This is a genomic window from Brachymonas sp. KE5 (genome assembly GCF_057773645.1).
The window spans coordinates 2092471-2149253 of sequence record NZ_CM173463.1 but is presented as its reverse complement, the minus strand read 5'-3'; the positions used below and the strand labels follow the sequence as shown (position 1 = coordinate 2149253).

50 protein-coding genes, 2 tRNA genes and 1 pseudogene (2 of these 53 only partly in view) are annotated in these 56783 nt (G+C 65.4%); 36 read left to right on the top strand and 17 right to left on the bottom strand.

Annotation, left to right across the window (positions count from 1 at the left end):
* From kdsB to lpxK, 3 genes are all read right to left on the bottom strand, one after another.
* On the bottom strand, positions 1-611 hold the 5' portion of the coding sequence (kdsB, locus tag ACX36O_RS10185; protein WP_213361364.1) for a 3-deoxy-manno-octulosonate cytidylyltransferase. Its footprint begins 166 nt before the window's first position; 611 of the gene's 777 nt are visible here — the first part of the coding sequence; its start codon is at positions 609-611; the stop codon falls past the left edge of the window.
* A complete protein-coding gene (locus tag ACX36O_RS10180; protein WP_213361363.1) occupies positions 608-823 on the bottom strand; it encodes a Trm112 family protein in 216 nt (71 codons plus the stop codon). The genes kdsB and ACX36O_RS10180 overlap by 4 nt, the downstream gene beginning before the upstream one ends.
* A 121-nt stretch (positions 824-944) precedes the next feature.
* Positions 945-2045, bottom strand: coding sequence for a tetraacyldisaccharide 4'-kinase (gene lpxK / locus ACX36O_RS10175; protein WP_213361361.1), 1101 nt, complete (start codon positions 2043-2045; stop codon positions 945-947).
* 473 nt (positions 2046-2518) lie between these two features.
* On the opposite strand from lpxK, the gene xseA reads away from it, so the two are divergent.
* A complete protein-coding gene (gene xseA / locus ACX36O_RS10170; protein ID WP_488359736.1) occupies positions 2519-4000 on the top strand; it encodes an exodeoxyribonuclease VII large subunit in 1482 nt (493 codons plus the stop codon).
* A gap of 199 nt (positions 4001-4199) precedes the next feature.
* The gene (locus ACX36O_RS10165) at positions 4200-4781 is read left to right on the top strand and encodes a superoxide dismutase (protein WP_213361359.1); all 582 of its coding nucleotides are present in this window, start codon (positions 4200-4202) and stop codon (positions 4779-4781) included.
* Between the two features lie 153 nt (positions 4782-4934).
* On the opposite strand, the gene ACX36O_RS10160 is transcribed toward ACX36O_RS10165, so the two are convergent.
* On the bottom strand, positions 4935-5429 hold the full coding sequence (locus tag ACX36O_RS10160) for a DUF192 domain-containing protein (RefSeq protein ID WP_488359735.1): 495 nt from the start codon (positions 5427-5429) through the stop codon (positions 4935-4937).
* A 136-nt stretch (positions 5430-5565) separates the two neighbouring features.
* Complete coding sequence (locus tag ACX36O_RS10155; protein ID WP_213361357.1) at positions 5566-5901, bottom strand: hypothetical protein; 336 nt, start codon at positions 5899-5901, stop codon at positions 5566-5568.
* 287 nt (positions 5902-6188) lie between these two features.
* Here ACX36O_RS10155 and icd point away from each other — a divergent pair, with 287 nt between their 5' ends.
* A complete protein-coding gene (gene icd, locus ACX36O_RS10150; RefSeq protein ID WP_488359734.1) occupies positions 6189-7442 on the top strand; it encodes an NADP-dependent isocitrate dehydrogenase in 1254 nt (417 codons plus the stop codon).
* 194 nt (positions 7443-7636) lie between these two features.
* Here the strand turns inward: icd and ACX36O_RS10145 are convergent.
* Positions 7637-7828, bottom strand: a pseudogene (locus ACX36O_RS10145) (cold-shock protein); the annotation flags it as partial.
* Positions 7829-8105: 277 nt separating this feature from the next.
* Between ACX36O_RS10145 and clpS the strand changes: the two are divergent.
* From clpS to ACX36O_RS10125, 4 genes are all read left to right on the top strand, one after another.
* Entirely contained in the window at positions 8106-8468 is a 363-nt protein-coding gene (gene clpS, locus ACX36O_RS10140; RefSeq protein WP_213361353.1) for an ATP-dependent Clp protease adapter ClpS, read from the top strand.
* 97 nt (positions 8469-8565) lie between these two features.
* Positions 8566-10905 carry an ATP-dependent Clp protease ATP-binding subunit ClpA gene (gene clpA, locus ACX36O_RS10135; RefSeq protein ID WP_213361352.1) on the top strand — a complete coding sequence of 780 codons (2340 nt, stop codon included), beginning with the start codon at positions 8566-8568 and terminating at the stop codon, positions 10903-10905.
* Positions 10906-11066: 161 nt separating this feature from the next.
* Positions 11067-11678, top strand: a complete 612-nt coding sequence (locus tag ACX36O_RS10130; protein WP_488359733.1) for a Tll0287-like domain-containing protein — start codon at positions 11067-11069, stop codon at positions 11676-11678.
* Between the two features lies 1 nt (position 11679).
* Complete coding sequence (locus ACX36O_RS10125) at positions 11680-11880, top strand: hypothetical protein (RefSeq protein WP_371698330.1); 201 nt, start codon at positions 11680-11682, stop codon at positions 11878-11880.
* Between the two features lie 12 nt (positions 11881-11892).
* On the opposite strand, the gene upp is transcribed toward ACX36O_RS10125, so the two are convergent.
* Together upp and ACX36O_RS10115 are read right to left on the bottom strand one after the other, a co-directional pair.
* Positions 11893-12531, bottom strand: a complete 639-nt coding sequence (gene upp, locus ACX36O_RS10120; RefSeq protein ID WP_488359732.1) for a uracil phosphoribosyltransferase — start codon at positions 12529-12531, stop codon at positions 11893-11895.
* 16 nt (positions 12532-12547) lie between these two features.
* Positions 12548-14065, bottom strand: a complete 1518-nt coding sequence (locus ACX36O_RS10115; RefSeq protein ID WP_488359731.1) for a helicase HerA-like C-terminal domain-containing protein — start codon at positions 14063-14065, stop codon at positions 12548-12550.
* Positions 14066-14163: 98 nt separating this feature from the next.
* On the opposite strand from ACX36O_RS10115, the gene ACX36O_RS10110 reads away from it, so the two are divergent.
* From ACX36O_RS10110 to rng, 9 genes are all read left to right on the top strand, one after another.
* Positions 14164-14895 carry a YebC/PmpR family DNA-binding transcriptional regulator gene (locus ACX36O_RS10110; protein WP_213361346.1) on the top strand — a complete coding sequence of 244 codons (732 nt, stop codon included), beginning with the start codon at positions 14164-14166 and terminating at the stop codon, positions 14893-14895.
* A gap of 3 nt (positions 14896-14898) precedes the next feature.
* Positions 14899-16215, top strand: coding sequence for a phosphoribosylamine--glycine ligase (gene purD / locus ACX36O_RS10105; RefSeq protein WP_213361345.1), 1317 nt, complete (start codon positions 14899-14901; stop codon positions 16213-16215).
* Between the two features lie 21 nt (positions 16216-16236).
* Positions 16237-16956, top strand: coding sequence for a 1-acyl-sn-glycerol-3-phosphate acyltransferase (locus tag ACX36O_RS10100; RefSeq protein ID WP_213361344.1), 720 nt, complete (start codon positions 16237-16239; stop codon positions 16954-16956).
* 88 nt (positions 16957-17044) lie between these two features.
* Entirely contained in the window at positions 17045-17989 is a 945-nt protein-coding gene (gene hemF, locus ACX36O_RS10095; RefSeq protein WP_213361343.1) for an oxygen-dependent coproporphyrinogen oxidase, read from the top strand.
* A complete protein-coding gene (gene nadD / locus ACX36O_RS10090; RefSeq protein ID WP_250131035.1) occupies positions 17986-18651 on the top strand; it encodes a nicotinate (nicotinamide) nucleotide adenylyltransferase in 666 nt (221 codons plus the stop codon). The genes hemF and nadD overlap by 4 nt, the downstream gene beginning before the upstream one ends.
* Before the next feature lie 86 nt (positions 18652-18737).
* Complete coding sequence (rsfS, locus tag ACX36O_RS10085) at positions 18738-19667, top strand: ribosome silencing factor (protein ID WP_213362716.1); 930 nt, start codon at positions 18738-18740, stop codon at positions 19665-19667.
* A 6-nt stretch (positions 19668-19673) separates the two neighbouring features.
* Positions 19674-20156: a 23S rRNA (pseudouridine(1915)-N(3))-methyltransferase RlmH gene (gene rlmH / locus ACX36O_RS10080; RefSeq protein WP_213361342.1), complete on the top strand. Its 483-nt coding sequence runs from the start codon at positions 19674-19676 to the stop codon at positions 20154-20156.
* 52 nt (positions 20157-20208) lie between these two features.
* Positions 20209-20844, top strand: coding sequence for a Maf family protein (locus ACX36O_RS10075; RefSeq protein ID WP_213361340.1), 636 nt, complete (start codon positions 20209-20211; stop codon positions 20842-20844).
* A gap of 91 nt (positions 20845-20935) precedes the next feature.
* Entirely contained in the window at positions 20936-22450 is a 1515-nt protein-coding gene (rng, locus tag ACX36O_RS10070; protein WP_488359730.1) for a ribonuclease G, read from the top strand.
* Between the two features lie 87 nt (positions 22451-22537).
* Here rng and ACX36O_RS10065 read toward each other — a convergent pair whose 3' ends face one another.
* Positions 22538-24556, bottom strand: coding sequence for an ATP-binding cassette domain-containing protein (locus ACX36O_RS10065; protein ID WP_488359729.1), 2019 nt, complete (start codon positions 24554-24556; stop codon positions 22538-22540).
* Between the two features lie 386 nt (positions 24557-24942).
* Here ACX36O_RS10065 and tolB point away from each other — a divergent pair, with 386 nt between their 5' ends.
* The 7 genes from tolB (at position 24943) to ACX36O_RS10030 (ending at position 31216) form a co-directional block, all read left to right on the top strand.
* Positions 24943-26256, top strand: a complete 1314-nt coding sequence (tolB, locus tag ACX36O_RS10060) for a Tol-Pal system beta propeller repeat protein TolB (protein ID WP_488360237.1) — start codon at positions 24943-24945, stop codon at positions 26254-26256.
* A 46-nt stretch (positions 26257-26302) separates the two neighbouring features.
* Complete coding sequence (locus ACX36O_RS10055) at positions 26303-26791, top strand: OmpA family protein (protein ID WP_091813478.1); 489 nt, start codon at positions 26303-26305, stop codon at positions 26789-26791.
* Positions 26792-26822: 31 nt separating this feature from the next.
* Positions 26823-27608, top strand: coding sequence for a tol-pal system protein YbgF (gene ybgF, locus ACX36O_RS10050; RefSeq protein WP_327020809.1), 786 nt, complete (start codon positions 26823-26825; stop codon positions 27606-27608).
* 131 nt (positions 27609-27739) lie between these two features.
* A complete protein-coding gene (locus tag ACX36O_RS10045) occupies positions 27740-28561 on the top strand; it encodes a tRNA threonylcarbamoyladenosine dehydratase (RefSeq protein WP_091813481.1) in 822 nt (273 codons plus the stop codon).
* A gap of 53 nt (positions 28562-28614) precedes the next feature.
* A tRNA-Lys gene (locus ACX36O_RS10040) sits at positions 28615-28690 on the top strand.
* Positions 28691-28766: 76 nt separating this feature from the next.
* Positions 28767-28842: transfer RNA gene (locus ACX36O_RS10035), tRNA-Lys, on the top strand.
* Between the two features lie 73 nt (positions 28843-28915).
* Complete coding sequence (locus ACX36O_RS10030; RefSeq protein WP_371686288.1) at positions 28916-31216, top strand: ATP-dependent DNA helicase; 2301 nt, start codon at positions 28916-28918, stop codon at positions 31214-31216.
* Between the two features lie 74 nt (positions 31217-31290).
* On the opposite strand, the gene ACX36O_RS10025 is transcribed toward ACX36O_RS10030, so the two are convergent.
* The 6 genes from ACX36O_RS10025 to ACX36O_RS10000 all read right to left on the bottom strand — a co-directional run bounded on the left by ACX36O_RS10025 (position 31291) and on the right by ACX36O_RS10000 (position 36764).
* The gene (locus tag ACX36O_RS10025) at positions 31291-32004 is read right to left on the bottom strand and encodes a hypothetical protein (RefSeq protein WP_371686287.1); all 714 of its coding nucleotides are present in this window, start codon (positions 32002-32004) and stop codon (positions 31291-31293) included.
* A gap of 76 nt (positions 32005-32080) precedes the next feature.
* Positions 32081-32575, bottom strand: a complete 495-nt coding sequence (locus ACX36O_RS10020) for a hemerythrin domain-containing protein (protein ID WP_371686286.1) — start codon at positions 32573-32575, stop codon at positions 32081-32083.
* 41 nt (positions 32576-32616) lie between these two features.
* A complete protein-coding gene (locus ACX36O_RS10015) occupies positions 32617-33819 on the bottom strand; it encodes a 3-oxoadipyl-CoA thiolase (RefSeq protein WP_371686285.1) in 1203 nt (400 codons plus the stop codon).
* 32 nt (positions 33820-33851) lie between these two features.
* Positions 33852-35375: a 3-hydroxyacyl-CoA dehydrogenase gene (locus ACX36O_RS10010; RefSeq protein WP_371698336.1), complete on the bottom strand. Its 1524-nt coding sequence runs from the start codon at positions 35373-35375 to the stop codon at positions 33852-33854.
* 96 nt (positions 35376-35471) lie between these two features.
* Entirely contained in the window at positions 35472-36242 is a 771-nt protein-coding gene (locus tag ACX36O_RS10005) for an enoyl-CoA hydratase (protein ID WP_091813494.1), read from the bottom strand.
* A 15-nt stretch (positions 36243-36257) separates the two neighbouring features.
* Complete coding sequence (locus tag ACX36O_RS10000; protein ID WP_091813497.1) at positions 36258-36764, bottom strand: MarR family winged helix-turn-helix transcriptional regulator; 507 nt, start codon at positions 36762-36764, stop codon at positions 36258-36260.
* A gap of 138 nt (positions 36765-36902) precedes the next feature.
* Between ACX36O_RS10000 and badH the strand changes: the two genes are divergently transcribed.
* From badH to ACX36O_RS09960, 8 genes are all read left to right on the top strand, one after another.
* Positions 36903-37670 (top strand): 2-hydroxycyclohexanecarboxyl-CoA dehydrogenase, encoded by a 768-nt coding sequence (badH, locus tag ACX36O_RS09995; protein ID WP_091813500.1) that lies wholly within the window; start codon positions 36903-36905, stop codon positions 37668-37670.
* Positions 37671-37721: 51 nt separating this feature from the next.
* Positions 37722-38504 carry a 2-ketocyclohexanecarboxyl-CoA hydrolase gene (badI, locus tag ACX36O_RS09990; RefSeq protein ID WP_091815401.1) on the top strand — a complete coding sequence of 261 codons (783 nt, stop codon included), beginning with the start codon at positions 37722-37724 and terminating at the stop codon, positions 38502-38504.
* Between the two features lie 111 nt (positions 38505-38615).
* Complete coding sequence (gene aliB, locus ACX36O_RS09985; RefSeq protein ID WP_091813502.1) at positions 38616-39767, top strand: cyclohexanecarboxyl-CoA dehydrogenase; 1152 nt, start codon at positions 38616-38618, stop codon at positions 39765-39767.
* A 43-nt stretch (positions 39768-39810) separates the two neighbouring features.
* The gene (aliA, locus tag ACX36O_RS09980; protein WP_371686283.1) at positions 39811-41454 is read left to right on the top strand and encodes a cyclohexanecarboxylate-CoA ligase; all 1644 of its coding nucleotides are present in this window, start codon (positions 39811-39813) and stop codon (positions 41452-41454) included.
* A 28-nt stretch (positions 41455-41482) separates the two neighbouring features.
* Complete coding sequence (locus ACX36O_RS09975) at positions 41483-42646, top strand: acyl-CoA dehydrogenase family protein (RefSeq protein ID WP_371698338.1); 1164 nt, start codon at positions 41483-41485, stop codon at positions 42644-42646.
* A gap of 76 nt (positions 42647-42722) precedes the next feature.
* The gene (locus ACX36O_RS09970; RefSeq protein ID WP_488359728.1) at positions 42723-43904 is read left to right on the top strand and encodes an acyl-CoA dehydrogenase; all 1182 of its coding nucleotides are present in this window, start codon (positions 42723-42725) and stop codon (positions 43902-43904) included.
* 82 nt (positions 43905-43986) lie between these two features.
* On the top strand, positions 43987-45021 hold the full coding sequence (locus tag ACX36O_RS09965; protein WP_488359727.1) for a zinc-binding dehydrogenase: 1035 nt from the start codon (positions 43987-43989) through the stop codon (positions 45019-45021).
* Between the two features lie 35 nt (positions 45022-45056).
* The gene (locus ACX36O_RS09960) at positions 45057-45485 is read left to right on the top strand and encodes an acyl-CoA thioesterase (protein WP_091813517.1); all 429 of its coding nucleotides are present in this window, start codon (positions 45057-45059) and stop codon (positions 45483-45485) included.
* A gap of 5 nt (positions 45486-45490) precedes the next feature.
* Here ACX36O_RS09960 and ACX36O_RS09955 read toward each other — a convergent pair whose 3' ends face one another.
* A complete protein-coding gene (locus tag ACX36O_RS09955) occupies positions 45491-46957 on the bottom strand; it encodes an aminotransferase-like domain-containing protein (protein WP_488359726.1) in 1467 nt (488 codons plus the stop codon).
* Between the two features lie 157 nt (positions 46958-47114).
* Here ACX36O_RS09955 and ACX36O_RS09950 point away from each other — a divergent pair, with 157 nt between their 5' ends.
* A complete protein-coding gene (locus ACX36O_RS09950; RefSeq protein WP_091813520.1) occupies positions 47115-47798 on the top strand; it encodes a LysE family translocator in 684 nt (227 codons plus the stop codon).
* A 12-nt stretch (positions 47799-47810) separates the two neighbouring features.
* Here ACX36O_RS09950 and ACX36O_RS09945 read toward each other — a convergent pair whose 3' ends face one another.
* Positions 47811-48365 (bottom strand): NADPH-dependent FMN reductase, encoded by a 555-nt coding sequence (locus ACX36O_RS09945; protein ID WP_488360236.1) that lies wholly within the window; start codon positions 48363-48365, stop codon positions 47811-47813.
* A 207-nt stretch (positions 48366-48572) separates the two neighbouring features.
* Here ACX36O_RS09945 and ACX36O_RS09940 point away from each other — a divergent pair, with 207 nt between their 5' ends.
* The 4 genes from ACX36O_RS09940 to ACX36O_RS09925 form a co-directional block, all read left to right on the top strand.
* Positions 48573-54668 (top strand): excinuclease ABC subunit UvrA, encoded by a 6096-nt coding sequence (locus ACX36O_RS09940; RefSeq protein WP_488359725.1) that lies wholly within the window; start codon positions 48573-48575, stop codon positions 54666-54668.
* A gap of 224 nt (positions 54669-54892) precedes the next feature.
* A complete protein-coding gene (locus ACX36O_RS09935) occupies positions 54893-55297 on the top strand; it encodes a hypothetical protein (protein ID WP_488359724.1) in 405 nt (134 codons plus the stop codon).
* A gap of 95 nt (positions 55298-55392) precedes the next feature.
* Positions 55393-55905, top strand: coding sequence for a hypothetical protein (locus tag ACX36O_RS09930; protein ID WP_488359723.1), 513 nt, complete (start codon positions 55393-55395; stop codon positions 55903-55905).
* A gap of 74 nt (positions 55906-55979) precedes the next feature.
* Positions 55980-56783: the 5' portion of a hypothetical protein gene (locus ACX36O_RS09925; protein WP_488359722.1), read on the top strand. It continues 42 nt past the right edge of the window; 804 of the gene's 846 nt are visible here — the first part of the coding sequence; its start codon is at positions 55980-55982; its stop codon lies off the right edge, out of view.

The window sequence follows — 56783 nt, the reverse complement described above, 5'->3', positions numbered from 1 at the left end:
TGCGGAAACTGCTTGAGAAAGGCCACGCGGTAGGCGTAGATGCCGATATGGCGCAAGGGCGCCGGCTGCTGCGGCAGCGCGGCCGCATCGGCCACCGAACTGCCATAGCCATCGCGCCACCACGGAATCGGCGCGCGGCTGAAATACAGCGCCAGTTGGCGCGCATCGCACACCACCTTCACCACGTTCGGATTGGCCAGGTCGGCCGGATCATGGATCGGATGCGCGGCGGTGGACATGCTGGCCTCGGGGCTGCGCGCCAGCAGGTCGGCCACGGCCGCGGGCAGGGCCGGGTCCATCAGCGGCTCGTCACCCTGCACGTTCACCACGATGGCTTCGTCGGTCAGGTCGAGCAGGGTGCAGGCCTGCGCCAGCCGGTCGCTGCCGGAGGCATGGTTCTCGTCGGTCAGCACCGCGGCGATGCCGTGCGCCTCGCAGGCCTGGACAATGCGCGGATGATCGGCCGCCACCACCACGCGGGCACGGCCCTGCTGCACGCGCTGGGCCACGCGCACGATCATGGGCGCGCCGCCGATCTCGGCCAGGGGCTTTTCGGGCAGGCGGGTGCTGGCCAGCCGTGCCGGAATCAGGATGGTGTAGCTGGCGCTCATGCGCTCGGCGCAGCGGTGCCGGGCTGGCGGCCGGCTTCGATCTCGTCGTCGCTCAGGGCGCGCGCCTCGTTCTCCAGCAGCACCGGAATGCCGTCGCGGATCGGATAGGCCAGGCGCGCGCTCAGCGACACCAGTTCCTGGCTTTCGGCGCGGTAGGTGAGGGGGCCCTTGGTCACGGGACAGACCAGCAGTTCCAGCAGTTTGGGATCCATGGCGGCAAACATCCGTTTGAAAACAATGCTGGCATTGTACGGCCGCGGGCGACGCCTCATGGCAGCATCCCGGGCCATCGTCCGCAGGCGGCGGCGCCCACTGGCTGCCGGGCCAGGGGCTTCAGGCTTCCGCGACAGACTGGTGCGGTTTGGCTTGGGTGGGCATCTGCCGCAACGCATGCCCCTGGATATCGCGCGCGTGCTGCAGCCACCAGGCCGACAGCGCGGCGAAGAAAGGCAGTTCGGGTGTCAGCACCAGCGGCACGGCCCAGGCCTGTGGCAGGCTGTCCCACAGCTTGACGGCGTCCTTCTCGGTGCACAGCACCGGCAGGCGACGCGGCCCCCATTCACGTGCCAGCGCGCTCAGGGTGTCGTGGCTCACGTGATCGGGCAGGGCGTGGCGCTCCGCCAGCGTCAGGCCGGCGGCCTCGAGCATGGCGAAGAAGCGGTGCGGGTGCGCAATGCCGGCCACCGCAATCACCGGCTGCTTCTGCCTGGCCCACTCGGCCAGCGCAAAGCTGCGCCCATCGGCGCGCACGGCCTGGTCGTGCAGGGCGCGGCGCGCCTGGTACACCGCCTGCCCGGACGGCATGGGCACCGGCGTGGCCGGCTGCCCGGTCATCAGCACGATATCCACCTTGCGCGGCCAGGGCTCGCGCAGCGGCCCCGCCGGCAGCAGCCAGCCGTTGCCGATGCCGCGCTCGTCCATCACGCAGATCTCGCCGTCGCGCAGCAAGGCGTGGTGCTGCAGGCCGTCATCACAGACGATCAGCCGCACGTCCGGGTAGAGCTTGACCATTTCGCGCGCAGCGAAATTGCGGTCGGCACACACGATCACCGGCGCACTGGTGCGTAGGTGGATCAGCACCGGTTCGTCGCCGCCGATGCTGGCGTCGGTATCCGGCGTGATCACCACGCAATGCGGCGCCTGCGGGCTGCGCCCATAGCCGCGCGAGATCACGCCGATATGCACGCCGATCGACTGGAAATGCTGCACGATGGCAATCGTGGCCGGCGTCTTGCCCGCGCCGCCTGCCACTACATTACCCACTACCAGCACCGGCACCGGCAGGCGCTCGCGCTGCTGTTCCAGCGCACGGCGGCGCTGCCAGCGCCAGGCGGCCCCATACAGCTGCGACAGCGGCCACAGTGCGCGCGCGAGCACGCTGCGCTCCTGCCACAGGCGCGGCAGGGTACGATGCAGAAAGGCATTGGCCGTCATGCGGTGCCTCCGGAGGAGGGCTGCAGGGCGACAATCGGCTGGCTCACGGACATGGGTCTCCTGATAAAGGGGCTCGGGCCCGATGCAGTATTTTGACCGCTTTTTGCACGGGTTTCTGCCGGCCCCCAAACGGATGGTTGCAGGCTGTATCCGGCAGCCCCCTGTGGTCCGGCGCAGGCGCCGAAGCCGGCGCTATCATCGCTTCCAGAACCCCGGTTTTCGCGCCATCCGGGTTTGTCCCGGGCCACCGGAAAGTTGTCCACGCAAAATGTGGATAACCTTGTGGAAAAGCCTTGCATGCATGCGCCAAATACACAAATCCCCGTGTGGGTGACAGATTGATTACAAATTGAGCAGATATTTTTTGTATAAAAATCAAAGGGTTATGACGATCTCTCTGCATCTCCGCGGCATCGGGGCCGGGTTTGTGACAAAATCCGGCCGATCTGTCACAAAGCCTTTCGGAGCCATCCATGGCCTTTGAGCCCGCGCCCCAGGGCCGCAACCGCGTGTGGCAGGTGGGCGCGCTCTGCCGCGCCGTGGCCGACATGCTGGACGCCCGTTTCGGGCCGGTCAGCGTGCAAGGCGAACTGTCGGGTTTCAGCCGGGCGTCCAGCGGGCACTGCTATTTCAGCCTCAAGGATGCCAGCGGCCAGTTGCGCTGTGCCATGTTCCGCCGTGCCGCCAGCCTGATGGACTGGTCGCCGCGCGAAGGCGATCAGGTCGAGGTGTATGGCCGGCTGGCGGTGTACGAAGCGCGCGGCGATCTGCAGCTGATCGTCGAAGGCATGCGCCGTGCCGGCCAGGGGGCCTTGTATGAGGACTTCCTGCGCCGCAAGGCTGCGCTGGAGGCGCAAGGGCTGTTCGACCCGGAGCGCAAGCGCACACCCACGCAGCACCCGCGCGGCATCGGCCTTGTCACCTCGCTCGGTGCCGCCGCCTTGCGCGACGTGGTCACGGCGCTGCGCCGCCGCGCACCGCATGTACCGGTGCTGCTGGTGCCGGCACTGGTGCAGGGCGCTGCGGCTCCGGCAGAACTGGTTTCGGCGCTCGAGCGCCTGTATGCCATCGCCAGCCGCCAGCAGCAGGGCGAAGCCACGCCGGACCTGCCGCCCATCGACACCATCCTGCTGGTGCGCGGCGGCGGCTCTCTGGAAGACCTCTGGGCCTTCAACGACACGGAACTCGCCCATGCCATCGTCGCCAGCCCGGTGCCGCTGATCGTGGGCGTCGGCCACGAAACCGATTTCACCATTGCCGACTTCTGCGCCGATGTGCGCGCCCCCACGCCGACCGCGGCCGCCGAGCTTGCCGCGCAGCCCCGGCGCGATGCCTGGCTGCAGGCCGCGCACCGCATGCAGCGCCTGCAGCAACTCGCCGGCCGCCAGCTCGACGGCCACGCCCAGCGGCTGGACCGCCTCGGCTGGGGCCTGGCGCGCACCGGCACGCTGGCCCGCCAGCAGCGCCTGCACCTGCACGACCTGGACCTGCGCCTGCAGCAGCAGCGCCGCCAGGCCCTGCTGGCCAGCCGGTCGCGACTCGACGGCCTCGGCAGCCGGCTGGAGCGTGCCGTCACGCGCCAGACTGTGCAGGGCGGCTACCGCGCCCGTCTGCAGGGGGTACAGATGGAACTGGCCACCGCCGTGCGCGAGCAGCTGCGCGCCGAGCATCTGCTGCAGGCCGATGCACGACAGGTCATGCAGCAGGCCCTACGCGAACGCCTGGTGCAGGCACGCCACCGCCTGCAGGTGGCCGAGCACGCGTTGCGCCTGCTCGATCCGACCCAGGCGCTGGCCCGTGGCTACGCGCTGCTGCAGGACGAAAACGGCCACGTGATCCACCAGCGCGCCCAGTTCCGCCCCGGCCAGCAGGTGCGCGCCACCGTCAGCGACGGCAGCGTCACCCTTGTGCCGGTTGCGCGTCAGGGCAGCCTGGACGCAGGCGAACCCGTGTAGTCCTGCGCCTGCAGGGGGGCGATGCCCCTGCCGACAAGCCGGGGACACCAGCCTGTGCGACAATGCGGCGGTCTGCCTGTCTGTTACAAAATGCGGGCAGCAGCCGGCCGCAACACTGCGCGTGCATCGCCCGCATCCGGGCGACACCGCAAGGCCGTGCGCCCGGCAACCGATCAACCAATTTCACAAGGACATAGCCATGGAACACCAACTGCCCCCCCTGCCGTTTGCGATCGACGCCCTCGAGCCTGACTATTCCAAGGAAACCCTGGAATACCACCACGGCAAGCACCACAAGGCCTACGTGGACAATCTGAACAACCTGCAGAAGGGCACCGAGTTCGAATCCATGGAACTGGAAGAGATCGTCAAGAAGTCCAGCGGCGGCATCTACAACAACGCAGCCCAGATCTGGAATCACACCTTCTTCTGGAACTGCCTCAAGCCCAATGGCGGTGGCCAGCCGTCCGGCGCCCTGGCTGAAGCCATCAACGCCAAGTGGGGCAGCTTCGATGCCTTCAAGGAAGCCTTCACCAAGTCTGCCGTGGGCAACTTCGGTTCCGGCTGGACCTGGCTGGTGAAGAAGGCCGACGGCAGCGTGGACATCGTCAACACCGGCCCCGCCGGCACGCCGCTGACCACCGACGACAAGGCCCTGCTGACCGTGGACGTGTGGGAGCATGCCTACTACATCGACTACCGCAACGCCCGTCCCAAGTTCGTGGAAGCCTTCCTGAACAAGCTGGCCAACTGGGAGTTCGCCGAGAAGAACTTCGCCTGATCGGCGCTGGTGGCGCGCCGTCTGGCGCGCCGCGCATAATGACAAAAGGACTGTGCCCGAAAGGGACAGTCCTTTTGTTTTGTCGATGGAGCGGATTCCGGTCCGGCGGGTGCGATGGCCTTGCCGGCCTGCCGGACGGCTGCCCTGTTCTGCTCAGGAACCGGCTTTCGCAGCCGACGGTGCCGTTTGCAGCCACTTCAGGCGTGTGCCCGCTTTCACGCCATGGCGCTTGAACCAGCCCTGGTTCATCTCGAGCACGTAGCGCACCGGCCGTGCCGAGCAGTGCGGCGTTTCGGTCTGCGGCTGCATGTCGGCCAGGTTCACGATGGTGCCGTCATCGTCGACAAAGGCGGCGGTAAGCGGCAGCAGGGTGTTCTTCATCCAGAAGCACTGCACGCCGGGCTGGTCGAACACGAACAGCATGCCCTCCTGCTGCGGCATGGAGCGGCGGTGCATCAGGCCGGTCTGGCGCTGCTGCGGCGTGCGCGCCAGTTGCACGCTGATCTTCTGACGCCCTGCCTGCAGGGTGGCGCGCTGCAGGTCGAGCTGGGGCTGCGACGCCGCGGCCGCTGCGGGCTGGGCCTGCGCGAATGTGCCGGCGAATGCCAGCAGCAGGACGGTGGAAATCGGACGGAAGGACAGGTTCATGGAACAGGGCGGAAATCGGTTGGCGAAGCGTTGACCGTAAGTGTGCACCGAACCGCAGGGGTTTTCCGTATCCACATGAAAAAGCCCGCAGCGCCGGTGCGTTGCGGGCCTTGGGGACGCGTGTCAGCGCGGCTGATTACTTCTTGGCTGCGGAGGCAGCAGCCTTCACTGCCGGGGCAGCCGGAGTGGCCTTCACTGCGGGAGCAGCCGGGGTGGCAGGGGCGGCCTTCATGGCGGGAGCAGCCTTGACAGCCTTCCTGGGAGCCGGCTTGGCGGCCTTCTTGGCAACCGCCTTGGGGGCCGGCTTGGCAGTGGTCACGGCAGACACGGCGGAAGCCGGGGTCTTGGACACGGCAGCCACGGCCGAGGCGGAAGCCTTCGGAGCGGAAACCGGAGCGGTCTTGGCGGCGGGAGCAGCAGCAAAAGCGCCGGCAGCAGCGGTGGCGGCGATCAGGGCAATGATTTTCTTCATGGGTCAGTCTCGGGGAAAGTTGCACCCCCAAACGCTGAGGGCGGAGGCAAGTTTACGGTTGGCTCCCGCGAAAAGACAGGGGGCGCAAATGACAACTGAAACAGCGTCTGCAACAGAAGCCTGGTTGTCAGTTGTTAGCAAGTTGAGTGCCTAGGGCTTGTCCTCGGGGAATCCTTTGTGACATTTGCCGGTAGAATGATCAGCCGACCATGTCGGCGTGGCCTCGCCACCAGTGCGGCCCTGTCTGCATGCCTGTCTGACTTGCCAATAACCACATCGGAGCGACTATGTACCAGCATATCAAGGTGCCCGCCGAGGGCCAGAAAATCACCGTCAACGCCGACATGTCGTTGAACGTGCCCGACCAGGTCATCATTCCCTACATCGAGGGTGACGGCACCGGCTTCGATATCACGCCCGTGATGCTGAAAGTGGTGGACGCAGCCGTGGCCAAGGCCTACGGCGGCAAGCGCAAGATCCACTGGATGGAAGTCTACGCCGGCGAAAAATCCACCAAGGTCTACGGCCCCGACGTGTGGCTGCCGCAAGAGACGCTGGACGCCGTGCGCGACTACGTGGTCTCCATCAAGGGCCCGCTGACCACCCCCGTCGGTGGCGGCATCCGCTCCCTGAACGTGGCCCTGCGCCAGGAACTCGACCTGTACGTCTGCCTGCGCCCGATCCAGTACTTCGCCGGCGTGCCCTCCCCGGTGAAAGAGCCCCACAAGACCAACATGGTGATCTTCCGCGAGAACAGCGAAGACATCTATGCCGGCATCGAATTCGAAGCCCAGTCCGAAAAGGCCAAGAAGCTGATCAAGATCCTGCAGGAAGACTTCGGTGTCACCAAGATCCGCTTCCCCGAGACCTCCGGCATCGGCGTCAAGCCCGTGTCCAAGGAAGGCACGCAGCGTCTGGTGCGCAAGGCCATCCAGTACGCCATCGACAACAACAAGCCTAGCGTGACCATCGTGCACAAGGGCAACATCATGAAGTTCACCGAAGGCGGCTTCCGTGACTGGGGTTACGAGCTGGCCCAGACCGAATTCGGTGGCGAGCTGATCGACGGCGGCCCGTGGATGAAGATCAAGAACCCGAAGACGGGTGGCGAGATCATCATCAAGGACAGCATCGCTGACGCCTTCCTGCAGCAGATCCTGCTGCGCCCGGCCGAGTACAGCGTGATCGCCACGCTGAACCTGAACGGCGACTACGTGTCCGACGCCCTGGCTGCCCAGGTCGGCGGCATCGGCATCGCCCCGGGTGCCAACCTGTCCGACAACGTGGCCATGTTCGAAGCCACCCACGGCACCGCTCCCAAGTACGCCGGCAAGGACTACGTGAACCCCGGTTCCGAAATCCTGTCCGCCGAAATGATGCTGCGCCACATGGGCTGGACCGAAGCGGCCGACCTGATCATCAGCAGCATGGAAAAATCCATCGCCAGCAAGAAGGTCACCTACGACTTCGCCCGCCTGATGGAAGGCGCCACGCAGGTGAGCTGCTCCGGTTTCGGTCAGGTGATGATCGACAACATGTAAGCTCGCAAGGGGTGGCTCCGGCTACCCCCAAAAGCTGCAGCCCCGGCACCGCAAGGCGTCGGGGCTTTGTTTTGGATGCGAACGAATCAGAAGTGCAGGGCGTCCTGCGGCGGCGGGGCGGAGTCCTGCAGCAGAGGCGCGTCTTCCTGCAGCATGGCGATGCCGTTCAGGGCAGGCTTGGCATCCACCGGCACGATCTGCAGGGCATGCACGCCCTTGGGTCCGTCATGCAGCTCGTACTGCACGCGCACGCCGGGCTTGAGCGTCTTGAAGCCATCCATCTCGATGGCGGAAAAATGCGCGAACACATCGTTGCCGGCGTCATCGGGCTGGATGAAGCCGTACCCTTTGGCATCACTGAACCATTTCACTATCCCCGTAGCCATCCTCTACCTCTCGAACTGTGGACTATTTCACCCCGGCGATGCTATCAGCGGGCTCGTTTCTTGCCCATTGGGGGTATGCCGCCGGAGCTTGCTTCAGGTCAAGAAAACAGCAATCTGGGCGAATTTGGCAGGAATTTGTATCACTTCGCTACAGAAACAGGCCTATCGCCGTACCCGCTGCGCGCTTTTGCGGGCTGCCGTAAAATCCTTGCATCCGGCCCCTGCGGACAGGTTTTCGTGCGCGTGTGCAGGTGCCGGGGTTCTTCAACATCACCCTATGGCCACCATTCCTCCCGAACAGCCGCCGGTGCAACCGCCGGATCACACTCCCTCCCGCGACAGTGACATCGGACTGGCCACGCGCCCGCGCCGCCTCGCCACCAAGCCGCCCGCCATGTACCAGGTGGTGCTGCTGAACGACGATTTCACGCCGATGGAGTTCGTCGTGCTGGTGCTGCAGGAGTTCTTCAACAAGGACCGCGAGGCCGCCACCAGCATCATGCTCAAGGTGCACATGGAAGGGCGCGGCATCTGTGGCGTCTACCCCAAGGACATCGCCCAGACCAAGGTCGAGCATGTGATGGAAGCCGCGCGCGCCGCCGGCCATCCGCTGCAGTGCATTTGCGAGCCGGTTGAATAACGGCCGGGATATCCCCATATGCACCCGCAGGGCAAAGCGGATGCATGTTGGGTAATATGAAGACATTCGCAATGCCGTGTGGCGAAAGGAAGAAGTGATGATCGCACAAGAGCTGGAAGTAACCTTGCACATGGCGTTCGTGGAAGCTCGGCAGCAAAGGCACGAGTTTCTGACGGTCGAGCACCTGCTGCTGGCGCTGCTGGACAACCCCAGTGCGTCCGAGGTGTTGCACGCCTGTGCAGCCAACGGGGATGATTTGCGCACCTCGCTGGGCAATTTCATCAAGGACCACAGCCCGCAGATGCCGGGCAATGACGAGGTGGACACGCAACCCACGCTGGGTTTCCAGCGCGTGATCCAGCGTGCCATCATGCACGTGCAGTCCACCGGCAACGGCAAGAAGGAGGTAACGGGCGCCAACGTGCTCGTGGCCATCTTCGGCGAGAAGGACTCCCACGCCGTCTACTACCTGCACCAGCAGGGCGTGACCCGCCTCGACGTGGTCAACTACATCGCGCATGGCATCCGCAAGACCGGCGAATCGGAGGAGCCGTCCAAGCCCGATGACAGCGGCCAGAACGAGGGTGGCGAGGAGCAGGGCGAGCGCAGCGAGAAGGGTTCGCCGCTGGACCAGTTCACCAACAACCTGAACCAGGCTGCCAGGGAAGGCAAGATCGATCCGCTGATCGGCCGCGACTACGAGGTCGAGCGCGTGATCCAGATTCTGTGTCGCCGCCGCAAGAACAACCCGCTGCTGGTGGGCGAGGCCGGCGTGGGCAAGACCGCGATTGCCGAAGGCCTGGCCTGGCGCATCACCCAGGGCACGGTGCCCGAGGTGCTGGCCGATGCCGAAGTGTTCGCGCTCGACATGGGCGCCTTGCTGGCCGGCACCAAGTACCGCGGCGACTTCGAGCAGCGTCTCAAGGCCGTGCTCAAGGCGCTCAAGGACAAGCCGGACTCCATCCTGTTCATCGACGAGATCCACACGCTGATCGGCGCCGGTGCGGCCTCGGGCGGCACCATGGATGCCTCCAACCTGCTCAAGCCGGCCCTGTCCAGCGGGCAGATCAAGTGCGTGGGCGCTACCACCTTCACCGAGTACCGCGGCATCTTCGAAAAGGATGCGGCGCTGTCGCGGCGCTTCCAGAAGGTGGATGTGGTCGAGCCGACGGTGGAGCAGACGGTGGAAATCCTCAAGGGCCTGAAGTCGCGCTTCGAGGAGCACCACAACGTCAAGTATGCACAGGCAGCGCTGCAGGCTGCGGCCGAGCTGAGCGCCAAGTACATCAACGACCGCCAGTTGCCCGACAAGGCCATCGACGTGATCGACGAGGCCGGTGCGGCACAGCGCATCGTGGTGGCGAGCAAGCGCAAGAAGACCATCGGCAAGGGCGAGATCGAGGACATCGTGGCCAAGATCGCGCGCATTCCGCCGGCCAGCGTCAGCAGCGATGACCGCGGCAAGCTGGCCACGCTGGAGCGCGACCTCAAGAGCGTGGTGTTCGGCCAGGACAAGGCGCTCGAGGTGCTGGCGTCCAGCGTCAAGATGGCGCGCTCCGGCCTGGGCAAGCAGGACAAGCCGATCGGCGCCTTCCTGTTCAGCGGCCCCACCGGCGTCGGCAAGACCGAAGCGGCCAAGCAACTCGCCTACATCATGGGCGTGGATCTGGTGCGTTTCGACATGTCGGAGTACATGGAGCGCCATGCCGTGAGCCGCCTCATCGGCGCGCCTCCGGGCTACGTCGGCTTCGACCAGGGCGGCCTGCTGACCGAACAGATCAGCAAGAAGCCGCACTGCGTGCTGCTGCTCGACGAGATCGAGAAGGCACACCCGGACATCTTCAACGTGCTGCTGCAGGTCATGGACCACGGCACGCTGACGGACAACAACGGACGCAAGGCCGATTTCCGCAACGTGGTGATCATCATGACCACCAACGCGGGCGCCGAGACCATCAACAAGGCGACCATCGGCTTCACTACGGCGCGCCAGGCGGGCGACGAGATGGCCGACATCAAGCGCCTGTTCACGCCCGAGTTCCGCAACCGACTCGACGCCATCGTGAGCTTCAAACCGCTGGACGAGCAGGTCATCCTGCGCGTGGTGGACAAGTTCCTGCTGCAGTTGGAGCACCAGCTGATCGAGAAGAAGGTGGAAGTGACCTTCACCGACGTGCTGCGCAAGCATCTGGCGAAGAAGGGCTTCGATCCGCTCATGGGCGCACGCCCCATGCAGCGCCTGATCCAGGACACCATCCGCAAGGCGCTGGCCGACGAACTGCTGTTTGGTCGCCTGACCGAAGGCGGCCGCCTGACGGTAGACTACGACGAGAAGCAGGAAGAGAACAACGGCATCGTGCTGGACATCCAGCCGCTGGCGAAGAAGGAGCCCAAGCCGGGCACTGCCGAGCCGGAGGAGAAGGCGCCGGCGGGCTGATCCTGCTGACAGGTCTTGCTCCGACCCAAGCCAGTCGTTCGCGACTGGCTTTTTTTATTGATGGCGGCACGCAAGGGGGAACCCTGTAAAGGTTTTACATGAAGCTTAAGTATGATCAGGGCTCGCCTTTCCCTGCCAACACCACTGAAAGAGCCCGACTCATGAAAACTTCCGCCCTGATCCTGGCCGCAACCTGTGTGCCCTTGCTCGCTGCCTGCAACACCAGTAAGCCGTCTGCCCCGCAGGCTGCCGCGACGCCCGCCGTCGAGCCCTGGGTGGCGGATGCGCGTGCGGCGGCGTCTTCCATGCCGCCCAGGCTGCTGGCCGTGCTGCAGCCCGCCATCAAGGAACGTGGCCCGGCTGGTGCCATCGACGTCTGCAGCAAGGAAGCACCCAAGCTGGCCAAGGCCGCTTCCGAGCAGACCGGCTGGCAGATCCGCCGCGTCAGCCTGAAGAATCGCAACCCCAAGGCCGTGCCCGATGCCTGGGAGCGCGCCACGCTGGAATCCTTCGACAAGGCCCAGGCCGCCGGCGTGGACCCGGCCAAGCTGGAGCGCGCCGAAGTGGTGACGGAAAACGGCCAGCAGATCCGCCGCTACATGCGCGCGCTGCCGGTGCAGCAGACCTGCCTGCAGTGCCACGGCACGGCCGACAAGCTCGGCCCGGGCGTGGCGCAGAAGCTGGCCCAGCTCTATCCGAATGACAAGGGCACCGGCTTTACCCTCGGCCAGATCCGTGGCGCGATGACGCTGCGCCAGCCGGTGGCGAACTGACATGACACGCATCCGTTTGAATGCCGACGGCACCCGGACCCTGCTGTCCTGGTCTCATTTCGGCGTGGGCGATCCGGACGAGGCCTTGCGCAAGACGGTGGAAGCACTCGAAGAGTCGAACGCCAAGGCTCGGGCCGAATGGGACAGCCTCAGCCAGCAGGAGCAGCAGCGCCGCATCGCGGAGTTTGAAGCCGACCGCTGACGGCGGTGGGGCTTACAGCGTCCCGAAGATCCGGTCGCCGGCATCCCCCAGGCCAGGCACGATATAGCCTTTCTCGTTCAGCCCGCGGTCGATCGCTGCGGTGTAGATCGGCACGTCCGGGTGCGCCTTGTGCAGCGTGGCAATGCCTTCGGGGCAGGTCAGCAGGCAGACGAACTTGATGGAGCGCGGCTTGAGCACCTTGATGCGGTCCAGCGCCATCACGGCCGAGTTGCCGGTGGCCAGCATGGGATCGACCACGATGGCGTCGCGCTCTTCCATGTGCGCCGGCATCTTGAAATAGTATTCCACCGCCTGCAGCGTCTTCGGATCGCGGTACAGGCCGACGTGGCCGACGCGCGCGCCCGGCACTACGCTGAGCATGCCGTCGAGCAGGCCGTTGCCGGCGCGCAGGATGCTGATCAGCGCCAGCTTCTTGCCGTCGATGACCTTGCCGGTGGTTTTTTCGAGCGGGGTCTCGACCTCGATCTCCTGCATCGGCATGTCGCGCGTGATCTCGTAGGCCATCAGCGCGCTCAGTTCGTTGAGCAGGCGGCGGAACGAGCTGGTGCTCGCCTCCCGGTTGCGCATCAGCGTGAGCTTGTGCTGGATCAGCGGGTGCTGGATGTGGTGGACTTCGGGTGTGCTTGTCATCGTTGTTTTCCCAGTTTTAACGGCGGCGGCCCAGGATGCCCCCGAGCACGCCACGGATGATTTCGCGGCCGGCACTGCGCACCGCCGACTTGGCCATGGATTGCACCAGACCGTCATACTGCCCTCCGCGCGGGCCGGTGCGGCCGAACAGGGCTTCCTTCACCATGCCGCCGACGCTGCCGAGCAGGCCTTCGTCCGGCTGCGCGGGTGCGCCGGGCTTGCCTGTAGCGCCTTCCTTGCCGGCATTGGCAGCCGCTGCCGCGCCGCGCTGCTGCAGCATCTCGTAGGCGGATTCGCGGTCGATCGCCTTCTCGTAATTGCCCGCCACCAGCGAATTGGCCAGCAATGCCTGGCGCTGCTCGGGCGTGATCGGGCCGATCTGGCTGCCGGGCGGCACCACATAGACGCGTTGCGTCACGCCGGGGCGGCCTTTCTCGTCGAGGAAGCTGACCAGCGCCTCGCCGGTGGCCAGTTCGGTGATGGCCTGCGCAATGTCGATCTCCGGGTTGGGCCGCATGGTCTCGGCCGTGGCCTTGACGGCCTTCTGGTCGCGCGGGGTGTAGGCGCGCAGCGCATGCTGCACGCGGTTGCCGAGCTGGGCCAGCACGGTATCGGGGATGTCGATCGGGTTCTGCGTGACGAAATACACGCCCACGCCCTTGGAGCGCACCAGACGCACCACCAGTTCGATGCGCTCCAGCAGCACCTTGGGCGCATCGTCGAACAGCAGATGCGCCTCGTCGAAGAAGAACACCAGCTTGGGCTTGTCCGGATCGCCGATTTCGGGCAGCTGCTCGAACAGTTCGGACAGCATCCACAGCAGGAAGCTGGCATACAGGCGCGGCGCCTGCAGCAGCTTGTCGGCGGCAAGGATGTTGATCATGCCCTGGCCGGAGACGGTCTGCATCAGGTCCTCGATGTTGAGCATGGGCTCGCCGAAGAACCTGTCGCCGCCCTGGCTCTCGATCTGCAGCAGGCCGCGCTGGATGGCGCCCACGCTGGCGCTGCTGATGTTGCCGTACTGCGTGGTGAACTGGCTGGCGTTCTCGCCCACGTACTGCAGCATGGCGCGCAGGTCCTTCAGGTCGAGCAGCAGCATGCCGTTGTCATCGGCGATGCGGAACACGATGTTGAGCACGCCGGCCTGGGTGTCGTTCAGGTTCAGCATGCGCGCCAGCAGCAGCGGGCCCATGTCGCTCACTGTGGCGCGCACCGGATGGCCCTGCTCGCCGAACACGTCCCACAGCGTGGTGGGGCAGGCCAGGGGCTGCGGCAGCGCGATGCCGCGCTCCTGCAATACGCCGGCCATCTTGCCGCCGATGTTGCCGCTCTGGCTGATGCCGGTCAGGTCGCCCTTGATGTCGGCCATGAACACCGGTACGCCGATCTGCGAGAAGGATTCCGCCAGTTTCTGCAGCGTCACCGTCTTGCCGGTGCCGGTGGCGCCGGTGATCAGGCCGTGGCGGTTGGCAAGCGCCGGCAGCAGGGCGCACTCGGTCTGTGCATTTTTCGCAATCAACATCGGGTCGGCCATGGGGTTGTCCTCGGGGAGCGGCAGCTAAAAAAGTAGAATAGGAGGTTGTCCCTGCAGACAGAGACAGGGACGGGAAAGATTGAAAAGGATTATCCATCATGGCAGGGCATAGCAAGTGGGCCAATATCCAGCACCGCAAGGGCCGTCAGGACGAAAAGCGGGGCAAGATCTGGACGCGGCTGATTCGTGAAATCATCGTCGCGGCACGCAATGGTGGTGGCGATCCCGCTGCCAACCCGCGCCTGCGTCTGGCCATCGACAAGGCCAAGGCCGCCAACATGCCGGCCGACAACATCAAGCGCAACATCGACAAGGCCACCGGCAACCTCGAAGGCGTCACCTACGAGGAAATCCGCTACGAGGGCTACGGCATCGGCGGCGCCGCCATCATCGTCGACACCATGACCGACAACCGCGTGCGCACCGTGGCGGAAGTGCGTCACATCCTGAGCAAGAACGGCGGCAATCTGGGCACCGAAGGCTCGGTGGCATTCCAGTTTCAGCATGTGGGCCAGTTCATCTATGCCCCCGGCACCGACGAGGAGAAGGTGATGGAAGTGGCGCTCGAAGCGGGCGCCGAGGACGTCATCACCGACGAGGAAGGCGCCATCGAGGTGCTGACTGCGCCGGGCGATTTCGAGACGGTGAAGGAGGCGCTGGAGGCGGCCGGCCTGCAGGCCGAGGTGGCAGAGGTTACGATGCGTGCCGAGAACAGCATCGAACTGGCCGGTGACGATGCGCAGAAAATGCAGAAGCTGCTCGACATGCTGGAAGACCAGGATGACGTGCAGAACGTCTATCACAACGCGGAACTGGACCTGGGAGAGTAAAGCATGCAAGTACTGGTGATCGGCAGCGGCGGCCGTGAACATGCCCTGGCCTGGAAACTGGCGCAATCCGAGCGCGTGACCAAGGTGTTCGTGGCGCCCGGCAACGGCGGCACGGCGCGCGAGCCCAAGCTCGAGAACCTGCCCATCAAGGATTTGAACGAACTGTGCGACTGGGCCAAGGCGCAGCAGATCGAGCTGACCGTGGTTGGCCCCGAGGCGCCGCTGGCGGCTGGCGTGGTGGACCTGTTTCGCGCCAACGGCCTGCGCATCTTCGGCCCCACGCAGGCGGCCGCGCAACTCGAAAGCTCCAAGGCCTTCAGCAAGGCCTTCATGCAGCGCCATGGCATTCCCACGGCAGCGTTCGATACCTTCACCGATCCGGCTGCGGCCCATGCCTATGTCGACAAGATCGGCGCGCCCATCGTGGTCAAGGCCGACGGCTTGGCCGCCGGCAAGGGCGTGGTGGTGGCCATGACGCTGCAGGAAGCGCATGAGGCGGTCGACTTCATGCTGGTGGACAACACCCTGGGCGTGCAGCACAACGAAGGCGGCGCGCGCGTGGTTATCGAGGAATTCCTGCAGGGCGAGGAAGCCAGCTTCATGGTGGTGTGCGACGGCAGCGAGGTGGTGGCACTGGCCACCAGCCAGGACCACAAGCGCCTGCTCGACAAGGACGAGGGCCCCAACACCGGTGGCATGGGTGCCTATTCCCCCGCGCCGGTGGTCACGGCCGACGTGCACGCCCGCGCCATGCGCGAGGTGATCCTGCCGACCATCCGCGGCATGGCCAAAGACGGCATCACCTACACGGGCTTTCTGTATGCCGGCCTGATGATCGACGCCGATGGCAAGGTCAAGACGCTGGAGTTCAACTGCCGCATGGGCGATCCGGAAACGCAGCCGATCCTGATGCGCCTGAAGTCCGACCTGTTCGAGCTGTTGATGGCAGCGACCGAACCGGTCGGCGGCCATGGCAAGCGCCTGGCCGATGTGGAGCCCCAGTGGGACCGTCGCGTCACCCTGGGCGTGGTGGTGGCCGCACCGGGTTACCCGATGCAGCCCCGCACCGGCGAGGCCATCAGCCAGCTGCCGCTGGATACGGATGATGTGAAGGTGTTCCATGCCGGCACGCGCCTGGATGACGATGGCAAGCTGCTCAGCAGCGGCGGCCGCGTGCTGTGCGTGACGGCGCTGGCCGACAGCGTGAAGCTGGCGCAGGCCAGGGCCTATGCCGCCATGCAGCAGGTGCAGCTGCCCGAGATGCAGTTCCGCACCGATATCGGTCACCGCGCCGCCGGGCATTCCGGCAGCCAGGCCTGAGCCGGACCTGCGGGAGCGGGCATGCAGGCGCAGGACGTACAGCCAACTTCGCAACAGCGCGGGCTGGTCGATGCGGGCCCGGTGCCGGGACTGGAGGTGGTGCCCATGCCCGCTTCCGGCCCGCTGGTTCCGCCGGGAGGCAGCCGGCTGGCGGCGTGGTGCCTGAAGGTGCTGGGCTGGCGCAATGACTTTCCCGGCCTCCCGGATCCGCGTGGCCTGTTGGTGGTGTATCCACACACCTCGAACTGGGACTTTCCCCTGGGCCTGCTCTACAAGTGGTCCCATGGCCTGCCGTTCCGTTTCTGGATCAAGGACAGCGCCACGCGGCTGCCGGTGATCGGTCGCTGGATCCGCTGGGTCGGCGGCGTGGCCATCAACCGCAAGGCGGCGCATGGCGTGGTCGAGCAGACCATGCAGCAGATGCGCGAGGCGGATTTCTTCTGGCTGGCGGTCGCGCCGGAAGGCACGCGCAGCTACACCAATGGCTGGCGCACCGGTTTCTACCATCTCTGGCGCGCTGCCGACTGTCCGCTCGGGCTGGCCTACATCGACTACGGCCACAAGCAGATCGGCGTGCAGCACTATGTGCGCTGCAGCGGCGACATGGAAGCGGATTTCGCCGCGCTGGCGCGCTATTACGAGAGGCGTACCGGTTACCATCCGGAAAAGGCGGCCCCCGTGCGCCCCTATGAGCGGGGCCGCTCCCGGGACGCTGACGCCGGTCAGGATGCCCGGCAGTAAATTCCGGTTGTCGCGCTGGCACTGAGCGGCGCACACTTTTTCCCCAGCAACATTTTGCAAGTTGCGGCATGCACCAATTCACATGGCCATGATGAACACCTCTTCGCTCGACACCGCCGAAACATCCAGTGTGCTGACCTTTCTGCAGGGCCTGCAGCAGCGCATCACCGATGCCGTGCAGGCCATGGAGCCGCAGGCACGCTTCGTGGTGGACGACTGGCGCAAGGAGCCGGGCGAGCGTCTGCAGGGCCATGGCCGCACCATGATCCTGGAAGGCGGCAGCGTGTTCGAGCGTGCCGGTGTCGGCCTGTCGAACGTGCGCGGGCCGCAACTGCCACCCTCGGCCACGCAACATCGCCCGGAACTGGCCGGCGCGCCCTTCGAGGCCATGGGCGTGTCGCTGGTGTTCCACCCGCGCAATCCCTATGTGCCCACGGTGCACATGAACGTGCGCATGATCGCCGCGCTGCCGGCCAATGCCGCGGCCGTCTGCTGGTTTGGCGGCGGCATGGACCTGACGCCGTATTACGGCTTCGACGAGGACTGCGTGCATTTCCACCGCGTCTGCCAGCAGGCGCTGCAGCCCTTTGGCGACGACAAGTACCCGCGTTTCAAGCAGTGGTGCGACGAGTATTTCTTCCTCAGGCATCGCAACGAGCAACGCGGCATTGGCGGCGTGTTTTTCGATGACTTCGCAGAATTCGACTTTGCACGCAACTTCGCCATGCTGCAGGCGGTGGCCGACGGTTTCCTGCCGGCCTACCTGCCGATCGTGCAGCGCCGCAAGGATATGGCCTGGGGCGAGCGCGAGCGCAATTTCCAGCTCTACCGCCGTGGCCGCTACGTCGAGTTCAATCTGGTGTGGGATCGCGGCACGCACTTCGGGCTGCAGAGCGGCGGCCGCACCGAATCCATCCTGCTCTCCATGCCGCCGCTGGCAAACTGGAGCTACCAGCGCACCGAACCGGAAGGCTCGCACGAGGCGCAACTGACGGCGCATTTCCTGCAGCGCCGCGACTGGCTGGCCGCGTGACGCAACGCATGCGCATCGGCATCTACGGCGGCGCCTTCGATCCGCCGCACAAGGCGCATCTCGGACTGGCCCGGGCTGCCGTGGAACAACTGGCACTTAACCGCCTGTACGTGATCCCCACCGGCCAGCCCTGGATGAAGCAGCGCCGCCTGACGGCTGCCGAACATCGGCTGGCGATGGCGCGGCTGGCTTTCGAGAGCGTGCCCGAAGTGCAGGTGGACGACTGCGAGGTGCAGCGCGAAGGCACGACCTACACCATCGACACCCTGCACGAGCTGCAGCAGCGCCATGCCGCGCTGGGCGAGCAGGAGATCGACTGGTATCTGGTGATGGGCCAGGACCTGCTGCACAGCCTGCCGCAGTGGCAGCGCGCCGACGAATTGCTGCGCAGCGTGACGGTGGCCGTATTGCAACGCCCTGGCGCGGAACAGACCGCGGTGGAGCAGGAACTGGCCCAGGTGCGCGCGCAACTGCCCGATCTGCGCACGGTGCAGCTACACTTGCCGGCCAGCGACGCCAGTTCCACCCGGATTCGTGCCGGCATGCAACAGCGCATGTCAGACGACGGCGCGACTCGTCGCGCCTGGCTGCAAAGCCTTGTGCCGCCTGGCGTGGCACAGTATATTGAACGACATCAACTCTACTTGACTTCCCACACCTGATGGCCACTGAAAAAACTTCTGCCAAGACCCCCTCCAAGAAACCCGCCATCGCCCCCAAGGCACAGGCCGGCGAGTTCCCCGTCGAGATGTCCATCACGGACGATTCTCCGGCTGCGGGCAAGATGATCCAGAAGCTGCAGCGTGCCATCGTGGACGGTCTGGAAGACGTGAAGGCGCAGAACATCCAGGTGTTCAATACCGAGCACCTGTCGCCGCTGTTCGAGCGTGTGGTGATTGCATCCGGTACTTCCAACCGTCAGACCAAGGCCCTGGCCGCCAGCGTGCGTGACGCCGTGCGTGATGCCGGCTTCAACAAGCCGCGCATGGAAGGCGAGGAGAACGGCGAGTGGATCATCGTGGACTGTGGCAGTGCCGTGGTGCACATCATGCAGCCCGCCATCCGCCAGTACTACACGCTGGAAGATATCTGGGGCGAGAAACCGGTGCGCATGCGCATGGGTGCGGCGGCGGCCAAGGCGGCAGCCGAGAAAAAGGTGTCGCGTACCGCGGCGCGTACGGCGGCCAAGAAGGAAGCAGCGGCTGCCGCTGCGACCGAGGCTGGTACGGAGTTGAGCGAAGCGCCGGCCAAGCCGGTGCGCAAGACGGCGGCGATGACTGCGTCGGCAGCCACTGCCAGCGCGACTCCGGCGGCCGAGAAGGCGGCGGCTCCCAAGGCCGCTGCCGCCAAGACGGCTGCCAGCAAGGCAGCAGCACCGAAAGCCACCGCTGCCAAGCCCACGGCAAGCAAGCCCGTGGCTGGCAAGGCTGCTCCCAAGGCGACTGCTTCCCGCTCGACTGCGGCCAATTCCGCCAAGCCGGCAACAGCCAGCGTGACCGATGCGGGCGCAGGGACACCCGCCGCTACGCGCAAGCCTGCCACGCGCAAGACCGCCGCCATGCCGACAGCCGACGCTGCTGTCGAAAAGCCCGCCAAGCCGCGCGCCCGCAAGGCGCCGGTCGTGACCGTGGTGGTCGGCAAGACCGTGACCAAGAAGACCATCAAGGCCAAGAGTTAAACCGGCATGAAGCTGGTGATCGTCGCGGTCGGGCAGAAGATGCCCGATTGGGCACAAACCGCCTTTGACGACTATGCCAAGCGCTTTCCGCCCGAGTTGCGGCTGGATTGCCGCACCGTCAAGACCGAGCCGCGCAGCGGTGGCAAGACGGCCGAGCAACTGATGCAGGCCGAGGCGCAGCGCATCGAGGCGGCCATCGACAGCGCCTGCAACAAGGGCCGGCGCATCGTCGCGCTGGACGAGCGCGGCACTACCGTGACCACCAAGGCGCTGGCCGACAAGCTGCGGGGCTGGCAGCAGCAGGGCGATGATGTGGCACTGCTGATTGGCGGCCCGGACGGCCTGTTGCCGGCGCTGCGCCAGCAGGCGCACGAACGCATCCGCCTGTCCGACCTGACGCTGCCGCATGCCATGGCGCGCGTGCTGCTGGTGGAGCAGCTCTACCGTGCCTGGTCGGTGAATGCCGGGCATCCCTACCACCGGGAGTGAGCGCACCCCAGGTTTCGGGGCATACTGAACGTCTTTGCGCCGTATCCCTGCCATGTCCGCCAAGCCCTTCGTCTACCTCGCCTCCCAGAGTCCCCGTCGCGCCCAGTTGCTGGAGCAGATCGGCGTGGCACACCAGTTGCTGTTGCCTGATGCCGATGAGGATGCAGAGAGCCTGGAGGCGGTGTTGCCGGGCGAGTCGCCGCGTGACTATGTGCAGCGCGTGACGCTGCTGAAGCTGCAGGCTGCGCTGCAGCGCTGGCAGCGTCGCGGTCTGCCGCCTGCGCCGGTGCTGTGTGCCGACACCACGGTGGCGCTGGGCGACACCATTCTGGGCAAGCCGGCCGATGCGCAGGAGGCGACGGCGATGCTGGCGCAACTGTCGGGCCGGCAGCATGAGGTGCTGACGGCGGTGGCAATCGGCGTGCCCGGCGCGGCTCCCGATGCACTGCAGAATGCCACGCTGCACGAGGAACTGAGCATTTCCGAGGTCCGCTTCGATGAGCTCGACGCCGGCCGCATCACCGCCTACGTCGCCACCGGCGAGCCGTTTGGCAAGGCCGGAGCCTATGGCGTGCAGGGCCACGCCGCCACGCTGATCGCGCATATCGATGGCAGCTTTTCCGGCATCATGGGCCTGCCTTTGTTCGAGACAGCCCGCCTGCTGCGCGGCTTCGGGTGGAGAATATAGGCTTGCCTGTCGACGCGCCGCCTGCCAACCCGGCAGAACGCAGGGAGATCCATGCCTACCGGCAGGACGTGCAGGCTGGACGGATGGTTTCATGCAACAAGACATTCTGATCAACTGGTCTCCGCAGGAGACACGCGCTGCCGTGGTGGAGCACGGCGTGGTGCAGGAGCTGCATATCGAGCGCACGCTGCAGCGCGGGCGCGTGGGCAATATCTATCTGGGCAAGGTGGTGCGCGTGCTTCCCGGCATGCAGTCGGCCTTTGTCGATATCGGGCTGGAGCGCGCGGCCTTCCTGCATGTGGCGGACGTGTGGCAGCGCAGCGGTGAATCCGACGGCGTGGAGGGCGTGCGCGCCACTGCCAACCAGGCGGTGGCCGGCCCGAAGCCGATCGAGAAGCTGCTGTTCGAGGGCCAGACGCTGATGGTGCAGGTGATCAAGGATCCGCTCGGCAGCAAGGGCGCGCGCCTGTCCACGCAGATCAGCATTGCAGGGCGCATGATGGTGTATCTGCCGCAGGACGACAGCATTGGCGTGTCGCAGAAAATTCCGCTGCCGCAGCGCGATGCCTTGCGCGAGCGCGTGCAGTTGCTGCAGTCACAGCTGCCGCCGGAGCCGGGGTTGAACCGGCCGGGTGGCTACATCGTGCGCACCAATGCCGAAGATGCCAGCGACGCCGAACTGGAGCAGGACATGCGCTATCTGCGCAAGGCGTGCGCGCGCATCCGTGAACTCTCGCTGCGCCAGCCGGCGCCCTCGCTGCTGCATCAGGACCTGAGCCTGCTGCAGCGCGTGCTGCGCGACATGGTGGACGAAAACACCCAGAGCATCCGCATCGACTCGCAGGAGCAGTACCAGTTGCTGCGTGCCTTTGGCGAAGAGTTCATGCCCGCCGCCGCCGAAAAGTTGCAGCACTACAAGGGCGAGCGGCCGATTTTCGACCTGTTCTCGATCGACGAGGAGATCGCGCGGGCGCTGGGCCGGCGCGTGGACCTGAAATCCGGCGGCTACGTGGTGATCGACCAGACCGAAGCGCTGACGACCATCGATGTGAACACCGGCGGCTTTGTCGGTGCACGCAACTTTGACGAGACCATCTTCAAGACCAACCTGGAGGCAGCGCAGGCAATTGCGCGCCAGATGCGGCTGCGCAACCTGGGCGGCATCATCCTGGTGGACTTTATCGACATGGTGCGGCCGGAACACCAGCAGGGGGTGCTGGCCGAGCTGCGCCGCCAGCTGCAACGCGACCGCATCAAGACCATGGTGGGTGATTTTTCGCAGCTGGGGCTGGTGGAGATGACGCGCAAGCGCACGCGCGAATCGCTGGCCCGCATGCTGAGCGAGGTCTGCCCCACCTGCAAGGGCTCCGGCATGGTGAAAACGCCGCGCAGCGTGGCCTACGACATCCTGCGCGAGGTGCTGCGCGAGGCGCGCCAGTTCCATCCGCAGGAATTCCGCGTGATTGCGTCGCCGCAGGTGATCGAGCTGTTCCTGGACGAGGAAAGCCAGCATCTGGCGGGCCTGAGCGAATTCATCGGCAAGCCGATCTCGCTACAGGCCGAGGCGGGGCTGGCGCAGGATCAGTACGATATCGTGCTGATTTAAGGGCGGCGCGAAGCAGTTTGCTGCTGCGCGCCGCTACCGGTTACTCTCCCGGAACCCTGTCGCACTGCCTTTGGGCAGATTGGCCCTTCACTGAGTGCCCAGTGCCCCGCGGTGTTGCAGCCGCGCATAGACGCCGCCGGCTTGCAGCAGCTCGGCATGGCTGCCCTGTTCGACGATGCGGCCGGCTTCCATCACCACCACGCGGTCGGCATGCTCGATGGTGCTCAGGCGGTGGGCCACGATCAACGTGGTGCGGCCCTGCATCAGGTGCTGCAGGGCTTCCTGCACCAGGCGCTCGGATTCGTTGTCGAGCGCGGAGGTGGCTTCGTCCAGGATCAGGATGGGCGCGTTCTTGTAGATGGCGCGGGCGATGGCCAGGCGCTGGCGCTGGCCCCCCGACAGCTGGGTGGCGTTGTGGCCGACCACCGTGTCCATGCCCTGCGGCAGGCGCGCGATATGGGCGGACAAGTTGGCGGCTTCGAGCGCGGCCTGCACGCGGTCGCGGTCGATCTCCTGGCCCAGCGCCACGTTGGCGGCAATGCTCTGGTTCAGCATCACTACGTCCTGCGTGACCATGGCGATTTGCGAACGCAGGGCCAGCAGTGGCCACTGGTCCAGCGGGATGCCGTCGAGCAGTACGCTGCCGCTGCTGGGCAGCACGAAGCGCGGCAGCAGGTTCACCAGTGTGGTCTTGCCCGAGCCGGAGGGGCCGACGAAGGCGACGACTTCGCCGGGGGCGATGGAGAGGCTGACGCCTTGCAGGGCGGGGGTCTCTTCCTCGTGGGGCAGGACGTTCGCTGCAGGGCCGGCATCGCCGTCCTTCGGCATTGTGTCGCCGCCAGCCTCTCCCTGGCTTGCCGGGGCAGAAGCGTCGGGTGTGCCGTCCTGGATGGGCTTGGCCTCTGCGGGGATGTTGCCGTTTGCAACGGGAATCCCGTCCGGCCGCGCCGACGCCTGCGGCACATAGCGCACCTGCACGGCATCGAAGCGGATATCGCCGCGTGCCTGCGCCGGCACGGCAGCGGCGGGCTGCTCCTGCGGCTCGGGCGGCACGGTTTCGACCATGCTCAGCCCGCGCTCCAGCGCGGCCACGCCGCGCGTGATCGGGTTGGCCACGTCGGCCAGGCGGCGGATCGGCGCCACCAGCATCATCATGGCGGCCACGAAGGCGACGAAACCGCCGACGGTGACAGCGCGCTCGGCATCGCTGGCGGCCTGGGCCTGCCACAGTGCGATGGTGAGCACGGCCGACAGGGCGACTGCGGCGACGGACTGTGTCAGAGGCGTCATTGCCGAGGCCGCCACGGTGGACTTGAGCGCGAGCTGGCGCAGGCGCCGGCTCAGGAAACCGAAGCGCTCCTGCTGCTGTTCCTGCGCTCCATGCAGGCGCACCATGCGGTGGGCCAGCACGTTTTCCTCGACCACATAGGCCAGTTCATCGGTGGCCTGCTGGCCCTGTTTGGTCAGGCCGTAGAGCCGGCGCGAGAGCTTGCGCATCACCCAGGACATGCCGGGCACCAGCACCACGATCACCATGGTGAGCTGCCAGTTCAGGTACAGCAGGTAGCCCACCAGAGCGATCAGCGTGAAGGTGTCGCGCGACAGGCCGAGCAGGGCATGCACCAGCATGGTTGCGCCGTTCTGCACCTCGTAGACCACCGTGTTGGAGAGGCTGCTGGCTGACTGGCGCGAGAACAGGCCCAGTTCGGCATCGAGCAGGCGGGCGAACATGTCCTGGCGCAGCTTGACCATGCCGTCGTTGGCGATGCGGGAGAGCGCATACTGGGCGGCGAAGCCGGCCACGCCGCGCAGCACGAACAGCGTCAGCACGGCGGCAGGCACGGCCCACAACTGCAGCGAGCCTTGCGTGAAACCGCGGTCGAGCAGGGGCTTGAGCAAGGCGGGAATGCCGGCTTCAGTCAGCGAGCCGATCAGCGTGGCCAGCACGGCAAACACCCACCACTTGCGGCTGGTGCCGAAATAGCCGGCGATGCGGCGCAAGCGTGCCCAGAGCGACTGGCTGGGCAGGTCGGCCGCAGCCGCGGGAGAGGGGGCCGCTTCAGGCTGCGGCGCGTCGGCTGGGGCGCCGGCGGGGGAACTGTTCATGGGCACGGTTTTTCAAAGTCTGCAAGCATTGTAGACGGCGGGGCCGCTTCGGGCGCTGCCGGCGCGGGGTGTTCCTGACGCATCGGTAGTCACAAGCGGCAAAACATCGGCGGTTTTTCTTACGGTTTGTAACGGCGTGCGCTGGCGCCCTGGGGCGTTCCCTGTGTAGCATGTGCTGTGCTCGGTACTGTCCGGGCTGTGCGGGAGCCGCTTGGCATGCTGGTCCGGGCCTTCGGGGCCGGCTTTGGGTGCCAGTGCTGTCCGCCTTCGCTCTCCTGTTCCGTCTGCCCGACGAAGCGGGTCCTGCCTGACAGGGCAGCCTGCGTGGCATCCATTCCATCACACATTCCATGCTGATTGACCTGATTCGCCAATCCCTTGTCCCCATGTTCAGCGCTGCCAGCCTGCAGCGCAGGCGCCCCGGCGGCAGCTTCGCCAGGCACGCCACGCTGGCCGGCCTGCTGGTGGCCAGCCTGGCCGCCGCACCGGCCCGGGCCGAGTTCCGCGTGGAAATCACCGGCGCCGGCGTAACGCAGTACCCGATCACTTCCTCGCCCTTCCGCGGCGAGGCCGAGGCGCCGCAGAAGCCGGCCTCCATCATTCAGGCCGATCTGCTGCGTACCGGCCTGTTCCGTGCCATTCCGGTGGATGCCGGCCAGCTCGATGAAAACAGCAAGCCGGTGGTCAGCACCTTCCGTGCGGCAGGCTCCGACTATCTGGTGGCGGGCAGCGTGCAGCGCCAGGGCGATGGCCGCTATGCGGTGCGCTTCCGCCTGTGGGATGTGGCCAGGAACAGCGACATGGGCGGCCAGAGCTATACCGTGCCGCAGGCCGACCTGCGCCTGGCCTCGCACCGTGCTGCCGACTGGATCTATGAGCGCATCACCGGCGAGAAGGGCGTATTCTCCAGCCGGGTGTCCTATGTGACCAAGGCCGGTGGCCGCTACACGCTGTGGGTGGCCGATGCCGATGGCGAGAATGCGCAGGCCGCGCTGAGCAGCCGCCAGTCCATCATCTCTCCGTCCTGGTCGCCGGACGGCAGCAGGCTGGCCTATGTGTCGTTCGAGAGCGGCAAGCCGGTGGTGTACGTGCATGACGTGCGCAGCGGCCAGCGCCGCGCCGTGGCCAACTTCCGCGGCTCCAACAGCGCGCCGGCCTGGTCGCCGGATGGCCGCACACTGGCCGTGACGCTGACCAAGGATGGCGGCTCTCAGCTCTACCTGATTCCCGCCGCCGGCGGCGAGCCGCGCCTGCTGTCGCGCAGCGTGGGCATCGATACCGAAGCCACCTTCAGCCCGGATGGCGGCAGCGTCTATTTCGTGAGCGACCGTGGCGGTTCGCCGCAGATCTACCGCATTGCCACCAGCGGCGGCGAGGCCAGGCGCATCACCTTCCAGGGCGGCTACAACATCTCCCCCAGCATCAGCGCCGATGGCCGCAGCATGGCCTACATCACGCGCAGCGGCGGCTACAAGGTGGCTGTCATGGATCTGCAAAGCGGCACTGTCAATCTGGTGACCGATACCGCACACGACGAGAAGCCCAGCTTTGCCCCGAACAGCAAGATGATCGTCTATGCCACGCGCACCGCAGGTGGCGAGGCACTGATGACCACCAGCATCGACGGCAAGATCAAGACCCGCCTGGCCGGCCGTAGCGGAGACATCCGCGAGCCGGCCTGGGCACCCATGGGCCGCTGACGCGGACCGCTTTTTACGTTAACCACGCACAAAAGGAGTCATCGACATGCAGCGTACCCTACTGACCCTCGCCATTGCCGCTTCCCTGGCCGCCTGTTCCTCTGCCGTGAAGGTGGATGAATCGGCCAATGCCGGCTCCGGCACCGATGCGCAATCCACCGTTGCCCCGGTGGGCACCGAATCCGGCCTGGCTGGCAGCGGCGGCCCGCAGGATGCGGCCAAGGTGGTCTACTTCGACTTCGACCAGTACACGGTGCGCGCCGATGCCCGTCCCACCGTCGAGGGCAATGCCCGCTGGCTGAACGCCAACAAGAACGCCAAAGTGATGCTGGAAGGCCATACCGACGAAGTGGGTGGCCGTGAATACAATCTGGCACTGGGCCAGAAGCGTGCCGAAGCCGTGCGCCGTTCGCTGTCCGTGCTGGGCGTTGCCGATTCCCAGATGGAAGCGGTGAGCTTTGGCGAGGAGCGCCCGGCAGTGAGCGGAGGCGGCGAGAACGAGCGTAACCGCCGCGTGGAATTCAAGTACCGCTGATGGGCGGCTTTGCAGGCAGACAGGGATGACCATGAAATCGGATGCTGGAGTGGGGCTGGATGTGAAACGCGGCGGCGCGCCCATGGGCGCGGTGCTGCTGGCGCTGGCGGCTGCGGTGCTGACACCGCTGCCGGCGCAGGCCCAGCTGTTCGGTGACAACGAGGCGCGCCGTGCGATCCTGGACTTGCGCCAGCGTTACCAGACGCTGACGGAGGAGCAGGCGCGCACGCGCAGCAGCATGCTCGAACTGCAGAACCAGATCGATTCCCTGCGCAGCGAACTGGCCAAGTCGCGCGGGCGCGAGGAACAGCTCTCGCGCGACATGGCCGAGATGCAGCAGCGCCAGAAGGATCTGGCGCGTGCGGTGGAGGAGCGCGGCTCTTCCGCGGCGCGTCCGTCCTCGTCTGCCGCCAATGGCGAAGAGGCCGAAGCGGCGGCCGGTGGCAAGGAGAAGGCCGAATTCGATGCCGCCCTGAACCACTTCCGCAAGGGCGACTATGCCAGGGCGCAAACGGCCTTCCGCGCCTTTGTGCGCAACCGTCCGCAAAGCAGCATGAAGACCTCGGCTCTGTTCTGGCTGGGCAACTCGGATTACGCCCAGCGCAACTACCGCAGTGCCATGGCCAACTTCCGTGCCGTGGTGGCGCAGGCGCCGGATCATGAGCGCGCACCGGAAGCGCTGCTGTCGATCGCCAATTGCCAGACCGAGCTGAAGGAAACGGCGGCGGCACGCGCGACGCTGGAGCAGCTGGTGGCCAAATATCCGCGAACCGAGGCGGCGCAGGCTGCGCGGGACCGGCTGGCGCGGCTGAAGTGATCGCTGTTGTCGCGGCTCGCGTACGGCCGCTTGTGATGACGGCGCACGCAGGGCAGGCACCGCTGAAACAATCGCTACTGTAGCGATTGTCTGATGCCCGCCCTGTGCGGGCATTTTGGTATTCTTCACCCATGTCCGAGATGTTTGTGCCCCCGGTTTCCTCTTCTCCCTTGCCTGTCATCGTCGACCGCGCGCGCCGCTTCGGCGGGGTGGGGCGGCTCTATGGCAAGGCCGGAGCAGAGCGCATTGCGCAGGCGCATGTGGTGGTGGTCGGCATTGGCGGCGTCGGTTCCTGGGCGGTGGAGACGCTGGCACGCACCGGCATCGGCCGCCTGACGCTGATCGACATGGACCATGTGGCCGAATCCAACATCAACCGCCAGATTCATGCGGGGGATGCCACTCTGGGACAGGCCAAGATCGTGGCCATGCAGCAGCGCATTGCGGGCTACCATCCCGACTGCCGGGTGGATCTGGTTGATGACTTTGTGACGGCGGACAACTGGGAGCAGCTGGTGCCCGCCGATGCCACGGCCGTGATCGACGCCTGTGACCAGATGGGCGCCAAGACGGCGATGGCGGCCTGGGCCCGGCGCAACAAGGCACTGTTTGTGAGCGTGGGTGCGGCGGGCGGCAAGCAACAGGCGCATCTGGTGGAGCTGGATGACCTGAGCCGGGCCACGCACGATCCGCTGCTGGCGCAGTTGCGCTACCGCCTGCGCAAGCAGCACGGTGCACCGCGCGACGGCAAGAGCATCGGTGTGCAGTGCGTGTTCAGCCGCGAGGCGGTGCAGCTGCCCGTGAGCGACAGCTGCGAGGTGGATGGCATGGTCGATGGCAGCCTGAATTGCGCCGGCTATGGCTCGGCTGTTGCGGTCACCGCCACATTCGGCATGTGCGCAGCCGGCTGGATTCTGAAAAAAATTGCCGAAGCCTTGCCGAAGCCGCGATAAGGGTGCTAGAATTCAAGTCTTCGTTGGGCAGAGATGCTTGATGAAGCAGGAGTGGGTCGTTAGCTCAGTTGGTAGAGCAGCGGACTTTTAATCCGTTGGTCACAAGTTCGAATCTTGTACGACCTACCACTCATATCAGCCACCAGGTGCACAAGCCTTGTGGTTTTTTCTTTCCGGATGCGGCATTTGCCGCGTTCGGGAGTGTGGGTCGTTAGCTCAGTTGGTAGAGCAGCGGACTTTTAATCCGTTGGTCACAAGTTCGAATCTTGTACGACCTACCACCATCCAAGGCGCCAGGAATGCAGATTCCCGGCGCTTTTTTGTTGGTTGCCCAACTCTGGCAAACTGCCAGTAATGTTGTATCCAACCCACTCCGTCGAACAGATGCAGGTGTCTGTGACTGCGCTGTGCGATTTCGCCGCGCGCTCCGGCGATCTGGACCTGCGCTTCACCCCCGGCCCGTCCGCCGTGGAGGGCATGGAAGGCCATCGCATCGTCGCAGCCCGGCGCGCACCGGGTTTTGCCAGCGAGGTGGCCGTGCAGGGCGAAGCCGGTTCGCTCAACGTGCGTGGTCGCGCCGATGGTTTTTCGCTGGCCTTGCAGCTGGTGGAGGAGGTCAAGACGCACAAGGGCCCGGTCGACCGCATTCCGCTCAACCAGCAAGCGCTGCACTGGGCGCAGGCCATGGTGTACGGGCATCTGCTGTGCCGGGAGCACGGGCTGGCGCACATGGACGTTCGGCTGCTGCACTACGATCTGCTCGGGCACAAGGAGCATGCCGATACGCGCCGGCTGCAGGCCGCGGAGCTCGAACAGTTCTTTGATGGCCTGTGCGCGCGTTTTCGGCAATGGGGCGAGCAGGAGCAGGTGCACCGGAAAACTTTGCTGGATGCTCTGCAGCAACTGGAGTTCCCGTTAGGGAAGATGCGACCGGGACAGAGGCTGCTGGCTCAACAGGTGTTCATCGGCGCGCGCCGCGGCAGGGTCTTGCTGGCGCAGGCGCCAACCGGCATTGGCAAGTCGCTGGGCACGCTGTTTCCCATGCTGAAGGCGATGGGCGAAGACCGGATCGACAAGTTGCTGTTCCTGAGCGCCAAGACCACCGGCAGAGCCGCCGCGCTGGAGGCGCTGCAGCGCTTGCGCCAGGGCAACGCCCGGCCGCCTTTGCGCGTGGTCGAAATCACCGCCCGCGACAAGGTGTGCGTGCACCCCGGCGCCGCCTGCCATGGCGAGTCCTGCCCCTTGGCCAGGGGCTTCTATGACAGGCTGCCGCAGGCGCGGCTGGATGCCATGCGTCTCGCGGAGACGCAACTGCTGGATCAGGCGCAGATCGCCGCCGTCGCCGCCGAGCACACGATCTGCCCCTATTACCTGAGCCAGGAGCTGGTGCGCTGGGCTGATGTGGTGGTGGGCGACTACAACTACTGGTTCGACACCAGCGCCTTTGTCTACGCCATGGCGGTGGCGGAGGGCTGGCGCGCAGGCCTGCTGGTGGACGAGGCGCACAATCTGGTGGAGCGCGGCCGGGGCATGTACAGCGCATCCCTCAACGGATTCGCCTTGCAGGGCCTCTCGCGGATCGCCCCCAGGCCGCTCAAGCGCCCGCTGACGCGCCTGCGCGCGCAGTGGAACCGCATGATGGAGCAGCTGCAGCCGGGCTATCAGGACGTGGAGCTGGACGAAGAATGGCTGGCCGTGCTGCAGGAGTTCATCGGCCGCACCAGCGACTTCCTGGCCGAGCATCCTGCAGAGTTGCCGGCCGAGCTGCAGCGGTTCTATTTCGATGCGATCCAGTTCACGCGGCTGGCGGAGGAGTTTGGCGACCATTCCTTGTGCGATGTGCTGCGCCCCACCCAACTGCCCGACGTACTGCCGCGCGGCCGGCTGCACGATGGCGTGCTGACCTTGCGCAATGTGGTGCCTGCACCCTTTTTGCGGCCACGGCTGCAGGCGGCAGCGAGTGCGGTGCTGTTCTCGGCCACGCTGCAGCCGCCGCGCTTCTATGCCGACATGCTGGGCCTGCCGGAGGACCATGCCTGGCTGGATGTGCTGGCGCCGTTCAGCGCCGGGCAACTGCAGGTGCACGTTGTGCCGATTTCGACCCGATGGAACGACCGGGAGCGTTCTGTCGAACCGATTGCCGAACTGATTGTGCGCCAGTACCGGGCCCATCCGGGCAACTATCTGGCCTTCTTCAGCAGCTTTGCCTATCTGGAGAAGGTGATTGACAGAGTCAAGGCTATGGATAGTGAAATTCCCCTATGGGAACAAACCAGATCAATGAGAGAAGATGAAAGATCGAAATTTCTTGCCGGTTTCCAGGAGGGAGGGAGTGGAATCGGCTTTGCCGTGCAGGGCGGTGCGTTTGGCGAAGGGGTGGATTTGCCCGGCAGCCGGCTGATCGGCGCGTTTGTTGCCACGCTCGGGTTGCCGCCTGTCGATCCGGTGCATGAGGCCATGCGCAAACGCATCGAGGCGTTGATGGGGCAGGGGTTTGATTATGTGTACCTGTTTCCCGGTCTGCGAAAGGTGGTGCAGGCGGCGGGCCGGGTGGTGCGCACGGAGAGCGACCGGGGCGTGGTGTATCTGATCGATGACCGGTTTGAACGCCTGTTCCAGCGGGGCTTGCTGCCGCGCTGGTGGCGCAGGGGGTAGCGTGTGCGCAATAGGGGTTTGTCTGTTTGCGGTGGTGGGGAGAGATGGCTGACGCAGCGGCCGTGTCCGCAATCTCAGAATGCCAGTTGCTCGTCCCCGTCATCGGGCCGCGCTAGCGGGCTGGCTTTGGCGAGCGCCATCCACACGTCAAAGCGCATCTTCTCGAATGGGCGCTGCGGCGCCGGGCGCAACACGTCCAGACCGGATGCGCCGGCAATCATCACTCCGCATTCCAGGGGAATGTCGTCCACGCCGCCAATGGGCGCTCCTTTGGCGTTGCAGCCCAGCACGTAATACACCTGCGGCGCCATGGCCAGATAGGCGGCGCGCTTGGCCGGATTGCGCACGTCGCCCAGCAGGTCGGCCCGGCTGACCTTGATCTCGTGCACCACCGGTTCCAGATAGCCCTCCACCGTGGTGTTGCGCACGCTGAAAACATCGGGCATGGCCATGACCCAGGCGGGTTGCGGCTCCTCCTCGGTGCCCTGGTTGATGGAGGCGCGCAGGGCCAGCCCGCGCCAGACGATGCGGCCCTGGCGCTGCATGTGCAGGGCAACCTGTTCCACCAGGGCCTCGTGCGGAGTGCGCAGCTGGCGGTTGCTTTCGCCATATTGCGCCAGCGTGGCGATGCCTTCCGGCGTCAGGCGCAGCGTGTCGCGGCCCTGAGGGTCCGTCTGCTGCTGCAGCAGGCCGGCGGCCAGCAGGTCGATTTCCAGCTGGTCCTGGCAGGGCCAGCCGGCCGAGCGGTACATCTGGCGCAGGCGGGTGAGGTGGCGGCGGGAGAGCATGGCGGGAAGGGCGGGGCTTCGGGTCGCGGGGGGTGACGTGCCCCGGGCCGGTGGGTTGGCTCGCGGGGCGGGCTGCTTACTGCTCCGGGGCTGTCGGCGGCGCGAAGGCGGCAGGAAAAGCCTGTGTTTCCTCCAGCTCCATGTGCTCCTCGTGCATGCGGGTGAACAGGCGCACGGCGGCAATCAGTTCGGCCGGCTGGAACCACTGGTAATTGTCCCTGGCCGCCAGTAGCGAGGGAGCGATCTGCTTCCAGTTCACGTCCAGCCAGCCGTGGTCGGCGGTCAGGCGTTTGGCCAGATGAATCTGTTCCGCATCGCCGCAAGCCAGCAGGCGGGAAAACACGTGCGCTTCCTCGTCTGCATGGTGCTGCGCCGGCGCTTGGGCGAACCAGGCGTGCAGTGCGCCGGCCTCCTTGCGCACTTGCGGCGAGAGCCCCGTATCTGCAATGTCGGCGGCCAACTGGTTGAGGCGCTCCAGCATGGTACGCAGGGTGTGGTGCGTTTCCAGCAAGCCGGCGTGCGGGAGCGAGGGAGTTGCGAAAGGGGCGTTGGAATCAGAAGCGGCAGACATGGGAGTTCCGGATGGGCAGGCTCCCATTATCTGCCCTTCGCTCACACACGTTCGATCACAAGGGCAATGCCCTGGCCCACGCCGATGCACAGGCTGACCACGGCGTAGCGTCCGTTGCGGCGCTGCAGTTCGCGGGCGGCAGTCAGGGCAATGCGCGCGCCTGAGGCGCCGAGCGGATGGCCGATGGCAATGGCGCCGCCGTTGGCGTTGACGCGTGCATCGTCAAACGCCAGGCCCAGCAGCTGCAGGCAGCCGAGGACCTGGGGCGCAAAGGCTTCGTTGATCTCGATGACATCCAGGTCGGCCAGCGTCAGGCCGGCGCGCTCCAGCGCTTTCGGAATGGCGTAGGCCGGGCCCAGGCCCATCACGCGTGGCTCCACGCCGGACACTGCACCGGACAGGATGCGGGCCAGCGGAGCAGCGCCCGCCTGTTCGCCCACGGTGCGGTTGCCGATGAACAGGGCGGCGGCGCCATCGTTGATGCCGGAGGCGTTGCCCGCGGTGACCACGCCGCCTTCCTGCAGCGGCTTCAGGCCCTGCAGCACGTCGAAGCCGGATTGCGGGCGGGGATGCTCGTCGGCGCTCACGATGCGCGGCGGAGTCTTGCGGCCGGTCGGCACTTCGACGGGGGTGATCTCTCCGGCAAAGAAGCCGTCGGCCAGGGCCCGGGCGTAACGGGACTGCGAGGCGGCAGCGAAGCGGTCGCTGTCGGCGCGGCTCAGCCCCAGCTGTGCGGCCACGTTGTCGGCGGTTTGCGGCATGGTGTCATCGCCGTGGGCCTGGCTCAGGCGCGGGTTGGGAAAGCGGGCGCCGATGGAACTGTCGAACACCCTGAACTCGCGTCCATAGGCGGTTTCGCTCTTGCCCACGACAAAGGGAGCGCGGGTCATGCTCTCGACACCACCGGCGATGTAGAGGGCACCTTCGCCAACGGTGATGGCGCGGGAGGCGTCCAGCACGGCAGCCAGTCCGCTGCCGCACAGCCGATTGACGGTCTGGCCGGGGACGCTGACCGGCAGTCCGGCAAGCAGCGCGGCATGGCGGGCTACGTTGCGGCTGTCTTCACCGGCCTGGCTGGCGCAGCCGAGCAGCACGTCTTCCACCTGTTCCGGCTGGAACGGACTGTCGGCTACCAGCTGGCGGATGACGGCGGCGGCCAGGTCATCCGGGCGCACCGGGGAGAGGCTGCCGCCCTGGCGGCCAAAAGGGGAGCGCAGGCCGGCATAGAGATAGGCATCGAGCATGGTGGGTGTCTCCTGTTTTTCGAGGGTGGGGATCAGTGGTCGGGGGTGAGCAGCGACAGGCCGAGCTGGGCACGGCGGCGCAGCCAGGGACTGGGGCGATAGCGCGGGTCTTCCGTCAGGGCGAACAGGCGGTGCAGGATGCGCAGCACGGTTGGAGCGCCCAGGGCGTCGCCCCAGGCCAGCGGGCCGTGCGGATAGCCCAGGCCCAGCGTCACCGCCTTGTCGATGTCGGCGGGGGTGGCAATGCCTTGCTGCGCCATGTCGCAGCCGATGTTGACGATGCTGGCCAGCACCCGCTGCACGACGCAGCCGGTGCTGTCGCGCACCACGGAGGCCGGGATGCCATCGGCGCTGAACAGTACACGTGCGGCATCGCGTAGGGCCTGGCTGGTGACGGGGGTGGCCATGATCGTGCGGCGGCCGGTGAGGAACAGCGGATCGAGCGCCACGGTGCGGGTGGGGTCGAGGCCGGCCTCGGCGCACAGCGTGCTGGCGTCCTGGCCCAGGGGCAGCACCACGCACAGCGCCTGCGGCGACGGGGTGGATCCGGCTTCCGGCGTGATGCCGAGCGTCTGGAGCAGGGTGGCCACCGGGGGAAATGCCTTCAGGTCGTCCGCATGGATCCATATTGGAGGAAGGCTTTTGAATGCAGGAAGATCCTCTTCGGGAATTTCCAGTTTTTTTCCGAAATCATAGAAATAGAACCCACGCTGCGTCTTGCGTCCCAGCAGCCCCGCTTGCTGGCGCTGGCGTCCGATCACCGAGGGCCGATAGCGTGGTTCCTGGTAGTACTGCTGGTAAATCGATTCCATCACCGGCTGGGACACATCCAGTCCGGTCAGGTCCAGCAGTTCGAACGGCCCCATGCGGAAGCCGGCGGCGTCGCGCAGGATGCGGTCGAGCACGGCCGGTTCGGCCACGCTTTCGCCGAGCAGACGCAGGGCTTCGGTCAGGTAGCCGCGCCCGGCATGGTTGACGATGAAGCCGGGCGTGTCGCTGGCACGCACCGCGGTGTGCCCCATCTGCTGGCCCAGCGCCACTAGCGTATCGGCCACCTCGGGCCGGGTGAGCGGCCCGGCAATCACCTCGACCACTTTCATCAGGGGCACGGGGCTGAAGAAGTGGAAGCCCGCCACGCGCTCCGGATGCTGCAATCCGGCCGCGAGCGCGGTGACGGACAGGGAGGACGTGTTGCTGGCCAGAATGCAGCCGGGGGAGACACAGGCTTCCAGTTCGGCCAGCAGGGCGCGCTTGGCTTGCAGGTTCTCGACGATGGCCTCGACCACCACCGTGCAGCTGGACAGGTCGGCCAGGCTGGAGGCGGCGTGCAGGCGTGCCACGGCAGCATGGCAGGCATCCTGAGGGATCTTGCCCTTGCCTGCCAGCGTGCCGAGGGTGTCGGCAATCGCCTGGCAGGCCTCGCGCGCACCGCCGGGGCGGGCATCGTGCATCACCACGGGGATACCGCCTTGCGCGGCGATCTGGGCAATGCCGCGGCCCATCAGGCCGGCGCCGACGATGCCCAGCAGGGCGGGGCGGGAAGTTGCAGTGTGCATGGTGTTTCCTGTGTTTGGCAAGCGTGATGAGCGAGGCGAGGCACACCCGGCTGCATGGCAAGCCGGTGCGGACCGTATGCGACGGGGCGGAATGGATCAGTTGCCGGTGTAGTTCGGCGGGCGTTTTTCGAGGAAGGCGCGCGCGCCTTCCTTCTGGTCCTGGCTGGCAAACAGCAGGTTGAATGCCTTGCGCTCCAGCAGCAGGGCGGCGTCAAGCGCGATGTCCTGCCCGGCCAGCACCACTTCCTTGATTTGCGTGGCGGCCAGCGGCGGCATGCCGGCGATCAGCTGCGCCAGTTCAAGCGCGCGGGCCTGCACCTGTTCGTCGTCCACCACCTCGCTGGCCAGGCCCATGGCGAAGGCTTCCTCGCCCTTGAACGGCAGGCCGGTCAGCAGGTATTTCATGGCCTGGAATTTGCCGATGGCGCGCGTGAGGCGCTGCGTGCCGCCGGCACCGGGCATCACGCCCACGCGGATCTCGGGCTGGCCGAAGGTGGCATTGCGCCCGGCCACGATGATGTCGGCATGCATGGCCAGCTCGCAGCCACCGCCCAGCGCGTAGCCGTTGACGGCGGCAATCACCGGCTTGGGGCATTCGGCAATCGACTGCCACAGCAGATGCACGGTGCGCTGCTGCATCTGCACCGCGTTCTTGTGGGCGAACTCGGTCAGGTCGGCGCCGGCGGCAAACACCTTGTCGCCGCCGGTGAGGATGATGGCGCGCACTTCGGAAGACTTCCCGAGGGTGCTGAACTGTTCGGCCAGTTGTTCGCGCACGGCCTGGTTCAGGGCATTGCGCACCTCGGGGCGGTGTATGGCAAGGCGTGCGACGCCGGCGGCAGGGTGGTCGAGCTTCACGAATTCCATCGGGGTTCTTTCAGATCAAGGTGCTTCGCCGTCGGCAGGGGCACCATTGCCGAGCTGTGCAGCATCGGTGCGTTCCATCCCGTCCAGCATCTTCAGCAAGTAATGCAGGGTGTGCGTCATGTCGCTGACCGAAAACTCGCCCAGCAGCGATTCGTAGTAGGCCCGGATCTTGGGCTGGGCATGGTGCTCCCAGACCTGGCGGCCGGACGCGCTGATGGTGACCAGGCGCGAGCGGCGGTCGCGGTCGTCGGGCATCACGGCCAGGTGGCCGTCGCGCTCCATGCGGCTGATCAGGCCCGACAGGTTCTGCCGGCTGACCATCAGGTAGCGCGCCAGGTCGCCCAGGCTCATGCCCCCTTGCACGCTTGGCCGCGAAAGCGCTCCCAGCACCGCCCATTGCTGTGTGCTGAGACCTTCCTGTTCCAGTGCTCTGCTTCCGGTTTTATGCAACATGTTTGCACATTGGTACAAGCGAAAGAATATCCGGTTTGCAAGATCAAAGCGTGTTTCTTCTGTTTTCATAAGGGTAAACCATGAAAAAATTTAAAAACATCGTGCTTGTCAATGTTGTGTTTGATGCTTATTATGACAACATGTTTGCATAAAAGCAAACAACAATGCAAAGATGTTCCATCCATGTTAGCCCCAAGGAGACCTTCCATGAAACGTTATGAAAACCAGACAGCCATCGTGACCGGCGGCGGCGGCGGCATCGGCGGTGCCACGTGCCGGCGTCTGGCGGCAGAAGGTGCCAAGGTTGCCGTCTTCGACATGAACCTGGAGGCTGCCGAAAAAGTGGCCCAGGGCATTCGCGATGCCGGCGGCCGTGCACAGGCCTTCCGCTGCGACATCACCGACCGCGCCAGCGTGGATGCAGCCGTGGCCGACACCATCGCCCAGCTGGGTCCGATCGACACGCTGGTCAACAACGCCGGCTGGGACGTGTTCAAGCCCTTCCTCAAGACCGAATCCGGCGAGTGGGACAAGCTGATTGCCATCAACCTGGTGGGCGCCCTGAACATGCACCACGCCGTGTTGCCCGGCATGGTCGAGCGCAAGAGCGGCCGCATCGTCAACGTGGCCTCCGACGCTGCCCGCGTGGGTTCCTCCGGCGAGGCCGTGTATGCCGCGTGCAAGGGCGGACTGGTGGCCTTCACCAAGACGCTGGCGCGAGAGCATTCCCGCCACAACATCACCCTGAACGTGGTGTGTCCCGGCCCGACCGATACCGCCCTGCTGGCGGGCGTGGCCGAAGGCGCTGCCAACCCCGAAAAGCTGATCGAGGCCTTCACCAAGGCCATTCCGCTCGGCCGCCTGGGCCAGGGCGACGATCTCGCTTCCGCCATCGCCTTCTTCGGCAGCACCGACGCCTCCTTCATCACTGGCCAGGTGCTGTCCGTGTCCGGCGGCCTGACCATGAACGGCTGATTCCGTTTCCACCCGATTCCACACCGACGAGAGATTCCCATGAGCAAAGACATCCAGTTCGAAGACATCCTGTACGAAGTGCGCAATGGCGTGGCATGGATCACCATCAACCGCCCCGACAAGATGAACGCCTTCCGCGGCACCACCTGCGACGAGATCATCAAGGCCCTGAACAAGGCCGGCTATGACCGCGACGTGGGCTGCATCGTGCTGGCTGGCGCCGGCGAGAAGGCCTTCTGCACCGGCGGCGACCAGTCGGCCCACGATGGCAACTACGACGGTCGCGGCACCATCGGCCTGCCGATGGAGGAACTGCACACGGCCATCCGCGATGTGCCCAAGCCGGTGATCGCCCGCGTGCAGGGCTACGCCATCGGCGGCGGCAATGTGCTGTGCACCATCTGCGACCTGACCATCTGCTCCGAGAAGGCCATCTTCGGCCAGGTCGGTCCCAAGATGGGGTCGGTCGACCCGGGCTACGGCACCGCCTTCCTGGCCCGCGTGGTGGGCGAGAAGAAGGCACGCGAAATCTGGTACCTGAACAAGCGCTACAGCGGCCACGAAGCCGTGGACATGGGCCTGGCCAACATCTGCGTGCCGCCCGAGAAGCTGGACGAAACCGTGCAGGAATGGGCCGAGACCATCTGTGAGCGCAGCCCCACCGCCATCGCCATTGCCAAGCGCAGCTTCAACATGGACACGGCGCACCAGAGCGGCATTGCCGGCATGGGCATGTACGCGCTCAAGCTGTACTACGACACCGACGAGTCGCGCGAGGGCGTGAATGCGCTGAAGGAAAAGCGCAAGCCCGAATTCCGCAAGTACGCCAAGTAACACCACCGTCTTTCTCGTTCCCGGCAGTGTGGCTGCCGCCTTGCACGGGTTTTTGCGCCCGTGCGGGGTCGCTGCACCCTGGTGAACCTCCAACGATCAGGACCCAAGAGCATGAATCCCTACATCGATGAAGACCTGCAGGCGATTGCGGAACACGCCCGCCGCTTTGCCACCCACCGCGTCGCCCCCGGCTTTCTGGAGCGCGACGATACCCGTGTGCTGGAGCGCACGCTGATGCGCGAGATGGGCGAGCTGGGCTTCATCGCTCCCGAGTTGCCCGAGGCCTATGGCGGCCAGGGCATGGGGTGCCTGGCCGCTGGCGTGATCCACGAGGAGATCGCCCGCGCCGACCTGAGCATCAGTTACATCAACCTGCTGGCTTCCCTCAATGGCCAGATCCTGTCGCAGCATGGCCGGCCCGAAGTGGTCAAGCCCTGGCTGGAACGCCTCACCAAAGGCGATGCGCTGTTCGCCATTGCCCTGACCGAGCCGCGTGGCGGCTCCGACGCGGCCAACCTGCGCCTGCGCGTGGAGCGGGTGGGTGACGAGTATGTGATCAACGGCGAAAAGACGTCGATTTCCGCAGCCGACCAGGCGGATGCCGCCGTGGTGTTCGGCCGTACCGGCAGCGTCGATTCGGCCGCCCATGGCGTGACAGCACTGCTGGTGCCCATGGACCTGCCGGGCGTGACCACCAACCGTTTCGATTGCCATGGCCAGCGTGCCATCGGCCGCGGCTCGATCTTCTTCGAGAACGTGCGCGTGCCGGTGGACCACCGCCTGGGCGACGAGAACAAGGGCTTCGTGCAGGTGATGCAGGGTTTCGACTTCTCGCGCGCGCTGATCGGGCTGCAGGTACTGGCAGTGGCCAAGGTGGCGCTGGAGGAAACCTGGGAATACGTGGCCGAACGCGAAGCCTTCGGCAAGCCGCTGTCGGCCTTCCAGGGCGTGTCGCACCCGCTGGCCGACTACGAAACGCAGGTGGCGGCAGCGCGCCTGCTCTGTCTGCAGACGCTCTGGAGCAAGGACCACAACCTGCCGCATACCGCCGAGGCGGCCATGTGCAAGTGGTGGGCGCCCAAGCTGTCCTATGACGTGATCCACCAGTGTCTGCTGATGTTCGGACACGGCGGCTACGACCGCGGCGTGATGGAGCAGCGTCTGCGCGACGTGCTGGGCTTCCAGATCGGAGACGGCACCGCCCAGATCATGAAGACCATCATCGCCCGCACCAAGGCCGGCCGCGCTGCCGTACCGGTCTGAAGTACGCCCATCCGCCCGAGACAAACAATTACAGGAGACACCCATGGAATTCGACGCCGTATTGCTGCCGGGGCGCCGTGCCGAGAGCATCGCCAATGGCTACTGGCACGACCGCACCATCAATGACTATCTGCAGGATTGCGTGGAGCAGCATCCCGACAAGCTGGCCCTGACGGCCATCAGCCTGGATGCGAACGGAACGCGCCGCTTTACCTACCGCGAACTGACGCAGATGACCGACCGCATTGCCGTAGGCCTGTCGCGCCTGGGCGTGGGCAAGGGCGACGTGGTGGCCATGCAGCTGCCCAACTGGTGGCAGTTCTCGCTGCTGTACCTGGCCTGCTCGCGCATTGGCGCCGTGCTCAATCCGCTGATGCATATCTTCCGCGAGCGCGAACTCAAGTTCATGGTCAACCATGCCGAGGCCAAGGTGCTGGTGGTGCCCAAGACTTTCCGGGGATTCGACTACGAGGGCATGGCGATGAACCTCAGGCCCGAGCTGCCGAGCGTGCAGCACGTGGTGGTGGTCGGCTCCAAGGCGCGCCACGGTTTTGACGCGCTGCTGTCCGGCCCCGAATGGGAAAACGAGCCTGATGCGGCGGCCATCCTGACGCAGCACCGTCCCGGTGCGGACGATGTGACGCAGATCCTCTACACCTCCGGCACCACGGGCGAACCCAAGGGCGTGCAGCACAGCGCCAACACGCTCGTCTCCAATATCGTGGCCTACGCCGAGCGCATGCACCTCGGTCCCGACGACGTGGTGCTGATGGCATCGCCCATGGCGCACCAGACCGGCTTTCTGTACGGTCTGGTCATGCCCATCGTGCTGCAGGCGCATGTGGTGCTGCAGGACATCTGGGAAGCGAAGCGCGCGATCGAGATCATCAATGCCGAGAAGGTCAGCTTCACGATGGCGTCAACGCCGTTCCTGACAGACCTGACGCGCACCGTGATCGAAACCGGCCAGAGCGTGCCCAGCCTCAAAACCTTTGTCTGCGCCGGCGCTCCGATTCCGGGCCCGCTGGTGGAGCAGGCGCGCAATGGGCTGGGCACCAAGATCATCTCGGCCTGGGGCATGACGGAAAACGGTGCCGTCACCACCACCTGCCCGGAGGACGACGATGTCCTCTCGGTGACCACGGATGGCCGTGCGCTGCCGGGCGTGCAGGTGAAGGTGGTGGATTTCGACGGCAAGGACATGCCGGTGGGCGAAGTCGGCCAGCTACTGGTGCGCTGCTGCTCCAACTTCGGGGGCTACCTGAAGCGCCCGCATCTGAATGCGACCGATGCCGACGGCTGGTTCGAGACCGGCGACATGGCCAGTGTGAACAAGGATGGCTACATCCGCATCAGCGGCCGCAGCAAGGACGTGATCATCCGCGGAGGCGAAAACATTCCGGTGTTCGAGATCGAGTCGCTGCTGTACAAGCATCCGGCCGTGGCCCAGGTGGCGATCGTGTCGTATGCAGACGAACGCCTGGGTGAACGTGCCTGCGCCGTGGCGGTGCTGAACGAGGGCACGCGGTTCGACATGGACACCATGGTGCAGTTCCTGCGCGAGCAGCGTGTGGCCCCGCAGTACATGCCCGAGCGGCTGGTGATCGTGGCATCGATGCCGGCCACGCCCTCCGGCAAGGTGCAGAAGTTCCGCCTGCGCGACATGCTGCGCGACGGCCTGATTTGAGGCCGGCAAGAGACAAGAGGAGTATCCCATGGCAATTGACAACGAATCCTTCGACTTGCTGCTGGCTTCGGTGCAGCGCTTCGTGCGCGAGCGCCTGATTCCGGCCGAGAACGCGGTGGAAGAGCAGGACGAAGTCCCCGCCGACATCGTGCAGGACATGAAGGACATGGGCCTGTTCGGCCTGTCCATTCCGGAAGCCTATGGCGGCATCGGCCTGTCCATGGAGCAGGAATGCCGCGTGGCCTACGAGATCGGCCACACGGCGCTGGCCTTCCGTTCGGTGTTCGGCACCAACGTGGGCATCGGCTCGCAGGGCATCCTGATGGATGGCACCGAGGAGCAGAAGCAGACCATCCTGCCCAAGGTGGCGACGGGCGAGCTGATCATGTCGTTCGCGCTGACCGAGCCGGATGCCGGCTCCGACTCTGCGGCGCTCAAGACCCGCGCCGAGCTCGATGGCGATCACTATGTGCTCAACGGCACCAAGCGCTTCATCACCAACGCCCCGCGCGCCGGCGCCTTCACGCTGATGGCGCGCAGCGATGGCCCCGGTGCCAGCGGCATCAGTGCCTTCATCGTGCCGGCCGATCTGCCGGGCCTGACGCTGGGCAAGCCGGACAAGAAGATGGGCCAGCGCGGCACCAAGACCTGCGACGTGAACATGGACAATGTGCGCGTGCCTGCCGCCAACATCATCGGCGGCGTGCCGGGCCAGGGTTTCAAGACCGCGATGAAGGTGCTGGACCGTGGCCGCCTGCATATCTCGGCCGTGGCCTGCGGCATGGCGCAGCGCATCCTGAACGAGGCGGTGGCCTATGCCCAGCAGCGCAAGCAGTTCGGCAAGCGCATCGGTGACTTCCAGCTGGTGCAGGCCATGCTGGCCGACAGCCAGGCCGAGCTGTACGCCGGATGGAGCATGGTGCAGGATTGTGCCAAACGCTACGACGCCAAGCCCTCGCCCAGCGTCAGCGATCCGGACGTGAGCATGCGCGCCTCGTGCTGCAAGCTGTTCTGCACCGAGATGGTGGGCCGCGTGGCCGACCGCGGCGTGCAGGTGCATGGCGGCTCGGGCTACATCAACGAGTTCCCGGTGGAGCGCTTCTACCGCGATGTGCGCCTGCTGCGCCTGTACGAAGGCACCACCCAGATCCAGCAGATCATCATCGGCCGCGAGCTGATGGGACGGGGATGAACACCGCGGCCAGACGCCCTCCGGGTGCTGGCCGTTCACGCTTATTCGCAGAACAAACACACCGAAGGAATTGACCATGGCACAGAACAAAGCCACTTTTCAATGGGATGACCCACTGCTGCTCGACCAGCAGCTGACCGACGACGAGCGCATGGTGCGCGACGCTGCCGCCGCCTACTGCCAGGACAAGCTCGCCCCGCGCGTGCTCAACGCCTTCCGCAACGAGCAGACCGACCTGGCCATCTTCCGCGAGATGGGCGAACTCGGCCTGCTCGGCCCCACCATCCCCGAACAGTACGGCGGCCCCGGCCTGAACTACGTCTGCTACGGCCTGATCGCCCGCGAAATCGAGCGCGTCGACTCCGGCTACCGCTCCATGGCCAGTGTGCAGTCCTCGCTGGTGATGGTGCCCATTTACGAGTTCGGCAACGAGGCCACGAAGCAGAAGTACCTGCCCAAGCTGGCCACCGGCGAATGGATTGGCTGCTTCGGACTGACCGAACCCAACCACGGCTCCGACCCCGGCAGCATGGTCACCCGCGCCAAGAAAGTCGATGGCGGCTACAGCCTCACCGGCTCCAAGATGTGGATCACCAACTCGCCGGTGGCTGATGTGTTCGTGGTCTGGGCCAAGGACGATGAAGGCGCGATCCGCGGCTTTGTGCTGGAGAAAGGCTGGAAAGGCCTGAGCGCTCCGGCCATCCACGGCAAGGTCGGTCTGCGCGCCAGCATCACCGGCGAGATCGTGATGGACGAGGTATTCGTGCCGGAAGAGAACGCCTTCCCCGAGGTGCGTGGACTGAAAGGCCCGTTCACCTGCCTGAACAGCGCGCGCTACGGCATCGCCTGGGGCGCGCTGGGCGCGGCCGAAGCCTGCTGGCACACGGCGCGCCAGTACACCATGGACCGCAAGCAGTTCGGCAAGCCGCTGGCGGCCAACCAGCTGATCCAGAAGAAGCTGGCCGACATGCAGACCGAGATCACGCTGGGCCTGCAGGGCGTGCTGCGCCTGGGCCGGATGAAGGACGAAGGCACGGCCGCGGTGGAAATCACCAGCATCTTCAAGCGCAACAACTGCGGCAAGGCGCTGGAGATTGCGCGCATGGCACGCGACATGCTGGGCGGCAACGGCATCAGCGACGAATTCGGCATTGCGCGCCATCTGGTGAACCTGGAAGTGGTGAACACCTACGAGGGCACGCACGACATCCATGCGCTGATCCTGGGCCGCGCCCAGACCGGCATTGCCGCGTTCTGAGGCGCATGGCGCCTGCATGGCATCATGAGAGCATGCATGGCAGGGCTCCCGGGGAGCCCTGTTGCATGCAAGGAGACAGGGAATGAAGGCAGTTTTTCTTAAGGGCCACGGCGGCAACGAGGTGGTGCAGGTGGGCGAGCGCCCGATGCCGCAGCGCAAGCCCGGCGAGGTGCTGGTGCGTCTGCGCGCGGCCACGCTCAACCGGGTGGACCTGTACATGCGCGACAGCGGTGCCGGTATTCGCCACCAGCTGCCGCTGATCATGGGGGTGGACGGCGCCGGCGTGATCGAGGAAGTGGATGCGCAGGAACGGCTGCTGCAGCCGGGCCAGCGCGTGGTGCTGTATTCCGGCATTACCTGTGGCCGCTGCGAGTTCTGCCAGCATGGCGAACCGGTGCTGTGCACCAGCATGCAGACGCTGGGCGAGCATTGCGATGGCACGCTGGCCGAGTACATCTCCGTGCCGACGGGCAACGTGTTTCCGATCCCGGACGGACTGAGCTTCGAGGAAGCTGCCGCCCTGGGCGTGAACTACCTGACCGCCTGGCGCATGCTGTTCACCAAGGCACAGCTCAAGCCCTGGGAGACGGTGCTGGTGTTCGGCATCGGCGGCGGCGTGTCGCTGGCCGGCATGCAGCTGGCCAAAGCGGCAGGCGCACGCGTCATCGTCACTTCGCGCGAACAGCGCAAGGTTGATCGTGCGCTGGAACTGGGAGCCGATGCCGGCATCTGCAGCGGCACCGAGGACGTGCAGAAGCGCGTGATGGAACTGACCGGCGGCCGCGGCGTGGACCTGGTGTTCGAGAACGTGGGCGAAGCGGTCTGGAGTACGGCGCTCAAATCCCTGGTGCGCGGCGGGCGCATCGTCACTTGCGGTGCCACGACCGGGGACCAGCCGGGCGCCGACCTGCGCCGCCTGTTCATCCGCCAGCTGCAGGTGATCGGCTCCACCCTGGGCAATCCGGGCGAGCTGCAGGACTTGCTGGCCTGGTGTGCACAAGGCAAGGTGCGGCCCCTTATCGACCGCGTGCTGCCACTGGAGGCGATCCACGAAGGGCTGGACGTGCTGGAGCGCAACGAACAGTTCGGCAAGCTGGCGATTGCCATTGGCGACTGACGTATAGTGCTGTCAAACGAACCGAGTACATCCCCATGGCACGCCTGAAATTCGACGCTCTTGACCACTACCCGTTCTGCACCGAACTGCAGATCTACACCAGCCACATCAACCACGGCAACCACCTCGACAACGCCCAGCTGCTCACGCTGGTGTCCGAAGCGCGGCTGCGCTTCATCCGCTGGCTGGGCTATGACGAGAGCGATGTGCTCGGCCTGGGCACGGTAGTGGGCGACGTGGGTGCGCAATACTTGTCCGAAGGCTTCCACGGCGATGTGCTGCAGATCGAGATGGCGCCGGCCGACTTGAGCCGCTACGGCTTTGATGTGGTGTTCCGTATCCGCGAAAAGACCACGCAACGCGAGGTGGCGCGCGGCAAGGTCGGCGTGGTGCTGGTGGACAAGCAGGCGCGCAAGGCGGCACCCATGCCGGATGCGGTGCGGGAGAAGCTGCTGTCGGTGTGAAAGTCTCACCCGCCAGCCGTTGCCTTTGACAGGCGCACCTCTCTCTGATAGGCCCGCCAGAAGGCCATATCCTGCCCTGCCGCGAAATTGAGCCGCATGCGCGTGCTGCTGCAGCGCTCCGGATAGAACAGGTGTCCGGGCGCAATCAGCCAGCCGTGGTCCAGCAGGCGCTGCGCCAGTTGCTCGGTATCGACGCCGGTTTCCACCCAGCCGAACAGCCCCGCAGGAGGCGCGGCGAAGCTGGCGCCATGGCGCAGGGCGAGCTGCACGGTGCGGCTGCGCGCGGCGTCCAGCCGGCTGGTCACGGCTTCGGTGTGGCGGCGCAGCCAGCCCTGCTGCAGGCACAGGCTGAGTGCCCGTTCGGTCGGTGTGACGGTGTTGAGGCCGGCGATCAGCTTGGTGTCCAGCAGTTCGGGGATCCAGTCCTCCGGGGCGGCAATGCATCCCACACGCCAGCCGGGGGCGATGATCTTGGCAAAGCCGGTCACGTAGAAGGTGCGCTTGAGGCCATCGAGCGCGGCATAGCGCGGGCTGTGGGCGGGGGCGAACGCGGCGTAGGTGTCGTCTTCGACGATGAAGAAATCGTACTGCTGCGCCAGTTGCAGCACATGGTGCGCCTGCGTCAGGTTCAGCGAATGGCCGGTGGGGTTGTGCAGCACTGAAACCGTTGTATATGCCTTGGGCCGATGGGTGGCAGCGAGGTGTTCCAGCGCGGCGACATCCACTCCTTGCGGGCCGCGCGGAACGGGCAGCAGGCGCACGCCCATGCGCGTGAGCCGGGCGAATTCGACCGACCAGCCGGGGCTGTCCACCAGCACCGCGTCGCCGGGGCTGAGCAGGGTGCGCGCCACCACATCCAGCGCATGGGTGGCGCCGCTGGTGGTGATGATCTGCGCGGAGGGGGTTGTTATGCCGAGCGATTCCAGATGCAGGGCCAGCATGTCGCGCAGCAGGGGGTCGCCCTGGGCCGTGCCATACAGCGCTCCGCTGGAGCTGTTGTCCTGCGCCACGGCGCGGCGCAGCGCCTTGATCAGCAGCCCTTCATCCAGCCAGCTTGCCGGCAGCACACCGGAGGCGGGCGAAGGGCGGCTGGCGTCCATGGAGTCCTTCACCTGGTTGCGCACCCCGGCGGGAAACATGGTGCGGATCAGGCTGCCGATGTCGTTGGGAAAGGCGAGCGGAGTGCGGTCTGCCGTAGCGGCGCTGGCGGCGGGAGTCAGTGCGTTGCGCTCCCGTACAAAGAAGCCCCGGTTGCGCTCCGAACGGATCAGGCCCTGCGCCAGCAACTGGTCGTAGGCCGCGACCACGGTATGGGGGCTGACGGCATAGCGGCTGGCGCAGTGGCGGATGGACGGCAGGCGCGTGCCCGCCGCCATCAGGCCGGCGTCGATGCGGCTGGCGAAAAGCCGGGCCAGTTGCTCCGACAGCGGGGCAGGGTCCGTGCGCGAAAGGGGAGCAGGCTCGGGTGTCATGTTGTCGCTCGCCAAGGTGTGTCGCTATTGCTTCCGGTACAGAAGGCAGCAGTGTTTCAATAACTGTATTGTATCTGTACTGGATTTGGGCGATGTAATGCAGAGACGTTTCCTGGATGGCGGATGCCCCGCCACCGGTTTCTGCAAAGGTCTTGCCATGTCTCTCGACGTCCTCACGCTCACGCTGTCCATCGTTCCCTACATCGTGGTGATGTCCATCACGCCGGGGCCCAACAACCTGATGCTGCTCAGTTCCGGCGTGCGGTTTGGCGCGCAGCGCAGCCTGCCGCACATGCTCGGCATCTCGGTTGGCGGTGCGGTGATGATCGTGCTGACCGGCCTCGGTCTGCTGGAGCTGTTTCAGCGCCATCCGCTGTTGCAGCAGGGTGTGCAATGGGGCGGCATGGCGTATCTGCTCTGGCTGGCCTGGCAGATGACGCGCGCGCCTGCACCGCAGGAGGCCCTGGAGCAGGAAGCGCTTGTGCCGGGCGGGGCTGCACAGCAACCACCCGGCCATGCGCAGGGCGCATCTTCGGCAGAAGCGCTGGCCCGCCCGCTCGGGTTCTTGGGCGCGGCAGCCTTCCAGTGGGTCAATCCCAAGATGTGGATGATGGCGCTCGGCCTGCTCTCGGCCTATCTGCCTCCGGGGCAGGGCGTTGCGGCCGTTGCCCTGGTCGCGCTGGTGTTTGGCGTGACCAATCTGCCGTGCATCTCGGTATGGGCGATTGCCGGCCAGCATTTGCGCCATTGGCTGCAGCAGCCTGCCCGGTTGCAGGCGTTCAACTGGAGCATGGCAGCCGCATTGCTGCTGTCGATGGCCCCGGTGCTGCTGCGCCAGTGAGTGGGCAAGGGGTCAGGCCGCGTGCTTCTTCACCCAGGCGGCATAGGCATCCATCCAGCCCTGCAGGAACTTGCGCGAGCCCTCATTGGCCACGCTGCCGTCTTCCGCAAAGAACTTGTCATCCACCTTGAGGAACACATCGGGCTGCCCCAGCGTGGGCGCATCCAGATAGGCCAGGATGTTGCGCAGGTGCTGCTGCGCCAGCGCCGTGCCGATGGCGCCGATAGAGGCCCCCAGCACACCCGCCGGCTTGCCGGCCCAGACGTTCTTGCCGTAGGGGCGCGATGCGTGATCCAGCGCGTTCTTCAGCACGCCGGGGACCGAACGGTTGTATTCGGGCGTGACGAACAGCAGCGCTTGTGAGTCGCTGATGGCCTGCTTGAATTGCAGCACCACTTCGGCCTGCTGCTTGTCGTCATCCTGGTTGTAGAGCGGTAGCTGGCTGATGTCGAGGTACTTGAACTGGAAGTCGTGCGGTGCGAGTTTTTCCAGCGCCTGGGCCAGGCGGCGGTTGTAGGAATCGCGGCGCAGGCTGCCGACGATGACGGCGATTTGGGTCATGGCAATCTCCTTTTCCAGCAGAGGATGCGGCAAGCGCGGACCCGGTGCTGTAGGACCACGGCGCGATCGCGAGCATGCCTGTGCAGTGTGCGCCATTCCTGCGCCACCGTGAGCGCGGCGTGCCCAATAGCCCGCCCGCAAATGCCGTTATTGCCAGTGCGCGATCGGCTGGCAACTTCTACAATCTTCCGGCCCCTATCTGCAAGGTACCGCATGTCTGACCGTTCCTCCACTACCGATCCGCAATCCTCCACCGACGCCGCCAGTGGCCAGGGCGAGGGCGCCTATCTGGCCAGCCTGATCCGCATCCGCGGCGCGCGCCAGAACAACCTGCGCAATCTGGATCTGGATATCCGCACCGGCGAGCTGACGGTGGTGACCGGGCCGAGCGGTTCGGGCAAGTCCAGCCTGGTGTTCGACACGCTATATGCGGAGGGCCAGCGGCGCTATGTGGAAACCTTCAGCGCCTACGCACGCCAGTTTCTGGACCGCATGGACAAGCCCGCCGTGGACAAGGTGGAAGGCGTGCCGCCGGCGATTGCGATCGACCAGACCAACCCGGTGCGCACCTCGCGCTCGACCGTCGGCACCATGACGGAGCTGAACGATCACCTGAAGCTGTTCTTCGCACGCTTTGCGCACCTGCACGACCGGGTGACGGGGCTGCCGGTGCGGCAGGACAATCCGGATTCGATTTATGCGGATTTGCTGCGGCGGAGTGGTGTGGTCGATGGTGCAGGTGTGCAGGCGGCGCAGAGCGTAGACGCCTCCCAGGTGCAGCATGCCGACCCCATTCCCGCTCAGCGCGCCGACGTGGCTGGAGCGCTGGCGGAGCGTGCAGAGCGGGCGGCGGGAGCGGAAGCACCGCGCCTGGTCGTCACATTCCCGGTCGAATTGCCCGCCAGCACCACGGCGGAAGAAGTCGAGCAATGGCTGTCCGCCTCCGGCTTCACGCGCGTTCAAGCCGAGCGCACGGAAGGCGGGCGCAAGGTGCTCGACGTGGTGGCCGACCGCTTCCGCATCGACAAGGTGGAACGTGCGCGCGTGATCGAGGCGCTGGAAGTGGCGCTCAAGCACGGCGCCGGGCATCTTTCGGTGTATGCGCTGGCAGCGTCCGGCGAAGACGCGGCGCCCGAAATCTGGAGCTATTCCAGTAGCCTGCATTGCCCCGAAAGCGGCATCAGCTACAGCGCGCCGATTCCGTCCATGTTCTCCTTCAACTCGGCCGTGGGCGCGTGCGAGGCCTGCCGCGGCTTCGGTCGCGTGATCGGAGTGGATTGGGGTCTGGTGATTCCCGACGAAAAACTCACGCTGCGCCAGGGCGCCATCAAGCCGATCCAGACGCCGGCCTGGAGCGAAAGCCAGGACGATCTGATGCGCCACGCCGAAACGGCCGGCATTCCGCGCGACACGCCCTGGAACAAGCTGACCGAGGCGCAGCAGCGTTGGGTGATCGACGGCGCGCCGGGCTGGAAGGGACAGTGGAACAAGCAGTGGTACGGCATCCAGCGCTTCTTCGATTACCTGGAGAGCAAGGCCTACAAGATGCATATCCGGGTGCTGCTGTCCAAGTACCGCAGCTACACCGAATGCCCGTCCTGCGGCGGCGCGCGCCTCAAGACCGAGAGCCTGCTCTGGCGCGTGGGCAGCAAGGCGGATGCCGATGCGGTACTTTCTCCTTCTGATCGATTCATGCCTAAGGGAGTTGATTGGGATCGGGAAACTCTTGCCTCCTTGCCGGGTCTGTCTCTGCATGACCTGATGTTGCTGCCGCTCGACCGCCTGCGCGATTTCTTCGCCCGCCTGGGGCAGGACGACCGCCAGCCGGCCACCCAGACCGACGCCGCCGACACCCAGGCCCGCAAGCTGCTGTTCGAGGAAATCAACAACCGCCTGCGCTATCTGTGCGATGTGGGCATCGGCTATCTCACACTGGACCGCCAGAGCCGCACCTTGAGCGGCGGCGAGGTGCAGCGCATCAACCTGACCACGGCGCTGGGCACCTCGCTGGTGAACACGCTGTTCGTGCTGGACGAGCCCAGCATCGGCCTGCACCCGCGCGACATGCACCGCATCACCGAGGCCATGCTGCGCCTGCGCGATGCCGGCAACACGCTGGTGGTGGTGGAGCACGACCCGGCCGTGATGTGGGCGGCCGACCGCATGATCGACATGGGCCCCGGCCCCGGCGAGCGCGGCGGTGCCATCGTGTTCGACGGCCCGACCGAAGCGCTCAAGCGCGCCGACACGGTCACCGGCGAGTACCTAGGCGGCCGCCGTCAGGTGATCGACCCGCAGCGCTGGCAGCCGCGCGCGGTGGAAGCCAACACGCCGCGCCTGCTGCTGGAAGGCGTGCGCGCCAACAATCTGAAGAACGTCTCGCTGGAAATCCCGCTGCAGCGCCTGGTGTGCGTGACCGGGGTGAGCGGCTCCGGCAAGTCCACGCTGATTCAGGATGTGCTGGCGCCGGCACTGCTGCGCCAATTCGGCAAGGCCACCGAATCGCCTGGCGCACACGACCGTCTGCTGGGTGCCGACCATCTGGCCGATGTGGTGTTCGTGGACCAGTCGCCCATCGGCAAGACGGCGCGCTCCAACCCGGTGAGCTACGTGGGCGCTTGGGACGCGATCCGTCAGCAGTTTGCCACCGCGCCTCTGTCGCAGGAGCGCGGCTACACGGCCAGCAAGTTCAGCTTCAACAGCGGCGACGGGCGCTGCCCGACCTGCGGCGGCAGCGGCTTCGAGCATGTGGAAATGCAGTTCCTGAGTGACGTCTATTTGCGCTGCCAGGACTGCGACGGCAAGCGCTATCGCCCCGAGGTGCTGGAGGTGAACATCGAGCGCGGCGGCCGCACGCTCAACGTGGCCGATGTGCTGGAGCTGACGGTGAATGAGGCGGTGCTGCTGTTTGCCGCCGACCGCGAGGTACTGCGCGCACTCAAGCCCATCGTTGATGTGGGCCTGGATTACGTGAAGCTGGGCCAGCCCGTGCCCACGCTGAGCGGGGGCGAGGCGCAGCGCCTGAAGCTGGCGGGCTTCCTCGCCGACGCGGCCAAGTCTGCCGCCAAGAGCCGGCAGAGTCTGGCGCGCAAAGGCACGCTATTCCTGTTCGACGAGCCGACCACCGGCCTGCATTTTGACGACATCGCCAAGCTGATGCGCGCCTTCCGTCAGTTGCTGGATGCCGGGCATTCGCTGGTGGTGATCGAGCACAACCTCGACGTGATCCGCGCCAGCGACTGGCTGATCGACCTCGGGCCGGAAGGCGGCGACGGCGGCGGCCGCATCGTGGCCGAGGGTACGCCGGAGCAGGTGCGGCAGAATCCGGCCAGCCATACCGGCGCGGCGTTGCGGGAATACGATGTGGCGATGGGCTGGGGTGAAGCCGCTGGGTCGCTCCAACAAGTGCCAGGTGCCGGTGAAGAGGGCGCTGACGCGGCAAAAGGATCCAGTGCTGCATTGCGTGTGCAGGAACCGCTGGCAGCGTATGGATCTGCAGCAAATGCTGTCGGATCCATGGCCCCAGGCCGCCCGGCCCCCACGCTAGCCACCCCCCAGCGCCGCAGCAACGCCATCGAAGTCGTCCACGCCCACGAACACAACCTCAAGAACCTCTCCGTGCAGATCCCGCGCGGCAAGTTCAACGTCATCACCGGCGTGAGCGGCTCGGGCAAATCCACACTGGCGTTCGACATCATCTTCAACGAAGGCCAGCGGCGCTATCTGGAAAGCCTCAATGCCTACGCCCGCAGCATGGTGCAGCCGGCCGGCCGCCCCGAGGTGGACGCGGTGTATGGCATTCCGCCCACGGTCGCGATCGAGCAGCGCCTGAGCCGTGGCGGCCGCAAGAGCACGGTGGGTACCACCACCGAGGTGTGGCACTTCCTGCGCCTGCTGTACGTGAAGCTGGGCGTGCAGCACTGCGTGCACGACGATGCCCCGGTGCAGCCTCAAACGGCGGACCGCATCGTCGCGCAGATCCTGCGCGAGCACCGCGGCGAGCACATCGGCCTGCTGGCGCCGCTGGTGAGCGGGCGCAAGGGCGTCTATACCGAACTGGCCGACTGGGCGCGCCCGCGCGGCCATAAGCATCTGCGCGTGGATGGCGAATTTCTGCCGACCATGGGCTTTCCACGGCTGGACCGCTTCAAGGAACACGACATCGCATTGCCGGTGCTGAGCCTGGACGTGACGCCCGAAAACGAGATGCTGCTGCGCGAAGGCGTGCGCGATGCGCTGCGCCACGGCAAGGGCGTGGTACACGTCATGAGCGATCTCGCCGGCCTGGCCGAAGCCATGGCCGATGGCGGCACCGGCGCCGGCATTGGCCGCGTGCAGGTGTATTCCACGCTGCGCGCCTGCCCGGTATGCAGCACCAGCTACGAGGAACTCGATCCGCGCCTGTTCAGCTACAACAGCAAACATGGCTGGTGTCCGGATTGCGTCGGCACCGGCGTGAAGCTGAGCAAGGAACAGCGCAAGGCCCTGGACGATTCCGTGGCCGACAAGGACAACAAGGGCCGCGAGCAGACTTTTGCCGAGCCGGAAGTGGAGGGCGTTGGCGACCAGCCGTGCCCCACCTGCCACGGCACGCGCCTGAACCCGATCGCGCGCCATGTGCGCCTGCACGGCATCGGCATTGCCGACGTGGCGGCGCTGAGCGTGGCCGATGTGGCAGCCTGGGTGGATGGCCTGGCCTTCAGCGGCCGCGAGGCCGACATCGCGCGCGACATCGTGCCCGAAATCCGCAGCCGCCTGGCCTTTCTGCAGCAGGTGGGCCTGGGCTACCTCACGCTGGACCGTGGCGCGCCCACCCTGAGCGGCGGCGAGGCGCAGCGCATCCGGCTGGCGGCGCAACTGGGCAGCAACCTGCAGGGCGTGTGCTACGTGCTGGACGAGCCGACCATCGGCCTGCACCCGCGCGACAACCACATCCTGATCAACGCGCTGCAGGACCTGAGCGACAAGGGCAACACCCTGCTGGTGGTGGAGCACGACGAAGACACCATCCGCCGCGCTGACCATGTGATCGACATCGGGCCGGGAGCGGGCGTGCGCGGCGGCACCGTGGTGGCCGAGGGGACGGTGGCTGACATTGAGGCGGATGCCGATTCGGTGACTGGGCGCTATCTGCGCGAGGCCATGCGCCACCCGATGCGCGGCACGCGCCGGCCGGTGCGGGGCGAAAGCGCGGACGCGGAGCAGCAGCCGGCGCTGGAGTGGCTGAGCGTGACCGGTGCCGCCCTGCACAACCTGCAGAATCTGGACGTGCAGGTGCCGCTGCACCGGCTGGTGGCCGTGACGGGCGTGAGCGGCTCGGGCAAATCCACGCTGGCGCGCGATGTATTGTTGAGCAATGTCGAAGCCATTGTGCTGCAGCGCTCCACCAAGGCGGGGCGCGAGGCCGATGCGCGGGGCGAACGCCCGGCCTGGTCCGGCTGTAGCGGCGTGCAGGGCTATGAGGCGATTGCACGTGTGCTGGAAGTGGACCAGACCCCGATCGGGAAAACGCCGCGATCCTGCCCGGCAACCTATATCGGCTTCTGGGACACGGTGCGCAAGCTCTATGCCGACACGCTGGAGGCGCGTGCGCGCGGCTTTGGCCCGGGGCGCTTCAGCTTCAACACCGGCGAGGGGCGCTGCCCGGCCTGCGAAGGGCAGGGCATGCGCACCATCGAGATGAATTTTCTGCCGGACGTGAAAGTGCCGTGCGAAGTCTGCCACGGCGCGCGCTTCAACCCGCAAACCCTGGCCGTGACCTGGCGCGGCAAGAGCATTGGCGACGTGCTGCAGATGGAGGTGGACGAGGCGGTGCAATTCTTCGCCAGCATGCCGTCCATCGCGCATCCGCTCAAGCTGCTGCAGGATGTGGGGCTGGGCTATCTGACGCTGGGCCAGCCCTCACCCACGCTGAGCGGCGGCGAGGCGCAGCGCATCAAGCTGGTGACCGAACTGACCAAGGTGCGCGACGACGTGACGCGCCGCGGACAGAAAACGCCGCATACGCTGTATGTGCTGGACGAGCCCACGGTGGGGCTGCACATGAGCGATGTGGAAAAGCTGATCCGCGTGCTGCACCGGCTGGTGGATGGCGGGCACAGCGTGGTCGTGATCGAGCACGATCTGGATGTGATTGCGGAGGCGGACTGGATTCTGGACCTGGGGCCGGAAGGGGGGACTGGCGGGGGGAGGCTGGTGGTGGCTGGGACGCCGGAGGAGGTGGTGGCTGGGACGCCGGAGGAGGTGGTGGCTTGTGGGAGCCATACGGGGGAGGCTCTGAGGCCGGTGCTGGCTCGGGAAGCAGGCTAAGCCAGCAGCGCTGTGCAGCTATTTGCGAGCATTAGCCGCCGCTTGCCGAGAGCATGCTTCTAGCGCCTGATGGGCGACTAAAGTGCTATACACTGTCAATAGGGTCATATCTGATGCTAGGTTGTTGATCGGCGTTGGGTTTATAGGGAGATATGACTGCTATACACCAAAATTTTTGAAGTATGCACCGTGGAGGTGCATACTGAACGTTAGGTTTCTCCAAAATGGACTGGAAGCTCTTCGCTCAACTGTTCGTTACCTTTATTGTTGCAGCCCTCGGATGGTGGGCTGCGCATGCCTTGTCCGCTCGCCGCGATCTTGCTAACGAACGCCGGAAATTGCGCGTTAGCTATCTTCTTGAGGCATATCGACGCCTAGAAGGAGCAGCAAATCCTCATGATCCAAAATCGAAGAGAACTCAGCTCGAATCAGCGGTCGCTGACATTCAGCTATTGGGGTCTCCTGCTCAAGTAAGAATGGCCTCTGAATTTGCCAAGGCAATTTCCGGTAGCGGCCAAGCACAACTTGACAGCTTGTTGGCAGACCTGCGTCAGTCGTTGAGATCTGAACTCGAATTGGAGTCTGTTGATGAAAAAATCATATTTCTCCGGTTTGGCGACAAAACCTAACATGGCGGTCGAGAGGGACGGCCTGCAAGCTGCGCTTGCAGGTTCCCTCCGCGCTTCGCGCTCCGGCCGCCCCTCACCTCTACTATTAGACATCAATGGATAGCGCCGAACAAGTCAAAGAGGTTTACGCCCACTTCGGGCTTGCGATCTATCTCAGTCAAGTGCTTGAGCACGGAATTGGAAACGCGTTGGTCTACGCCTCACTGATCCCTAACAACATCGGAAAGATTCGTTCCTCATCTGAATGGCATGAAAAGTTCGACCAATTTCTTGGCGCACACTTCGAGAAGACCTTGGGCCGAATGATTTCTGCCTTAAAGACCGAATTGACCGTTCCAGATGATCTGGAATCTCTACTTTCTGCTGCTCTGAAAAACCGTAACTGGCTTGCTCACCATTATTTCCGGGAACGCTCTGACGAATTCATGAATGAAGCAGGGCGAATGAAAATGATCTCAGAGCTTGAGGAAACTCAGGCGCTGTTCTCACGCGCAGATGAAACCCTAGAAGCAGTAACCAAACCGCTGAGAGACAAATATGGCTTCACTGATGAACGCATTGAACAGTTTTTCAAAGAGTACTGCTCGGAGCGAGAGATCGATGTCTAACATCACAATCCACCGGACCATCAAAAAGCTGCGCTTTTTGCCGTCCGGTGATTTTCAACGTTAGAACGCACAGCATGCTCTGTCTCGACCTGCCAGATTCTTTGAACGCTGCATGGGGAAGCATTGTCGGCTTCCTCAATTCGTCCTTCATAAGCGCGTTTTTATCGGCGCTAGCTGGCGCTGGATTCGGCGTCTGGGGGGCGCAGAGCCTTGCGGAGCGATCCGCTAGAGCCAAAGAACTCCTAGAAGCCTTGCGACAGGCAAACGCCATAGTCGTTCTAGCATCGACCATCGCCAATCAGGCTCTTTCGGTAAAGAAGCAGCACATAAAGCCGCTGTCTGACCAGTACTTTAAAGACCGTGATGCTGCCGAAGTTCTACAGAACAATCTGACAAATGGTGCCCCGGCGCAGCCAACCACCTTCCAAATCCAACTGACCAAGATCACTCCGCTGACGCTTCCAATCGAAACGCTCAAGAACTTAACGTTCTCCGCCCAGCTTATGCCAGGGCGGGCACTAGCACTTGTCTCGATGGTCGAGCAATCCATTACTGAGCTTACGCATGCGATCAACACCCGGTCAGAGATGATCGATTCTTTTCACAAGGCCAACCTTCCATCGCACGTTCTGTGCTTCGACTACTTCGGGTTGAAGCGACCGGACGGGAATACAAATGCCATGTATCACGACACCATGGTTGCTGTTTCTCAGTACACAAATGACGTCGCGTTCTTCAGCACAGAACTCGCTGAAGAGCTTCAGGCTCACGCATCGCGCATGCGCGATAAGCTACTTAAGATCCGCCGTGAGGCTCCAAAAGCCAATTCCGTGGACTTCTCTGGCCCGCGCCGATCTGGGCTCATGCCACCACGGGAA

Bases quoted from the DNA above. Each gene is read 5' to 3' on its own strand.
- aliB (WP_091813502.1), top strand. From the start codon at position 38,616: ATGAATCCCTACATCGATGAAGACCTGCAGGCGATTGCGGAACACGCC.
- ACX36O_RS10020 (WP_371686286.1), bottom strand. From the start codon at position 32,575: ATGTCTGCCGCTTCTGATTCCAACGCCCCTTTCGCAACTCCCTCGCTC.
- ACX36O_RS09940 (WP_488359725.1), top strand. From the start codon at position 48,573: ATGTCTGACCGTTCCTCCACTACCGATCCGCAATCCTCCACCGACGCC.
- ACX36O_RS10015 (WP_371686285.1), bottom strand. From the start codon at position 33,819: ATGCTCGATGCCTATCTCTATGCCGGCCTGCGCTCCCCTTTTGGCCGC.
- ACX36O_RS10180 (WP_213361363.1), bottom strand. From the start codon at position 823: ATGGATCCCAAACTGCTGGAACTGCTGGTCTGTCCCGTGACCAAGGGC.
- ACX36O_RS10005 (WP_091813494.1), bottom strand. From the start codon at position 36,242: ATGGAATTCGTGAAGCTCGACCACCCTGCCGCCGGCGTCGCACGCCTT.
- ACX36O_RS10110 (WP_213361346.1), top strand. From the start codon at position 14,164: ATGGCAGGGCATAGCAAGTGGGCCAATATCCAGCACCGCAAGGGCCGT.
- ybgF (WP_327020809.1), top strand. From the start codon at position 26,823: ATGAAATCGGATGCTGGAGTGGGGCTGGATGTGAAACGCGGCGGCGCG.
- ACX36O_RS10100 (WP_213361344.1), top strand. From the start codon at position 16,237: ATGCAGGCGCAGGACGTACAGCCAACTTCGCAACAGCGCGGGCTGGTC.
- ACX36O_RS10125 (WP_371698330.1), top strand. From the start codon at position 11,680: ATGACACGCATCCGTTTGAATGCCGACGGCACCCGGACCCTGCTGTCC.
- rsfS (WP_213362716.1), top strand. From the start codon at position 18,738: ATGTCCATCACGGACGATTCTCCGGCTGCGGGCAAGATGATCCAGAAG.
- ACX36O_RS09935 (WP_488359724.1), top strand. From the start codon at position 54,893: ATGGACTGGAAGCTCTTCGCTCAACTGTTCGTTACCTTTATTGTTGCA.
- ACX36O_RS09970 (WP_488359728.1), top strand. From the start codon at position 42,723: ATGGCACAGAACAAAGCCACTTTTCAATGGGATGACCCACTGCTGCTC.
- ACX36O_RS09930 (WP_488359723.1), top strand. From the start codon at position 55,393: ATGGATAGCGCCGAACAAGTCAAAGAGGTTTACGCCCACTTCGGGCTT.
- ACX36O_RS10000 (WP_091813497.1), bottom strand. From the start codon at position 36,764: ATGAAAACAGAAGAAACACGCTTTGATCTTGCAAACCGGATATTCTTT.
- lpxK (WP_213361361.1), bottom strand. From the start codon at position 2,045: ATGACGGCCAATGCCTTTCTGCATCGTACCCTGCCGCGCCTGTGGCAG.
- rng (WP_488359730.1), top strand. From the start codon at position 20,936: ATGCAACAAGACATTCTGATCAACTGGTCTCCGCAGGAGACACGCGCT.
- ACX36O_RS09975 (WP_371698338.1), top strand. From the start codon at position 41,483: ATGGCAATTGACAACGAATCCTTCGACTTGCTGCTGGCTTCGGTGCAG.
- aliA (WP_371686283.1), top strand. From the start codon at position 39,811: ATGGAATTCGACGCCGTATTGCTGCCGGGGCGCCGTGCCGAGAGCATC.
- ACX36O_RS10155 (WP_213361357.1), bottom strand. From the start codon at position 5,901: ATGAAGAAAATCATTGCCCTGATCGCCGCCACCGCTGCTGCCGGCGCT.
- ACX36O_RS10010 (WP_371698336.1), bottom strand. From the start codon at position 35,375: ATGCACACTGCAACTTCCCGCCCCGCCCTGCTGGGCATCGTCGGCGCC.
- badH (WP_091813500.1), top strand. From the start codon at position 36,903: ATGAAACGTTATGAAAACCAGACAGCCATCGTGACCGGCGGCGGCGGC.
- ACX36O_RS09955 (WP_488359726.1), bottom strand. From the start codon at position 46,957: ATGACACCCGAGCCTGCTCCCCTTTCGCGCACGGACCCTGCCCCGCTG.
- ACX36O_RS09965 (WP_488359727.1), top strand. From the start codon at position 43,987: ATGAAGGCAGTTTTTCTTAAGGGCCACGGCGGCAACGAGGTGGTGCAG.
- purD (WP_213361345.1), top strand. From the start codon at position 14,899: ATGCAAGTACTGGTGATCGGCAGCGGCGGCCGTGAACATGCCCTGGCC.
- ACX36O_RS10160 (WP_488359735.1), bottom strand. From the start codon at position 5,429: ATGAACCTGTCCTTCCGTCCGATTTCCACCGTCCTGCTGCTGGCATTC.
- hemF (WP_213361343.1), top strand. From the start codon at position 17,045: ATGATGAACACCTCTTCGCTCGACACCGCCGAAACATCCAGTGTGCTG.
- clpA (WP_213361352.1), top strand. From the start codon at position 8,566: ATGATCGCACAAGAGCTGGAAGTAACCTTGCACATGGCGTTCGTGGAA.
- ACX36O_RS10055 (WP_091813478.1), top strand. From the start codon at position 26,303: ATGCAGCGTACCCTACTGACCCTCGCCATTGCCGCTTCCCTGGCCGCC.
- ACX36O_RS10065 (WP_488359729.1), bottom strand. From the start codon at position 24,556: ATGAACAGTTCCCCCGCCGGCGCCCCAGCCGACGCGCCGCAGCCTGAA.
- ACX36O_RS09950 (WP_091813520.1), top strand. From the start codon at position 47,115: ATGTCTCTCGACGTCCTCACGCTCACGCTGTCCATCGTTCCCTACATC.
- ACX36O_RS10030 (WP_371686288.1), top strand. From the start codon at position 28,916: ATGTTGTATCCAACCCACTCCGTCGAACAGATGCAGGTGTCTGTGACT.
- tolB (WP_488360237.1), top strand. From the start codon at position 24,943: ATGTTCAGCGCTGCCAGCCTGCAGCGCAGGCGCCCCGGCGGCAGCTTC.
- ACX36O_RS10115 (WP_488359731.1), bottom strand. From the start codon at position 14,065: ATGGCCGACCCGATGTTGATTGCGAAAAATGCACAGACCGAGTGCGCC.
- ACX36O_RS10165 (WP_213361359.1), top strand. From the start codon at position 4,200: ATGGAACACCAACTGCCCCCCCTGCCGTTTGCGATCGACGCCCTCGAG.
- ACX36O_RS10045 (WP_091813481.1), top strand. From the start codon at position 27,740: ATGTCCGAGATGTTTGTGCCCCCGGTTTCCTCTTCTCCCTTGCCTGTC.
- clpS (WP_213361353.1), top strand. From the start codon at position 8,106: ATGGCCACCATTCCTCCCGAACAGCCGCCGGTGCAACCGCCGGATCAC.
- xseA (WP_488359736.1), top strand. From the start codon at position 2,519: ATGGCCTTTGAGCCCGCGCCCCAGGGCCGCAACCGCGTGTGGCAGGTG.
- rlmH (WP_213361342.1), top strand. From the start codon at position 19,674: ATGAAGCTGGTGATCGTCGCGGTCGGGCAGAAGATGCCCGATTGGGCA.
- ACX36O_RS09960 (WP_091813517.1), top strand. From the start codon at position 45,057: ATGGCACGCCTGAAATTCGACGCTCTTGACCACTACCCGTTCTGCACC.
- upp (WP_488359732.1), bottom strand. From the start codon at position 12,531: ATGACAAGCACACCCGAAGTCCACCACATCCAGCACCCGCTGATCCAG.
- ACX36O_RS10075 (WP_213361340.1), top strand. From the start codon at position 20,209: ATGTCCGCCAAGCCCTTCGTCTACCTCGCCTCCCAGAGTCCCCGTCGC.
- icd (WP_488359734.1), top strand. From the start codon at position 6,189: ATGTACCAGCATATCAAGGTGCCCGCCGAGGGCCAGAAAATCACCGTC.
- ACX36O_RS10130 (WP_488359733.1), top strand. From the start codon at position 11,067: ATGAAAACTTCCGCCCTGATCCTGGCCGCAACCTGTGTGCCCTTGCTC.
- ACX36O_RS10025 (WP_371686287.1), bottom strand. From the start codon at position 32,004: ATGCTCTCCCGCCGCCACCTCACCCGCCTGCGCCAGATGTACCGCTCG.